This window comes from Maritalea porphyrae (assembly GCF_027213965.1).
Taxonomy (GTDB): Bacteria; Pseudomonadota; Alphaproteobacteria; order Rhizobiales; family Devosiaceae; genus Maritalea; species Maritalea porphyrae_A.
Window position 1 is genome coordinate 170,002 of sequence record NZ_JAPWGX010000005.1, and the last position, 47,234, is coordinate 217,235.

Sequence of the window (47,234 nt, forward strand, 5' to 3'; positions counted from 1 at the left end):
AGACGTATAACCGCCCTCTTCATTCGCAAATCGTTCGTAAATATCCACATAATCCGCCCCATTGGCAAAGGCCGTCAACCGATGAAGGGATGTTATTTGGCTCATGGATTTTGAATAAGACGTTTTGCTCATGGGCGGCAACCCCATCCAAACGACAGGTTTTTTGGCGTCGCTAAGCTTGCGCAAGAACAGGTTCAACCGTCGCTCATATTCTAAACGCCATCCATCAGTCAGCGGTTCAAATCGCCCTTCTGCGGACTTAATCTCTTGGCGATCATTAATCCCAATTGCGACCACAACCAGATCGAACTTTAAGGTCGCCAAATAGTCATCAATCGCAGCGTTCCAATCAAAATAATCGTCCCGCACAAAACCTGAAGACCCCACGCCTTTGCTGACAATCGCCAATTGGGTTTCCTTGGCATAAAAGCGGTCCAGTGCCTTGGCCAAATCAATCGCCAAACTATCACCAACTACGAGAAGAACCTTTGCATCGGGTTCCTTCTCTATCATTTTGATCACCGGCACTGTTGTAATGCTAGGTGACGACTTCCGTTTGGTCGTCGTTTTTTTGGGTGGCGCCGCTTTTTCCTTTGCAGATTTGTTTCGACCAAACAGCACATCAAACAGCGAGCGTTTCTTTGGTTTCTCCGCCTGTGCAACTTCAATGCGATCTTGCGCAAACACAACGTTGCCCCACGTTGGCAACGTAAGTGGTGCCAAAATCAGCAAAAACAACAATGTGATTCGAAGTATCCGGGCCATTAAACAGATCGCAAATCAGTTAGAATTCATGACACTATTATAGACACCAATCGTGGCAAAGCCATCTGCTAAGTGCCCGTGGCGTTTTTGCCATTGCCGCAGTGCATCTTGGCTAATTGGACCAAAGCGTCCATCCAGTTTATCGGCGTAAAAACCAAGCTTCATCATTCGCTTTTGCAGTTCTATCCTTTGCTGACGGTTTAGGAATTTTGCTTGCCGGGGCCAACTGTTCACAAATGGCCCTGCCCCTTTAAGTCGATCCGTCAAATGGGCGACTGCCAACGCATAAGAATCCGCAAAGTTATAGCCTTTGAGTGCCAAATAATTCTGTGTCATCAAAAATTTAGGCCCACCGGCCCCAGCTGGCACATATAAAAAGACCTGCTCGTCCAAATCCCCAAATTTGCGCCGCTTGACCCTTGTAACGCCACGCTCTGCAAAAAATGAAATGGATCGTAATTGAGTTCGGCCAGCCAACATATAGTCAAACCCTTTTGGAAGATCGACTTCATAGCCCCAATCTTGGCCTGGCTGATAACCAACACCCAATAGCCATTTTGCGCTAGACGCTAACGCATCGCCTAGTGAGCCGTGCGGGTCGCGTTTGCCATCCCCATCAAAATCCGTTCCATGGGTCAGGAAAGCACTTGGCATAATCTGCAAATGACCAAGAGCACCCGCCCATGAGCCCTTTAAGCCAGATACTGGTGCCTCGCCGCGCGCATAAATCTGTAGTGCGGCGATCAGCTCGGCTTCGTCCAGCTTTACCCGACCACGCCTTTGATGCACCAGGCTAAACAGCGAACGCAAAACCGGCTTGAAATAGCGATCATTATTCATGATCGCACCATAATCGGTCTCAACACCCCAAATGGCTGCCAACATGTATGGATCAACTCCATATGCATTGCCAACACGATTGAAAAGCGCCTCGTTTTTGCCAAACGCGGAACGCCCACGTTCAATCCGATCTGCGGTGATGCGCTGATCCAAATAAGACCAAACCGGCTTTTCAAATTCAGGCTGGCTGCCTTGGGACACTTTTATTGATGGGTCAGGTTTTAAGCCCTTTGTTGCTGCGCGATAAACTGTTTTGGGTATGCCTGCCGACAGTGCTTTTTTCTCAAAGCCAACCAAAAATTGGTCAAAGCTCTCTTGAGGGGCAGAAAACGCCACCCCAGAAAACGCTGCATAGACAACAGCGAGAAAAACAACAACAAAGCGCATATGGGCCTCCCAACGTCGTGGAGGGAATAATGACAGTTGTTTTAGCCCATTTCAGGGCGATCATTGCGCGTTAGGAGATATTTTTCCCAGCCGAACGCGTGCTCCACAATTTCCCGCAAATCATCATGTTTTGGCTCCCAGCCAAGCACAGAACGTGCGCGATCCGCTTGCGCAACGATGGCTGCAGGGTCACCAGCACGCCGTCCAGTTTCTTCGGCAACAAAGTCAACACCCGTCACTTTCTTGACCACATTGACCACCTCACGGACACTATAGCCACGTCCATAACCGCAATTCATTGTGGTGCTTTCGCCCCCATTGCGCAAATAGTCGAGCAGCAACGCGTGTGCTTCGGCCAAATCGGTGACATGAATATAGTCCCGAATGCCTGTTCCATCAGGCGTATCGTAATCCGTGCCAAAAATCTTCATTTTGTCACGTTGCGCAAGAGCTGTTTGGCACGCCACCTTGATCAAATGTGTGGCCAAGGGGGTTGATTGGCCCGAGCGCCCTTGTGGGTCCGCCCCCGCAACGTTGAAGTACCGCAACACGCCATATTTTATGTCATGGGAAAATGCTACGTCTTCCAACATCATTTCGCTCATTAGCTTGGAGCGCGCATATGGAGATTGTGGGCTAAGCGGATTATCTTCCCCAACGGGTTCCAAACCGGCCATGCCATAAACCGCAGCGGTAGATGAAAAAATGAAGTTCTTCACACCCGCGTTAACAGCAGCCTCAATTAAATTTCGCGTCGTCGCCGTATTATTTTGATAGTACTTCAGCGGGTTCTCAACCGACTCGGGCACAACAATTGACCCGGCAAAATGCAAGATAGATTTGATGCCACGTTCCTGCAGCAGCGCGGTCACATTTTCAACATCGCCAGCATTGCCTTCAACAAAATCAACGCGGTCGTCGATGGCCCATTGGAAGCCTGTTGTCAGATTGTCTAATACAGTAACTTTTTCACCTGCATCCGCCAAACGCAAAACTGTATGCCCGCCAATATAGCCAGCACCGCCTGTCACCAAAATGCTCATTGCACGTCCTCAAACATTGTTAATCACTTCCCGTCTATCACTTGAAGGGTTGCGATTGCATTACACAATGACTAGTTGTGTTACAAATACTGTCAAAGGAAAACCCATTGAGCAAAAAAGTCCGCACAGCCGTTTTTCCCGTCGCCGGCCTTGGCACACGCTTTCTGCCTGCGACCAAAGCCATGCCCAAAGAAATGCTGCCCGTTGTCGATAAGCCGTTGATTCAATATGCGGTTGATGAGGCACGTGAAGCCGGAATTGAGCACTTCGTATTTGTGACAGGTCGCAATAAGGGCGTTATTGAAGACCATTTTGACCGGCAAGTTGAACTGGAAATCACCCTCCACCAACGTCAAAAACACGACATGTTGAAAATGTTGGGCGAAGGTTTGCCAAAACCGGGCCAAACAAGTTTCACCCGCCAGCAGGAACCAATGGGCTTGGGACACGCGGTCTGGTGCGCGCGCGACATTGTGGGCAACGAACCCTTTGCGCTGCTGCTGCCGGACATGTTGATGCGGTCAAAACCGGGCGTTTTGAGCCAAATGATGGAAAGCTACAATGAGCGTGGCGGCAATATTATTGCTGTTGAAGAGGTTGAGCCAAACGATGTCAGCTCTTACGGCGTAGTTGGCCGCGGAGAAGGCCCGGACAAAGGCTTTGCAATCTCTGAGATGGTTGAAAAACCTGCGGTTGATCAAGCGCCCTCAAATCTTATTATTTCAGGCCGCTATATTTTGCAGCCCGAGGTGTTTGATCTCCTGAGCAAACAGTCCAAAGGCGCAGGCGGCGAAATCCAAATCACAGATGCCATGGTCACTTTGATGAATGAGCAAAACTTTACCGGCGTCAAATATGATGGTCACAGTTTTGACTGCGGATCTAAAGTTGGATTTCTCACCGCCAATGTTATTTTTGCGATGGATCGCGACGATATTGCTGACGAATTTAAGCAAGAATTGCGTACAGTTGCGGCCCAATTGCTCAAAAACTTCTCTATTGGCGACTAAAACGCAAACCCGCTTCAAGCTTATGTGTGCGTAGAACCGCTGCGGGCTCTTCGCGGAACGCAAAACTGTAATTGGCAAAAGCAGACAATTGCTTATTGGCCTGATATTGCACGCCAAGCCCGGCACGGCTGGTCAGTATCTGATCAACGCTTGATTGATAGTGCTGGCGTTCAACTTCACCAAACATAGAAATTTGGGTACGCGAATTCATCTGATGATTGAATGTAAGGCGTCCCGTGTCCACAATGCGCATCGGCTCGCCGGCAACAGTTGATGGGCTAACGCTCGTGTTCGCATCTAGACTGAATTGCGAGGTATCGGTTGCCTGCCATTGCAATGCAGCATTGTAAGTAAACGTTTGAACCGCATCCAAACTCGCATCGTCAAATGTTTGGCGCAATTGCCCCAAAGAAATATCGCCGCGCAGCCGCTCGTCAAAATTCAATGAAGCACCGACCTGAGCTTCATAGGACCAATTGTTACGCGACGCGGCAAGAGCTGCGGACCCAGCATCATAGCGCGATCGGTTCAGCTGCGTATCCACAAATATCCCGATTTTAGGCGTGAGCTCGCGCGAAATGCGCCCACCGACCCCATAGGTCCAAGCATTATTCTCAGCGTTGGATTGCAGCGCACCATCATTTAACTGTGATGCTGCCGTCTGAGATCGACCAACAGACCCACGCAATTGCACGCCCGTCTTGCTGAACTGGTGGCTGTAGCTGCCATTCAGACCAAGTTGTTGATCATGCCCACCAATTTTTACGCCTGTTGGCAGATCAGGATCGGATGATTGAGGTTGAGAAAGATTATAGGACAAACCAAATCCCAACTGAGAATGCTGGTTCAGCTGCTGGCCAAAGTTGCTCTGCAACCCTAGTGATCTTGGCGTGAAATGCTCAGCACCCATTTGATCCAGCACCATATTGCCGCTTAGGCTAGCGGTAAAATCGTCGCCTTGTCTTTGCAAACTAAACTCAGGGGCTGCCACAAGAAAATGGGACGTGGTGCCTGACGCATTTTCAAATCCACCGCGCAAACTGATCGCGCTCGTTAGATCCCAATCCCCTAAAACAGCCTGTGCATGGCTGATGGACGGCAATGTACCGACGCCAAAAAACAGAACAATCGCCAGTGATCGCCGCAAGCTGGCATTTGAGTTTGTTGACACGTTTTTCGCCGCTCATGATTGGAAAATCTTCTTTCGCATCCTGATATATTATGGTTAACGAACTGATAAAATCGACAAGCAGATTTTTAGAAAAACTGACGATATTCAAGGACTTGCACTGCAGCGCAGGCCAACGCAATTGAGCATCACTCACCCCCGTTATTAACAGCTGATTAGCCTTAACGATGTACACTGCACCCAATTGAATTGACCTAGCGCCCGCGTATTTTGGGCTGCAGTAAGGAGTAAGGTCGCATGGATTTAGCCACCATTCTGGGCATGTTAGCCGGCGCCGGCTTTATTTTCCTCGCCATCTTTATGGGCGGTTCGATCACCCAGTTTATCGATCCACCATCCATGATGATTGTGGTCGGCGGCGGACTGGCTGCAACACTTATTCGTTTCCCACTCGCTGGCGTTGTAACCGCATTCGGAACCGGCGGCAAAGTTGCGTTTACCCACAAAAAAGTCGACCCGAGAGAGCTGATAGAACAAATCGCAGAAATGGGCGATATCGTACGCAAAAATGGCCCACTTGGACTGGAAAACGTCGAGGTTGACGATGCAAACCTAAAAAAGGGCGCGCAATATATCGCTGATGGATATGACGCCGGGTTTATTCGCGAAACAATGGAATTGGAACGCGATCAATTCACCACACGTTTGTCAGAGGGCCAACGCGTGTTCAAATCCTTGGGTGATGCGGCTCCAGCTTTTGGGATGATCGGCACACTTGTGGGCTTGGTGCAAATGTTGGCCAACATGTCTGACCCTGCAGCCATTGGCCCTGCGATGGCGATCGCTTTGTTGACCACACTCTATGGCGCGGTTTTGGCCAACCTTGTTTGTCTGCCGATTTCAGACAAACTCACAGCAAAACTAGCGCTTGAGGATATCAACCAAACCCTGATCATTGACGGCATTATGTCGATCCGCGACGGCAAAAGCCCGGCACTCATCAAAGAGATGTTGACCGCCTATTTGCCTGAAAAAATGCGCGAGAGTTTGGATGAGGCGGCTTAAAGCGGCCCAACAATATAATGACTAGAGGAACCAGATAATGGGCAAAAAGAAAGAAAAGGCGGCTGGCGGGAGTGACATCCCCGAATGGCTCGTCACATTTGCCGATCTCATGTCCATTCTGGTGTGTTTCTTTGTTTTGATCATTTCATTTTCCATTCAAGATGATGAAAAACTGCAGGTCGTTGCAGGCTCCATGAAGGATGCATTTGGTGTCATCAAAACGGAAGCTAAAGCGGGTATTATTGAACGCGATGGCAACCCGCAACGTGATTTTGTGAAATCCGTTACAACTGAAGAGAGCACCAACCAAACCGAATTTGCCGAGATTAAACACAATGAACGCTCCAAACAGGGGCCAGAGGCAAATACCCACGATATTGAAAAGTCCGACGTGGAAACCCCGCGTGAGTTCGCTTTGGCCACAACAACCTTGCGTCAAGCCTGGCAAGAACTGCCTGATATTACCTTTGTTGCTGACAATTTGCTGATTGAGGAAACGGAAGAAGGACTGCACATCCAAATCGTGGACCAAGAAGGTCGCACCATGTTCCCTGAAGGATCAAAATATCCCTATGAGGTGACGCGCCAAGCTATCGCTATCATGACCCCAATTTTAAAAAGCTTGCCAAACCAAATTAGGGTCACCGGGCACACAGCCGCCGGCGCTTCTTACCACACGGCCTCCTATGGGCCTTGGGAACTATCATCTGATCGAGCGAATGTTGTGCGTCGCCTAATGGAAGAATTTGGCATGCCATCTGAGCGCATTTTTTCCGTGGTCGGCAAAGGGGACGCAGACCCACTCTTTCCAAACGATCCCTACCTTTCGGCAAATCGCAGAATATCAATTCTTGTGATGCAAGAAAGCCCACCGGTACCGATTGAGCTAAAACCATAAAAAAAGGCGCCGAATGTGGCGCCCTTTTTTTTGCAATGCTAACGAATGCTTTTGTTAAACCGCTTCAACATGGAGCATGGTTGCCTCTACGGAGGTCACTTTGACCTTGGTGCCTTTGGCCAATTCTGGCCCCGTGACCCGCCAAAAACTATCACCAACCTTTAACGATCCAATGCCATCAACGATGGGTTCATCAAGGCTAAAAACTTGCCCGATGAGCTTTTCGTTTCTGGCATTTAGAAATGGTCGGTCCGATACATCTTTGCGCCCTTTGAAGTATAGTGTCCAAACCGCAACGCATGAAACTGAAAGTACAGCAAACAAAATCCACTGCATTTGCCAGTTCAATGCTTGTGTGAGCGTGGCCAAACCCACCAATACCGCAGCAAGGCCAAACCAAACAAAAATACCACCAGGAACAACCAGTTCAATTGCCAACAGCACAAAACCGCCAATGACCCACGACCAGCCGCCATATTCAATAATCAGTGCCACTAGATCCATCTTCTAGCTCTCCGAGTTGGGGACACGGCCCGTCTGGCGTTTGGGCTTATCGCCCCCAAATGCTTCACGCGCAATTTCAGCGATACCGCCAACGGCGCCAATCACATTTGCCGCCTCTATTGGCATCATTAGAACCTTCTGATTTGGAGATTTGGCGATACTTTCAAGTGCCTTGATATAATTATTCGCAACAAAATAATTTACCGCCTGCACATCGCCCTGCGCGATCGCTTCAGAAACCATTTGGGTGGCCTTTGCTTCAGCTTCAGCTGCCCGTTCACGCGCTTCAGCATCACGAAAAGCTGCTTCTTTGCGTCCTTCAGCTTCCAACACTTGCGCTTGCTTTTCGCCCTCGGCTTCCAAAATCGCGCTTTGTCGCTTCCCTTCGCTTTCCAAGATCGTCGCGCGTTTTTCCCGCTCAGCTTTCATTTGGCGAGCCATAGACTCAACCAGATCTTTGGGCGGATCAATGTCTTTGATCTCGATCCTCGTGATTTTGACGCCCCATGGAGAAACGGCAGCGTCCACAACATGCAGCAAACGCTGATTAATCTCGTCACGGTTCGACAGCAATTCATCCAAATCCATCGAGCCCATCACTGTACGGATGTTGGTCATCGTCAGATTCAAAATCGCATGTTCAAGGTTGTTGACTTCATATGCAGCCGCCGCCGCATCCATCACTTGAAAAAATGTCACGCCGTTCGCGGTAACGGTCGCATTGTCGCGGGTGATCACCTCTTGGTGAGGCACATCCAACACCTGCTCCATCATATTGATCTTGCGACCAACACCATCCACAAATGGAATAATCAGGCTCAAACCAGGTCGCAATGTGCGCGTGTAACGCCCAAAACGTTCAATGGTGTAATTATACCCTTGGGTGACCGTTTTGACACCGGCAACAAGCACCATCACAACCAATACCGCGCCAACAATTATCGCGATTGAAAACCCGTCCATCATATTCTCCAAACAATTCCGCTAACAATTATCTAGGGACAATGGTCCCAAATCTCAAGAAACTCAACGTTTTCCTTTGTGAACGATCACATTTTGATTGCAATTGATCTAGGTCATTTTTATTATGACAATAACAATCAACTTAAAATTGCCAATCAATCGTCATCCAAAGGTGAACGCATGCTCTATCCTATAGCCCTCATCACGCACTTGCTTTGCGCATGCGCCTTTATTGGTGTCGTTTTTTTTGAGGTGTTCATTCTTGAAGGCATGCGTCACCACATCTCGCATAGCACCATGGTCGAAATTGAAACCGGATTGGTAGCGCGCGCCCGCCAAATTATGCCTTACATCGTTGGTACACTGTTCCTAAGCGGCGGTTATTTGGGATACACACAATTCCAGGGTATGGGCGTACTCTGGCAAGACAGCTTCTCGATTTTGCTTAGCATCAAAATTTTGCTTGCACTCAGTGTGCTGGGACATTTCGTCTGGGCACTGACCAACGCAAAAAACGGATGTATGAACTCTACCAAGTTTCAACTAACCCACATTAGCGTGTTTACCCACATGGTGCTGATCGTCATTTTAGCAAAGGGTATGTTTTACTTCAGTTGGTGACCCGCCTAGAGCCAGCCCGAAAGCTCGCGTCGGACCACATCTTCGATCACCTGCATGCCCAACTCGCTATCGTTCAGACAAGGGATATAGGCAAAATGTTCACCGCCCGCGTCCATAAATTCTTCACGACCTTCCATGGCGATTTCTTCTAGTGTCTCAAGACAGTCAACAGAAAATCCAGGGGTTAAAATGGCGACCTTCTTGATCCCCTTTGCGGGCAACGCCTCAAGCGTTTTGTCCGTATAAGGCTGCAACCATTCTTCAGGCCCAAATCGGGACTGAAATGTCACCATCAATTTGTCTTCAGCCCAGCCAAGTTTTTCGCGCACCAGCCGCGTCGATTTATAGCATTGGCAATGATAGGGGTCGCCCTTCATCAAATAGCTTTTGGGCACCCCATGATAGGAAGTGATCACCAAGTCAGGCTCAAAATCAAGTTTGGCCAAACCATCTTCGATCGATTGTGCGATCGCATCAATATAGGCATCTGTTTCAAAATATGCAGGTGCTGTGCGCACTGCGGGTTGCCAGCGCATTTTTTTCAGCGCGTCAAAAGCTTTGTCATTGGCTGTCGCCGTCGTTGCCGCTGAATATTGTGGGTAGAGTGGCACCAATAAAATCTTATCGCATCCTTGTGCCTGCAAAGCCTCAAGTTTGGACTGAGTGGATGGATTGCCATAGCGCATCGCATAATCGACAATCACATTTTCCTCGCCGGACATGGCAGCTTTTAGAGCTTGCACCTGACCTTCAGATATTACGCGCAGCGGACTGTCGTTTTTCTCTCGGTCCCAGATCTTGTCGTATGCAGCGCCAGATTTTTTTGGCCGCACCGTCAGAATGATACCGTTCAAAATCGGCCACCAAATCAGCTTCGGTATCTCAATTACCCGAGCGTCGGACAAGAACTCTTTGAGATAACGACGCATAGACCAATAGTCGGTTGCATCAGGCGTTCCTAAATTCAACAAGAGAACGCCAACTTTTTTTGGCGCAACAGCGGGATGGTCTTTTGGAAGATGCGACGTCATTTTGCCTCGTTGCTTTTATGTGTTTGGCGTCTTGGAAGGTTTGAAGCAACATAAAGAGCGCGACCGCAAATTGCAGTGCACCAATTGTCGCATTATCCCCTTACCTTGGCGCCTAACATAGTGGGTGCATTCCTAAAAGCAAATACGAAAAGGGCGACCCAATGGATCGCCCTCATCAACAGTTTGTTAGCTAGAGTGCTTATTCGACGATGGTAATGCGGTCATCCACCATTGGCGTATATGCGCCACCTGCTGCAACATATGCCGCAACAACATCTTCTAGGTTTGGACCAAAGTCATAAGCTTTCATGCCATTTGTGGCGAACACTTTGTATCCGTCCCCACCCGAACGCATGAAGTTGTTTGAAACAACGCCATATGTTGCGGCTGGATCAAGCGCGCCAAAAGTGCCCTCGTCGCCAAGCACTTCAACAGAAACGATCCGGCCACCCGCATCTTTGGTCGGGTCGTATGAGAATTTCAGACCAGCCACTTGTGGGAAACGACCGCCGCCAGATTCAACTTGGCTAACGCCATTTTCCAACGCTGCAATAACGTCAGCACCAGTCAACTCAAATGTTGCCAATGTGTTTTGGAATGGCAATACCGTCAGCACTTCACCCATTGTGATTTCACCCGCATCAATTGATGCGCGCAAACCGCCACCGTTTTGGATCGCAATTGAAACGCCCTGGTTCTTAACGCGGTCCAACATAGCCTCAGCAACGAGAACGCCCATTTCGCAGGTCTGTGCCCGACAGAACGAACGATTGCCCTCAATCGGCGCTGTTGTTTCACCAACAACCTTGTTCATAAGTTCCTGAAGGGGACCAGCAGCCTTTTCAATATAGGCAAGCACTTCTTCGTCTTCCGGCACACGGGCATCAAGCGACCATGCCTGACCACCAGCATCCTTGACGTTTCCTTCGTCATCAAAAGTTACGCTAAGCTCACCCACATATTTGGTGTAGGCATAGGCTTGCACAACTTGCACCTTATTGCCGTCAGGACCATCCACAACCGTTGGATAATCTTCCAACAATGTGTTGGTGTGACCGCCAACAATCACATCGATCCCTGCAATTGAGGCTGCAAGTTCAAGATCGCGGTCATACCCAATATGGGTCAACAGAATGATTTTGTTGATGCCATCGCCCTTTAGTTTTTCGATAAGAGCAGGCAATACGCTTTCTTCTGTAAAGAATTTTACGGTGTCACCAGGGCTAGAGATTTCTGCTGTGTCCGGTGTGAGCAATCCGATGATGCCGAGTTTTTCGCCGCCAACTTCTAGAATGGTATAGGGCGGTATTTTGCCATCAAGCAATGGCTCACCACTCATATCCCCATTGGCAAACATAACCGGGAAATTTGCAAGATCCGCAAAATCGGACAATCCTGGAGGTCCATCATCAAATTCGTGGTTACCCACCGCCATCGCGTCTACTTCCAACATATTTAGGAATTCGGCGTTCATTTTGCCTTTATATGTTGTGAAATAGAGAGACCCTTGAAACTGGTCCCCGCCAACGAGAGTAATCACATTGCCGCCTGCGCCTTCAACAGCGTCACGACGCGTGTCGATGAATGTCATCAAACGCGCGGCACCACCAAAACATTTGCCGGCGGCGTTGTCTCCTGCGCTACAACCTGAATCATATTTGTTTACTGGTTCAAAGCGCGAATGCATGTCGTTAAAGTGCAAAATATTAAGCGTGTAGTCAGCAAATGCTGGCGCTGCAGCGCTGGCCATCATGGTACCAAGCGCAAGCGCGAGTGCTTTTTTCTTCATTTTTATGAGCCTCCAAATAATTTCAAACCAGCCTCTTATAGGACGCGCTGCATGGCATATTTTTGACAATGTGCGATGTTTTTTTGGCGCGCCGTTCCTCCCACAGATACTGGCATGCGCGTAACTTTATGACAGTTTTGTAACACTGACCAGCACAAATTGGACCGTTTGGACAAAATTGGTCCCGACTAAAAAGACGCAATCAGCAAAATTGCACCAAATCCAAACACCAAGAAGGCACCGGCCAATTCTGCTGTGCCAACAATCTCACCCCAGAACCGACCGCCAGCTAACGCACGAGCCTTGGCAAGGCCTTTAAAATAGACCGCCAATGCCGCCAGCATAGAAACTGTGATCGCTGTACCCAAGCCCATCAAAAATGTCGCGGCGATACCTGCTAACAGCAATTGTTGACTGAGAGCAAAAGCCAAAACCACCAGCGCACCAGAACAGGGCCGCAACCCCACAGAAACGATAAGCCCAACCTGCTCACGCAACGTACGACCACTGAATTGGCGTGGCTCAGGTGCATGCTGACAACCGCAGTCCGGTCCATGCTCATGATCGTGATCGTGATTATGGTGGTGGTGAACAGCCTGCGCATGCCTGTTGAACAATTTTCGCCAAATCAACCAAGCGCCAAGCAACATCACCAGCCCATAAGAGCCCACGGCCATCCAGTGTGCGGCATCTGACATGGCAAAACTTGTGAGGCGCAACAAACTTGCAGCCACCAAAACAAAGACTACCGCCACTATGGATTGCATAAATGCTGTTGCAAAACTAAGCACAACGCCGTGGCGCAACTCGCTTTCGTTGGCCACCATATAGGATGAAATAATGACTTTGCCGTGCCCTGGGCCCGCCGCATGAAAAATGCCATACAAAAAGCTCAATCCGCCCAAAACCCAAAATGCACTACCATCGCTGCGCATTCGTGCCATCGCGTCTGTTAGCGCGCGATAAAACCCCTTTTGCTGCACATTGATCCACCCAAGAAAACCTGATTGTTGACCGCCCAAATTCGGCTCTTGTGGCGGTGCAACAAAGGGCGACCCCTTGGGCTTTGCAGGGGCCACGGGCACAACTGCACCAGAAGCGTATTCACCGCATCGCACAATAATGACATTCGACAGATCTTTTACAGCTTGCGCCAATTCCTCGGGAAGCTCCAAAACGTCGGTTCCAAGCGCAAATAGCTGCTCTTCAATATTGGGATCAATGGGGCGCGGTCCATTAACCTCAGCCGTGCATTTGCCATCAGCATTATCAAAAAAGACGGCATCACCTTCCACAAACTGAAACGCAGAATAATACTCAGGATCCGCAACTTCAATTTCAATATCTCGCGATGGGAATACCGGCTCTTCAAAATCAAGGGCAAAAGCCAGCTGCAGATTTGTCCCATCATATTCCATCCGGGCATCGCGCCCTTTGGCGAACACCAAGTTTTGCGCGCCCGCAAAACCCGCAACCGTATAATAACCGAACTCTTCGAGCCCCATCATATTATCGTCGGCCAGTGGTTGAAGTTCTTCGCTTGAAACTTGGCCGTCGCCATCTTCGTCCAGCCCTTGCACGGCCCATGCTGAATAAAGCGGGTCGAACGACCATGCCTGCCGCAATCCAACCAATTCACCCTGGTCGTTGAATACAACAACAACTCGCGCGTCGATAAAAATATGGGGATGGGCAAACACTGATGTGGCAAGGGCCAGCACCATGATGATTACCGCAAAAAACCGAGTTGAAAAACTATTCACAATTCCCGCCCAACCGAAGTATTTTGAGCCAAATCTAGCCAGCAATTGCGGCATCAAAGAGTCAATCTTCAAGATCAAAAAGCGACAAGTTGAATTGCGCCACATCATCAATAAGTTCACCAAATCCGCGCACCGCATGCGCTGCACTGGCCATACCCTTTGCAGCCGTTGCCACCGACGCATTCCCTACAACACCTTGATCGTTCAAATCATGGCTCATCCAACCAAAATGATGCTTGCCATAGCCCGTTAAATGGTGAGCAGAGGCTTGAACTCCCTTTAAGGCGCTTTCAAAATGATCTGCGGCATCCATGTCAACTTTTTGCGGGGCATAATGCAACATCAGCGATGTTTCTATATCACCGCCATGAATGCCAAATTTTAGCTCTTCTTCATCAAACAGGCTCGCAGGTTGCCCAAAGCGCAGCCAAGCCGAAGACACAGCCAACATAGAAAAATCCCGTCGCAGCGCCAAAATCAATCGATCCACGACACCGCTGTTGCCGCCGTGTGACGACATGATGATTAAACGACGCCCGCCCCACGCATGAAACCTTGCGCCAATTTCATACCAACTCTGAAACAAGTTTTCAGCATCAAAACTCAGCGTGCCGTCAAAGTGATCATGCTCATCGCTGGCTCCAATCTGCTGCAATGGGAACACCAACACGTTGGCTTCAATCGCTAACTCTTGCGCTGCATTCAAATGGCCCTGGGCAATATCGCAATCAGTTGAAAGCGGCAAATGGGGTCCGTGTGGTTCAATCGCCCCAACCGGCAACACGCCAACAGTTTGCGCATCAACCAGCTCCGCTAACTGGTCACGTTTCAAATCCATTAGGTTGAAAATTGGCATTTGAAGAGCTCTTTTGCTATTTGCGCTTTGTTGGTTTTGCCAGCTATTGCGCCATTTGCAAAGCGGGTCAGTTCAAATTAACCGATTAACGATAGTCTAAGCCAAGAATTTCATTTGCCTAAGCGCTTGGGCTAGAAAGAACTATGGCCAAAAAAACCGAAAACACATTGCTATTTGCCCTCATTGAAGCTGGTGCCCTGAGCCGCCAAGCGGCCCTCGCCCCATTGCGAGAACTTGGTTTGCTGCCCGGCGACGATGCAATTTTGCTTTGGCTCAATGGCAATCCAGAAACCGAATTTTCAGAAATGATGTTCGAATTGGGACTAGAAAAGCAAACCCTGCGCACCGTGTTGTTCCGATTTCAAAACACGGGCCTTGTGACTTGTGTGCCAACACAAAACACCAACGATCTTGAAGTGTCCCTCACCGAAGGTGGTCAACGGCTCATCGACGCGCTTGAACACCATTGGCGCACGCTAGACAAACAACTACGTGCCCAGCTGCAGCCCAAAAAGAGCAAAAAGCTAAAGAAAGCCCTGCACAAACTAGCGGACAGTTTTTGAGGAATGGTGCTCATGCCCCTTGAAGTGGGATTGTGGCCCAGGCCTGGATTGGTGTTTCACACGCCAATATCGCCAAAAAAAGTCGCCCAATACGAACAAAATCGCGAAGCTCACAAAATACAAGAACAAGTTGGATCTTAAGAACAGTCCGAGCGAAACCAAGAAAAACGTTAGCGGCACCAACTGCATCGACGAGTATTGCCACCAATTGGCCGTCCAATAAAACTCTTCAGCTCGGTCTTGTGCTCTGGGGGAAACATGTGCCAGCGCAAAAAGAGTGCTGTTGCTCACCAACAGCAGAACCAAATACAAAGGAACAACAAGGAACTGAAATCGCATATCTAGGATTGCGCCTGTTAGGTATGCAACCAACCCCATTGTCAACAAAAGCACCACCCCGCTTGTCGTCCACCTGTTCTTTCTGTGCGTCAGGTGCGCCCAAAATAGTTGTCTAAATGTCATTTGATTTCTCCGCGCGACGCATTTTTCTGCGCAAAACCGATGTCCAGACCACTCCAACAAACCCACCAAAAGCCACAAAATAGTACAGAAAGTATTCAGTTTCCATTGAGTAAACCCAAAAGAGACAAACAACGCTCGTAATGATCATTTGGATCGTCAACAGCTTCCAGCTAGCTTGAGCGGTAAACGCCAAATGGCGTTTGGCAAGCGTTGGGCTAATTTCCGCTAATGCGTAAAAAAGTGGTGGACTAGTCACCATCCATCCTAGGAACAAACCATAGCCGACAATCACAATCATCTGCCGCTCAGCGGGCCACAAAAACATGGTAGTCAACGCCACCACGCTAAATGTTGTCATCATCAAGGTATTTATCAAGCGCATTTCTTTGTGCGTCAGGTGCGCCCAAAACAACTCTCTAAATGTCATCTCTTTTGTCATCAAACTTGTAATATCCAATTCGGCGCACATAGCCGCGCGCGGCGTAAAATGTTAAATATACTGTTTGGGTCAGAGGCAAAAACAAGCCCCAACCCAGTGGCGCACCCATCAAGGCGTGAAGCGCGGTCAAGGTTGCAAGATTGACCATATGGTCGAGCACATAAATCGGCCAAGTCGCTTCCACCAAATATCCCCAACTGCGCGAAGCAGCTTCTGGGTTTACCCCGGCCAGCGCAAAGAAAAAGGCGGGGGACAGGGTGAAATAACAGAGCAGCAAGATAAGCGGTGGGAAGGCACCATTTTCCAATGCAAACTCACCACCCAGATCAAACTTCCAATGAATGGCCGCCCAAACCATAAAGACGAGCAACCACCAGTTTGAACGGTGAAAAAGATGTGCGCTGAAACGTTCCTGAAATGTCAAACTTCGCTTCCATTTACCTTCTTTCTGAGCCACCTAAATGACCAGAATAACGTGACAGGCACTACCACCCCTAAACCCAAATAGGTGAGTTTGGTCGCAATTGTAGATTGCGGCTTTGAGAACAAAACCGACGCCGCCAACACAATGCCAAACGCAATCAAATATCCAACCCATTTGACAGAAATAATTGGAGATACACCCTGGTCGTTTTGTCTCTTTTCGTGTGCACTCACGCGTTGACCAGCTGTGTAAACGAGTGCTGCGAGCATAAACGACAAGCAATAAAGCATGTCCCAATAATAAACACTATTGTCCAAAACAGCGGCCAAAAAAGGACCTGCCAAAAGAGCGCATCCAAACAGTGACAGGGTTGCTAAATTTAGCTGCCGGATCATTTCGCTCAATAATCTCATGGTCAAGTCTCACACACATCAAACAAAAAGCATCGCAACAACATACTCAAAACTGGCGTGCGCACAATTGGTGTTTTTGCTTCCCCAGTTCAATCGAACTGCTAAACTGAGTTTACTGATTTGGCGGAGATGAGAAATGTTTATTGTGCCCATCTATTATTTGGACCTGTTTGGCGTTGCCATTTTTGCGACCACAGGGGCGTTGGTGGCAAGCCGCAGGCAAATGGACATTATCGGCTTTGCCCTTCTGGCCACATTGACCGGCGTGGGCGGGGGCACACTCAGAGACCTGATCTTAGATCGTCCCGTTTTTTGGATTGTCGATCAGGCCTATTTGGTCACATGCTTAGCGATTGCCGTGGTTGCCTTTTTTGCTTCCCACTTGATCCAGCGCCGATATATTGCGCTTTTGTGGCTCGATGCAATCGGCCTTGCCGCCTATGGCGTTTTGGGCGCACATATTGCCCACGCCAATGGCGCGGGCTTTTTTGTGGCTACCGCTCTTGGCGTGATGACCGCAACCTTTGGCGGCATGATCCGCGATGTGGTGTGCGACGAAAATGTTCTGATATTGCAAGATGAGATATACGCCACTGCAGCCTTAACGGCAGCGGGCGGTTATATGGCCCTCGTTTATTTAGGCATGCCCTTTTTCTATGCCGCCATCTTTGGCACCGTCATCGGTTTTGTGGTCCGCGCCGGGGCCATTCAATTCAGTTGGAAAATCCCCCGCTACAAACCACGCGAGGGGCGAGACTATTGATTGAATTTCTTGATCAACAACTCTACCACATTTCTGAAGATCCAAGCATTGACCGCTTCGATCCGCGTCTCGACAAAGAGGGAAACAACAGCGTTTGGGCGATTTCAGCAAGTCGAATACAAAACTATCTTTTACCCCGCGATTGCCCACGCATTTGCATTTGGGCCAATGAGCAAACCAACGCCAATGACTGGGCCAAATTGTCAAACGCCAACTCAATTATTGCGATTGAGCGCGGCTGGTTTGAACGTTGCGCCGCGGCAAAACTATACGCCTATGTTTTTGACAGCGCTGAATTTGATCTGATCGGCCCGAATGCGGGGTATTTCACCGCTTCCACAGCACAAAAGCCGCGCGAAATGCTAACGATTGATGATCCGTTGCGTCAGCTCAACTTGGCTGGTGCGCGGCTTGAAGTGCTTGAAGAATTGCACAGTTTTAAAGAGACTGTTTTGGGTTCAAGCTTTGCTTTTTCAATGATTAGAATGCGCAACGCTGCACCTATTCCACAGACGCCGATTTGAAGACCACATAAGTGGATTGTCCAACGACCATCTGCAAATCTGCAATGGTTTTGGCCATCACGCGCGCCCGCACAATCTCACCTTCCACCCGTACCAAAACATCTGCCTGCGACCGATCAAACAACCGGATGGTTTCAATTTCACCCTGCAACTGATTGCGCGCACTCACTCCTTCAAGCCGTTTTTTTGAAAGCAACACATCCCGCGCCCATATGCGCAAACGAACTTGATCACCCACATTTAGCGCCTTGCGCGGCAAATCGACGTGCTGTGCGCCCACCCCTATCGTTGCCAAATCAAACTCAGCATCAATTGCGGTCACGGTGCCAGACAAAAGGCTGGTGATGCCATTTTCAAAAAACGCAGGCCCATCCAATTGCGCCATTGTTTGTGCCAATGGCCCCTGCGCAACAATTTTACCTTGATCAATGGCGATCAGGTTTTGCGCCAATTGCGCGGCCTCTTCCATTTGATGGGTGACATAAAGCACTGGAATATTAGCTTGAGCAAAATGGGTGCGAATAAGCGTAAGCAAATCAGCTTTTAGGCGCGGATCAATTGCACTCAACGGTTCATCAAACAGCATAAGTTTGGGCGCACCAAACAAAGCCCGCCCAATCATCACACGTTGTTTTTCGCCACCTGATAGGCTATGCGGAAACCGTTCAATCAAGTCCGATATTCCCAATTGATCGGCCAACTGTTTGGCAGAAATGACCCCGCTGCGGCCCAATTCAATGTTTTGCTGAACTGTATAATGAGGCAACAAGCGCGGCTCTTGGAACACCATGCCGATCTGACGATGCTCGGCTCTTTGAGGCATGGCAATGCCGCCAAGACTTATTGTTCCGCTCACCGGGTGATCCAAACCAGCGATCACACGAAGCAAAGAGGTTTTGCCCGCGCCCGATGGCCCAACAATCGCTGTTATGCCCGGCCCAGCGTCAAACTGATATTGCGCGCTCGGGTTGCCCCGCGTGCCCTTGATTTTCACCTCAAGCATGGCGCACCGACCTGTCGCCCGATAAACGCACTTGCAGCCAATTGAGCAGATATTCAGACCCCAAGACAGCAATCACCGAAATGGAAATCGACACAAGGCTCAACATCAGCACCATTTGCTCCCCGTCAAATCGCTGCAATGCAGAATGGATCGCTAGTGAAAATGTCTGCGTTTCACCCGGAATATTGGCAACGAACGTTATGGTTGCCCCAAATTCGCCAAGCGCTTTAGCAAAGCCCAAAATGCCCCCCGCAACAATGCCGGGCAATGACATGGGAAAATATAACATTGTAAAGCGCTGCCAGCCCATTTTGCCCGCAACCTCCAAGGCTTCGTCCAAATCGGGATCAACCGCTTCAAGCGACAACCGAATGGGACGAACGATGAGAGGCAATGCCACCAACCCGGCGGCCAAACTGGCACCCGCTGCATTAAATGCAAATGATATGCCCAAGGGCGCCAACAATTGCCCAATTGGCCCCGTGGGGCCAAATCCATACAAAAGCACCAAACCGGTCACCACCGGGGGCATAACCAAGGGCAGCATGATCACAGCGCTCAGCAACCTGCGTCCAACAAACCGTTTGCGCGCCAAAAGATAGGCCAAACCAAACGACACTGGCACAGCCCAGCACAGTGCAAAAAACGACACTTTGAGCGATAGCAAAACAATGGACCAAATCTCAGCCGACACTATTTTCCCTCAAGCGATAAGAACCCATAAGAAGCGACTATAGCATGTGCATCCGCACTGCCAAGGAAACGCATAAACGCCAACGTTTCGGGTTCTTGATCTGCTAAGGTCACCGCCCAATAGGAAATAGGTGAATGCGCGGTTTCATCAAAAACATAAACCACATTGAGCTTTAAAAGCGCCGCGTCTGAAGCATAAACAATGCCAAATGGTGCCGCCCCAGTTTGCACCAACCGAACGGCTGCGCGCACATTATCGGCGGGCGCCAGATTGTTTTGCAAAGCATCCCAAAGCCCCAAACTCTTCAGTGCCTCACGCGCATAAATTCCCGCAGGCACATGGTTTGGATCTCCCATGGCCAAACGCCTTGATCCCAACAACTTGGGCAACTCAGAAATATCAGTCAGTGCCAGTTCCTGATGCGCAACCAAAACCAATCGGTTCGAAAACAGCGGCACCAGCTTTTTGTCCGCGGCAACGAACGCTGCCCAATCTTTATTGGCAGATATGAAAACATCCGCAGGCGCACCGGCTTTGATTTGTCGGGCTAAACTTGAGCTACTGCCCGCAACAACGCTCAAGCCCTTCATGCCAGAGGCGTCAACGAGTGCTTGAACAACATCGGCAAGACTGGCGGCGACAAAGACCTTTGCATCAGCCATAGCAGGCTGAGCAATCAGCCCAACCAACATTGCCAATGCAAAGCCAAATCGCCGCATTGTCTTATTTGCCGATTTGTGACGCTTCGCGCGCCAAGGCTTCGATTTTATCAAAATCACGATTTTTAATCGCATCGCTTGGCACAATCCAAGATCCACCAACACAAATCACGTTGGGAAGCGAAAGATAATCCATCGCATTTTGTGGGCTCACGCCACCCGTTGGGCAAAATTTAAGATCAGGCAGTGGCGAAGCAAAGCTCTTGAGCAATTTTGCGCCACCCACAGCTTCCGCCGGGAACAACTTCAAATAGCTATAGCCCGCATCCGCCGCTGCCATGGCTTCGGTCGCGGTGGAAACACCTGGTAGCAATGGCACATCATATTCAAGCGCATCGCTTAAAAGGTTCAGCGGCGCGCCTGGAGACACCATAAATTGCGCACCCGCTTCAATTGATTGTTCGATTTGCATTCTATTCCGCACAGTGCCAGAACCAACAAAAGCCCCTTCAACACTTGCCATGGCCTTGATAATCGCCAAAGCATTTGGAGTACGCAATGTCACTTCAAGTGCTGGCAGCCCACCCTTAACGAGCGCTCGTGCAAGCGGAACTGCAGCTTCCAAATCATCAAGAACAATAACGGGCACCACAGGTGCAGCGGATAGAATTGGGGTCAGTTGAGCAACGATTTGGGCCATGATCTGCTTTTCTCTTATTGGGTGCACCGCAATCACAATTGCGGGATAATCGACATTGGTTTGGGCTTTAACACGAAGGATCAATTGAAATACACAATAAAAATACCTAAGTTCCGCATCAACTAGCTTGGGAAAGGGCAAAACGATGGCTCAATTGATCAATTCTACCACCCCGCTTGATGAAGCACGCGATGTACTTAAGGGTCTGTTTGACCTTAAGTTCACAAAGGCCGTGGAGAAAGAAACAGCCCCCATCTATGAACATCTCAAAGATCGAATCCCAGAGATCGAATGGCAGTTCTACGCCCCACTGATTCGCCAAATCAATCAGCTCAAACGCGAAAAAGACGCGGTAATTTTGGCCCACAACTACCAAACACCACAAATTTATCACGGTGTGGCCGATGTGGTCGGAGACAGTTTGCAGCTTGCTATTGAAGCGACAAAAGTGAGCCATTCCACCATCATTCAGTGCGGCGTGCACTTTATGGCGGAAACATCAAAACTGCTGAACCCGACTAAAACCGTGCTCATCCCCGATGCGCGGGCAGGCTGTTCGCTTGCCTCCTCTATCACCGCAGAAGATGTGATGGCCATGCGTGAGCAATATCCGGGCATTCCCGTGGTTACCTATGTGAACACATCTGCTGAAGTAAAAGCGGTGACCGACATTTGCTGCACATCGTCCAACGCCCTCGATATTGTTGAAGGGTTAGATAGCGACACGGTCATCATGATTCCAGATCAATATCTGGCGCAAAACACCGCCAAGAAAACCAAGAAAAAAATCATCACTTGGGCTGGCGCGTGTGAAGTACACGAGACGTTCACTGCAGCCGATATCGCTGAATTACGAGAATCGTATCCGGGCGCAAAAATCATTGCGCACCCAGAGTGCCCAACAGACGTAATTGATGCGTGTGATTTTTCAGGCTCAACTTCAGGCATGATCAATTGGGTTAAAACCAAAAAGCCGAAAAATGTGGTGATGGTCACCGAGTGCTCCATGTCCGACAATGTGGCGGCTGAAACACCAGGCGTTCAGTTCCTTAAAGGCTGCAACATTTGCCCGCACATGAAACGCATCAACCTCGAAAACATCTTGTGGTCACTACACACCGGCACCGAAGAAGTGACCGTTGATCCAGCGATTGCAGAAAAAGCGCGTGGCGCGGTTGAGCGCATGATTGAATTTGGCAAAGACAAAAAAGCCAAACGCAAATAAGACTTCAATCTAGAAGCTAATCCAAGTGAGCCCCCGCCTTTAAAAGTCGGGGGCTCTTTTGTTAGTGATCCTCTAGTTTGGCACCAACTGCCACGATGGAGGATGGCTTGCCACCCACCTCAATGGTCTCAACACTTGCCAAATCAGATTTTCTGATCAACCTTAAATGCCCCTGGGTTGGGTCAACCAGCGCAAGATTTTCGCCAGCAAAGACAAAAGACGGTCGAGCAGCCCCGTGCCCGCCTTCCATATCAATCGGTGCCAATATACTCGTAGATTGAACGATGGAACCACTAAGGGCATTTACAATATGCATATTGCCATCTGCTGTAAGCACAAATGCTTGGGCCGCGTTTTCTGGGTCCAAATAACCAGCAACAAGGCCAGCGTCAAATTGGGTTGATACAAAGTGCCCTTCACTTTCAACATCAACAAAGATCATTTTATTTTTGCCGAAATTGCCCGCAAACAATTGGATCCCCTGTCCACCATCAAGGCGACCAGTTCGTCCTTCTCCCAATTCCTCTGGGTAAGATAGAAACTGAGAGGAGGAATAGTCCGCAGCATCAAAAACCAAAATGCCATCTACACATGCAAATGCCGTTTTGTTGCCAGATGAGGCCTCGCCATGTAGCCCTTTACACGCATGCGGCTCGCCAATTTCCTTCATTTCACGGTCCAACACCCGCACAAAATCGGGCAGACTGCTATCGCTGGCTTTTGATGGTTCACTGATCAACAAATGGCCATCAAATGGCACCGCAACGCCATGGTGAGGCCGCGCAGAAACTGCAAAGCTCACTTGATGTTGAAGGTCTTCTTCAGCCAAATCAATACGCTGCACACTGCCGGTGCCGTCCATAAATGCAGCCACAGATTGGTCATGAACAACAAAATGCGTCGGCTTGTGACCGGTCAGAAAGAGCCCATTCCATTGTGCTTCACCCATGTGAGGATCTTGGTGGTCGCCATGATCCTCATACGACAATCCAGTGCGAGCGAAGTCGATGCGCCCTATTGCGCGTTGAACTGCGAATAGTCGCGTACCATCGCCACTCGCGTAAAGTCGGGCAGGTGCTGCAAAGTCCGTCCAAACCAGGGGTTCAACTTCTTTTTCAAAAACAGTTATCTGGGCTTTTTCGTGGTCCGACACGAAGTAACGCCAAACCTCATCTTGGGCAAAAGCAAGCCCGTTTGATGCCAATAGTATCGCTGCAGAAACAGCATAACGTACTTTTTGTTGCATGATTTCCCTCATGTAATGTTATTACAGCACGTCAAATATGTTATAACATTACGAATCGCAACGAAATTATTTCACTCATGCCTAAAAGCGCGGACTTGTTTGGGTTAGATGAGTTGAAAAGCTTGCCTTTGCAGAGGCAATCGATTGCCCCCGCCCTCAACCACTGGCCGGTTGATGCAATAATCGATCGAACTAGCGGGACTAAGCTTTCTTCAAGAACTCAGTTTTGAGCACGATGGTTGATTTGCCTATCCGGCACTCAACTTCTGTATCTTTATTGGTCGTGCTAATGTTTTTTATCGCTGTGCCGCGCTTTAGCGTTTTAGACATGCCCTTAATCTTCAAGTCTTTGTTGACCTGAACATTATCGCCATCTTCCAACTCAGCACCATTACAATCATGCACACTCATATCAATATCCTCGGTCAAATGTTGACCGAGGCATAACGCACTTGGCTGTCGCTGTCGTCAGAAAAACTATTCAGGCTTGCCGTTCGGCCAGTACTTGTCGCTCCAAGTCACGTCAACGCCATAGAGCGGCACCGTAGAAATTGACATTTTGGCGCTGCCTTCCGACACTTCGCGTGTGTGAGAAAGATAAATCAAACTATTGTTCGCTTTGTCGTAAATGCGCTTCACAACCAGCTTCTTCCAAAGGAACGAACGCCCTTCTTTAAAGACCTCTTCGCCATTCTTATCCAAATCAATGTCGCCAACAGTTACAGGGCCGGTGACACGACATGCAATCGACGAATTTGAAGGGTCTTCAAACCAATTGCCTTTTGAAAGTCGATCAAAAAAACCACGATCAAAATAAGCCAGGTGACAGGTCACGCCTTCAATTTCATGGTCGTGTACTGCTTCGATCAAAATGTCATTACCGACCCAATCAACCCCGATCTTGCCAACTTCTTCGGCTTGCGCAAACGTTGCCATCAGCGAGGCGGAAATAAGGGCGGTGGCAGCGAGTATCTTTTTCATCAAAAGGTCCTTTGCGTAAGGTCTTGGTCGCCATTCAAGTGGGCACTCAAGTACATAATTACAAGTAACATTGAAAACAAACACAGATGCACAAGCATATGCGACCGCACGCGCCCTTCCCTTCAATCGGGCTTCTATGTAACGTACCCGCCAACAAAACGAATCTGCAATCAAGCATCCAAGCATTCGGCTTGCGACTTTTCCCATTTCAATTCATGAGAACTGCCAATGACCATTTATGACAATGTGTTGAATGCTGAAGGTGCGCTGATCGTTGGCGCCGGACTTGCAGGCCTATTCTGCGCGCTCAAACTGGCGCCCCGCCCCGTAACCGTTTTATCCCCCAAGCCTTTGGGTACGGGTGCCTCCTCCACTTGGGCCCAAGGGGGCGTTGCTGCAGCCGTTGGCAAAGGCGATAGCGCCGAAGCCCACGCCCGCGACACCGATATTGCAGGCGCTGGCATCGTTGATTTTGAGGTCGCCCAATCCGTAGCGGCAGAAGCCGCGGAACGCATTGCAGATTTGGCTAAATGGGGCACCCCATTTGATCGTGCGGAAGATGGCAGTTTTGTTCTTTCTAAAGAAGCCGCACACTCTGTAAACCGGGTGGTGCGCGTATCGGGCGACAGGGCTGGTCGCGAGATCATGGCCGCGCTGATTGAGGAAGTGCGCAATACCCCATCCATTCGCATTGTTGAGGGCATTACAGCGGTGGATCTAGCGCGTGCCGACGGGCGCGTGATCGGCGTTTATGCCCGTAAATTGGGCGACCGATACGCCGAACCAGTGCTGATCCGGGCCCGCGCTACAGTTTTGGCCGCCGGCGGCCTTGGTGGCTTATATGCGGTGACTACAAACCCACCCGGAGTGCGTGGTCACGCCATGGGCATGGCCGCACGTGCCGGCGCCTTGATTGCTGACAGCGAGTTCGTGCAATTTCACCCAACTGCCATGGATGTGGGCCAAGACCCAGCTCCTCTCGCCACTGAAGCTTTGCGCGGCGAAGGCGCGACATTAATCAACGACTTAGGCGAGCGCTTTATGCTTGATGTGCATGAAGACGCTGAACTTGCCCCACGGGACGTGGTGGCCCGTGCCAATTTCCGCCAAATCCAAGGAGGACGCAAAGTCTTTCTGGACACCCGAAAAGTGTTGGGCGAACGCATTCTAACCGCGTTCCCAACTGTGGCCAATTATTGTAAAGAAGCAGGCATTGACCCTGTCGCCGATATGATCCCCGTCACCCCAGCTGCCCATTTCCACATGGGGGGTGTAAAGGTTGACGATCGCGGAAGATCATCGCTGGCCGGGCTCTGGGTCTGCGGAGAAGCTTCTTGCACCGGCCTACACGGGGCAAACCGCCTTGCCTCCAACTCACTGCTCGAAGCCGTGGTTTTTGGCGCGCGGATCGCAGAGGATATTTCTGGGCTTGAGCCGGTCAACAAAAGCCTGCCCCCCTACTTGGGGATCGAGTGGAACGAGGCGGAAGGCGAAGAAGCAGAGCGTGTCTTGCGCAACCTAGAAGCTGTGCAGGAACTCCGGCACATCATGACCAATCTTGTGGGCGTGGAGCGCAACGAAGAAGGCCTGCGCCTCGCATTGCGTAAAATTCAGGTGCTGGAAGAGACCGCAAAAGATGTTACGAGATCATATCTCAATATGACCACTTCTGCCACATTGGTGGCAGCAGCAGCCCTTAAACGCACAGAAAGCCGGGGCGGACATTTCCGCACCGACTTCCCAGATAAAGATCCCGCGTTTAAGGATCACACCACAATGACCCTAACCGACGCGCTAAAAATTCGCGCATCGGCTTAAGCTCGATCTGCAATTCTAGGCGTGGTTGTCAGCCGCGCCTTCATTGTCTTTCATGACTTTGCGGATGAGTTTTTCACGCTGCTCGCGCTCCAGCATCAATTTCTTCTGGTAGCGGCTTTGCACAACATCCACCGCAACCATCACGAAGAGAACGAAGTAGAAGGTTGATTTTGCCATCGGCAGAATTTCATGACCGAACAGTTTTAGGTGCGCCAAATGCCCGCCTTCGCTGAGCAACAAAATGCCGACCAACAAGAGGATGAACAATCCAAGCACTTGATACATCCGGTTGCGCTGCAAGAAGTCCGAAACATAGTCGCTCAATACAATCATCATGATGCCCGACAAGACGATGGCCACAGCCATCACCCAGAACTCGTCGGTTAGGGCAATTGAGGACAACACACTATCAAATGAGAACACTAGGTTCATTGCCACCAACCAAAATATGGTGACACCGACGGAGCGTTTACGCTTATCTTCATTCTGATCGTGAATATCATGCACCGAGATCATGTGGAAAATCTCTTGGATCGCTGTGTAGATGATAAATCCACCCCCCACAAGAACGATAAAGGCATGCACGTTCATCTCGGTTTCAATGAATCCGGTCCACTGTAGTTTGAGAAATGGGTCCTGGAAAAACTCAATAAGCTGAATAAGCGCGAACAAAAGGACCAGACGGAATATAACCGCCAGGCCAATACCCATGCGGCGCACATACTGCTGCTTGTCCTTTTCCACCCGCTGAGATTCAAGCGAGATATACAAGAGGTTGTCAAAGCCCAAAACGGCCAACAACCCAAATAGCATTAAAAGAGTAATCCAGTTCTCAATTGAAAGAAAACTTTCCATTTATCATTCCGCCTATCAAATCAAACTTTTGAAAACTAATGCAGACAATGAGTAATAAACTCAACCCCTAGCACCAAAACCGTTTTAGTCTGTGTCCAACAAATACGCACTAAGCGCCGCCAAATCCTGTGGCGTCCAATGGAGCAAGCTCTCGTTGATTACCTCCCCCATCGCACCGCCCAACGTGTCAAAATCTGGATCAAACCCGCCCGTCAACGCATCAATTAGACCTGCTTCATCATATCCACGGGCTCTAAGCGTTTCTGGGTCAATCGCGGGAAAGAACGGCTTTGTGCCAGTAGGTGTGCCCGCAAATCTTTGATCGGTTTGCGCTGCACCAAATGCGTTACGCGGCGTGTGACAGGCACCACAATGGGCAGGACCATTGGCAAGATATGCACCCCGGTTCCACCGTTCAGAGCGCGTAGCATCAGGCGCAAACCGCACAGGCGTAAAGAAGAGTCTCTTCCAACCCTGCATCGCTAAACGAATGTTGAACGGGAAACCAATTTGATGATCTGCAGCCTTCACGCCAATGGGATCCGTCGCCATCAGGGCCACATATAAATCCACAATGTCCTGGTCAGACATTTTGGTGTAGCTATCAAAAGGAAATGAGGGATAGAGGTGCTTTCCACCAGGACCTAAGCCCTTGCTCATAGCACCAGAGAACTCAGCCAATGTCCAAGCACCAATGCCCGCTTGTTTGTCTGAGGTTATATTGGGCGGAACAAAGTCACCAAATTGCGTCTTAAGCGGCAACCCACCCGCCAAATAGGCACCTCCGGCGGCAAGGTCTGTGTGACAGGCAACACAGCCCCCCAACCGGATCACATATTGGCCACGCGTCACATCGCCGGCCAAGGATAAATCTCGTTTAGGCCCACCGATTGGCGAAAAGAAATAGGCAATTCCTGCCAACGCAAAAACAACCAACAAAACCAAAAAGATTGACCAACGCCGCATGAAACTCTCCCTAAGCGTTTGATTATTCATGCGACGCTTCATCTGTCAAACAACTAGAGGCCCAATTCAAGCAAATCCCTTATTTTGGCTTTGCTCGTTTGTGCGACCACACGACCTAATTCTTTGCGCCCCGAAAAGATCACCAGAGTTGAGCGGCGAGGAATTTTGTTGGCCTTAATTATGGTTTTGGACGCCGGGTCATCCCAATCCACGCGAATGATCTCAATAGCTAAATACTTAGCGTCCTCAGCCTGCAACTCGCCCAAAACCTTGTCTTGAGCGCGGCACGTTGAGCACCAGCTGGCGTAGAAATCCAGCAAATAGGGTTTGCCGCTATTTTCAGCTGCTGCCAAAACCGTGGGACTATAGGGCGTATGCTGTGTTTGCGCATAGGCCCCGGTTAAGCTGCTTACCATCAGCACCGCAAACAAAGCAGCTCTAATTATAAGTTGTCGCATGGCGACCTCCTTCATGTGTTCAAAACCGTACAGACAAGGCCAGCAACCAGTCCGGCATATTATCCAGCGCCCAATTGTCCACAACCCGATCCAAATGAAACCAAATCGCAAGGCCCACAACCAACAAAGCAAACCCCATGATCGGTTTGGCGTGCTGCGAAAGCTTTGATAATAATTCTGATCTTTGCCCAATCAACTCTCGTGAACCATAGCTCAGCGCCAGAACAATCGTTGCGCTGCCAAGCGAAAACACAGCCATAATCAAAAGAGCATAGAAATAGCTTTCACCCTGAGAGGCCAACCCAATGGCACCACCCAATGTGGGGCCAATACAAGGTGACCACGCCACCCCCAGCAAAACGCCGGTTAAGACCTGTCCGGCCAAACGACTATCATCGATCTCATTGATTGATTTATTGCCACCTGTAGCTAAACCAGAGCTCACTCTTGCAAACTGTCGTTCGAATTGGGGCACAATTAAAATCACGCCAAACGCGATCATAATCCCTGCGCCAAATTTTGAGATAGCATCTTGGTCGAGTCCAATATTCTGCGCCACTGAGTAGACCAAAAACCCAACCACAGTAAACGAGACAGCAAGGCCGAACGCCATTGCCACCGGCCCAAACTTATTCTTAGAAACCGAGCCCGCTAGCACGATCGGCAACAAGGGAAGAACGCACGGATTGATCAACGTCAATAGCCCAGCCAAATAGGCGAACAAAATATCTATCACACAAAGCCCTCGTTCATTTCTCTAAGCCTTAGTACATCATGCAAGGTCGCCCCGCCGCTAACCTTTCATCACAAGCGTGTGAACAAAAAAGCCGCCTCGAATTGCTCGAGACGGCTCAATATTTCAGATTTTCACTTGCTTATTAGCCAGAGAAAAGTGTTTGGGGTAACCATGTCACAACACTTGGGAATATCCACAGGATTGCAAGTGCAATCACCTGAATGAGGATGAACGGCAAGACCCCGGCGTAAAGATCACTCGTCTTAAACTCCGCTGGCGCAACCCCCCTTAAATAGAAAAGGGCAAAGCCAAATGGCGGCGTTAAGAAGCTGGTTTGCAAGTTGATCGCAATCATGACGCCAAGCCACAAGGGATCATAGCCTAAAGCGATCAAAATTGGCCCAACGATTGGCACCACCACATAAATGATCTCAATGAAATCAAGGAAGAAGCCAAGGAAGAACATCAGCAACATCACAAGCAACAGTGCAGAAAACGCACCACCCGGTAAGTGACGCAAGAACTCAGCAATCACATCATCGCCGCCAAAGCCCTTAAACACCGTCGAAAACAGGCCAGCGCCAATGATGATCAAGAAAACCATTGAGGACACTTTGACGGTCTCGATACCAACTTCTTTGAACAAAGTGAAATCAAGTCGTTTCGCACGCCACGCCAGAATTGCCGCGCCAACGGCACCAACAGCGGCAGACTCAGTAGGTGTCGCAATACCGGCCAAAATTGAGCCCAGAACCAAAACAATCAGAATGAGCGGAGGCGCAACGGCACCAACCAATTGACCAACGCTCGGCGCATTGACGCTCTCATCCTTCATTGAAGGCACATCATTTGGCCGAACAATGGTGAGAATGAAGATCCAGAGCAAGTACAAGCCCACCAGCAATAATCCGGGGAACAAAGCACCCGCAAACAGATCAATTGCAGTGACCGGCTCAGGAGCCAAATTGCCTGTTAGCGCGGCGGCCTCTTCATTCACGCCTTGCAAAATATTGGCCAACAAAACCAACACAATCGACGGTGGTATGATTTGGCCAAGCGTTCCAGAAGCACAAATAATACCGCCAGCAACTTTGGGATTATATCCAGCTTTGAGCATTACCGGCAGGCTCATCAAGCCCATGGTAACAACAGTGGCTCCAACAATGCCGGTTGAAGCCGCAAGCAACGCGCCAACAATAATTACTGAATAGCCAAGACCACCACGAATTGTGCCAAACAATTGGCCCATGGATTCAAGCAACCTGCCCGCAATATCTGAACGCTGCAAAATCACGCCCATATAAACGAACAAGGGCACAGCAACCAGCGGCTCATTCTTCATCAATGAGAAAATTCGAGTTGGCGAGAGATTCAAAAATGCGAAATGGAAGAGATCCATTTGATCGCCCAGGAAGGCGAAGATAATGGCCACACCAGCAAGCGACAACGCCACTGGAAAACCAAGGAGCAACACAAAAATGGTTACCCCAAACATTACAAAAGCTAGGATTTCTGGGGTCATGTCAGCGGCTCATCTTCATCTTCTACCAGGCGAACGCGCTCGCCGGTTATGATTGTATCAAGCGATCTAATTGCCATAGAAAACACCTGTAGGCCCAAAAAAATGGCCAATGCAGGAATGACGCCCTTCAATATATAAAGTGCCGGCAATCCACCCGCTTCAGGCGATGTCTCAAGACGCGAGAACGAACGGTAGAAAAAGTCCATTCCCCTTGCATAGATCAACCACAATACTGGCGCCGCCAGAAAAATCGAACCGAAGAAATTCACAAACGCTTTATAGCGATCCGAAGCCCCCGAATAGATCAAATCGATGCGCACATGCCCATCATGCAAAAGCGTAAAACCCGCCCCCAACATGAATACAAATGCATGCATCCAGATATAGGTTTCCTGCATCCACACGTCGCCGGATGAAAACAGATATCGCAAAACTACTACCATGAAGACATTGAGAACCAGCAGCAGCGCCAGCCAAGCCAAGATTTGGCCAACAAACTCATTGATCCGGTCAATAAGGCCTGCCACTAGCCTGATGCCATTTATAAGCCCAGACATTTCACTCCCCCCAAAGGAATTTTTCTCACTATAGGGTATAATAAAGGCGGGGCCAATTGACCCCGCCAATAAAGAACAAACCCAGATAAAACCTAGATGGTTTTAAATGGTGCTGATGTACGTGCATTCATGAATTTGCCTTCAGAAATGCCTGACCAGTTCACCATACCTGAACGGAACTCAACAAGATTGTTGTAAAGTTTCGTTGCTTCTGGAGATTTAGCTGCCAATGCTGAAAGCACGTCAGGTGTACGCTCACCAATTGCTTGCAACAGTTCGTCAGAGTAAGGCTTCAACTGAACGTCATGCTCGTTCACAAGTTTTGCCAATGATGCGTTGTTCACAGCTTGGAAGCGTGACAACACGCCCAAGTTTGTGGCCATTGCAGCCTGTTCAACAGCGGCACGCTGTTGGTCAGTCAATGAATCCCATGCACCTTTGTCAAAGAAGGCATCAAGAACTGTGGCAGGCTCGTGCCAACCAGGATAGTAATAGTTCTTCACAACTTTAAAGAAGCCAGCACCAAGGTCAGCCGCAGGGCCGATCCACTCTGTGCCGTCAATCGCGCCAGATGTCAGCGCAGGCAACACATCAGAACCAGGCAATAGAACAACGTTCACGCCGAAAGTTTTCAACACTTCGCCGCCAAGACCAGGCATGCGGAACTTAAGGCCTTCCAAGTCAGCAACTGTGTTGATGTCTTTTGCGTACCAGCCACCCATTTGGTTGCCTGAGTTGCCAAGTGGCAAGAACTTAAGGCCCAAAGGATTGTAGCTCGTTTCGTCAGCAAGCTCGATGCCGCCGCCGTAGTAGAACCAAGCATTTTGCTCTTGTGCGTTCAAGCCGTAAGGCATGGTCGCAACAAACGAAATCGCATCTGATTTACCAGCCCAATAATATGGAGCGCCATACCCCATTTGTGCAGTACCAGACTGAACCGCATCAAGCGCTTCAAGACCGCCAACAAGTTCACCAGAGTGGTAAAGCTTAATTTCAAGGCTACCTTCAGTCAGAATGCCCACTTGCTTGGCAAAATCTTCGTACGCTGCGCCCAATAGGCCAGCTTTACCGAATGCAGAAACGCCAATCCACTGTGTGCGGCCTTGCGATAGAGCCGGTGACGCCAAAGTTGCCGCGCCTGCAGCGCCCGCAACTGTCACACCAGCTTTTTTGAAAAACTCACGTCTTTTCATTAATTCCTCCCAAAGAGATAAAATCAATTGCGGTTCGCAAATGCGCACACGCAACTAGAAACAAGGCCCATGCTCCCTTGCCTGCACCTTGCGCCACAGTCCATCTATTTTTTTCCCAACTTTCAAGAGCCAATCGCACCCAATTGCGGTTAATGGGTAGAATTGGCGCACCCTTTTAAGCATTTACCCACAAATACGGAGATGAACTTGGCAAAAAATGCTAAAACCATCCGCAGGAACGCATTTGAAACGGCAAAATCATGACCTTTCGACAACAGATTCTAGCGCTAACAACGATCCCACTGCTGCTGGCCATCTTGGCCATCACCTCGCTTGTAACATGGCAATCAAGTCAGCTATCAAAAGACGGCATTCAAGCATTTGAACAGTCAATGCTCTATGCCAAGGAATCCGAACTCAAGAATTACATTGAACTCGCCCTCACCGCCATTAAGCCTGTCTATGAAAATGCGACACCTGATGATGAGTTTGCCAAAGAACAAGTGAAGCGCGTTCTAAATCGACTAAGCTTTGGAGAAGATGGATATTTTTACGTCTATCACTATGATGGCACCAACGTCGTGCATCCACGTCAACCGTTCCGCGTAGGCAAAAACTGGGCCGACCACCCCGACGTTGCTGCATTGCTTGATTACGCTAAGAACGGCGGTGGATTTCATCGCTATGTTTGGGAAAAACCATCATCAAGCGAAGTATCAGACAAAATCGGCTACGCGGTTGGACTAGACAAATGGCAATGGATGATCGGCACCGGGGCCTATATCGACGACATCTTGGCCCAAACAGAGGCCGCCAATCAAAGCTTATCCAACACCATCAATCAGACATTTTTGCTCGTCGCCCTCATCACCGTGCCGGCCGTTTTTGCTGTATTTGGCACGGGTGTCATCATGAATTTGCGCGAGCGCCGACTGGCGGATAGCAAACTAAAAGAACTCACCCAACGTATTGTGGATACACAAGAAGAAGAACGCTCGCGTATTGCCAGAGAACTTCACGATGGCATCAGCCAAAATATGGTTGGCGTGCGTTATGTGCTTGATTTGGCAGAACGACAGGTGCGCGAAGGAAAAGATACAGCCCTTGCCACCATTGAACGGGGTGCGGGCGCGCTCAACACCGCCATTAAAGAGGTGCGCCGAATTTCGCACGATCTTCGCCCTGGACAGCTGGACGACTTAGGTCTTAGCGCCGCATTAGAATCTCTGATCAACAACTTTGAAGAGCGCACAAACATTGATGTCGATTTTGAAAGTGTGGCCTTTAAGAACGTCCTTCCCTCAGACGCCAAAACCGCCATCTATAGGATCGCCCAAGAAGCATTGAGTAACATTGAAAAACACTCCGCGGCTGAAAATGTCAAATTGCGCCTGAAAAGCACAAAAACCGGACTTGAAATGGTGATCATCGATAATGGGCGCGGCTTTGTGACCAAGCAAAACCCCAAAGACAAGACCATAGGTCCATCGGGCGGATTGGGTTTGCGCAATATGCAAGAGCGTATGGAACACTTTGGTGGCAGTTTGGAAGTGATTTCCACCCCTAAAGGCACAAGGTTGGTTGCGCGTTTGCCACGATCCATTTACTTGACGAACGCCAACATAAAAGCGGAGTTTCAAAGCGCATGAATTCGCAAATCAAAGTCTTGCTCATTGATGATCACCCGCTCGTGCTAGAAGGCATTCGCTCGGTCTTGGAAACCTATAATCACATCAAAGTGGTTGGTGCACAGTCCACCGCAAAAGAAGGACTTGCCCAGTCCAAAAAGACCTGCCCCGATGTGGTGCTAATGGACATCAATATGCCTGATATGAATGGCATTGATGCCATTGAATTGTTCAAAGACCAATTACCCAACACAAGACTGTTGATGCTTTCGATGCATGACAGTCGCGAGTATATCTCAACTTCCACCATGTATGGTGCATCCGGTTACGTCCTCAAAGACGTTTCAACATCTGAGATTGTTACTGCTATTGAAACGGTAGCTGCAGGCGGCACCTTCTTTTCAACCGGCGTTTCTGAAGCCCTAATGGGCGCACAAACAGACCCAAATGCCAGCTCGCTTTTGACCACGCGCGAACAGGCGGTTTTACTTTTAGTCGCAGAAGGAAACAGCAACAAAGACGTTGCTTCAAAACTCGACATTTCAATTCGCACCGTGGAAACCCATCGCAAAAACATCAAGAAAAAACTCGGCATTTCCACCACCGCAGGGCTGACGCGCTACGCCATCGCAAATGGATTGCTTGGCGCGTAACCGATCAGCCGGCGCGCTTCAATGTGCGATCAGCAAATGCTTCAATAACTTCGTGTGGGGCTCCAGTTGGTCGTCCAAAATAGTAACCTTGCAATATATCGCACCCCGCCAATTGCAGAGCCTGCACCTGGCTTTGGGTTTCCACCCCTTCAGCAACAACTTGCAACCTTAGCGATTTTGATAGGCCGACAACACAATGCACCACCGCGTCGTCCGCCTTGCCCAAATGAAAGTTGGAAACGAAGGCCCGGTCAATCTTTAGCTTTGTCAAAGGAATACGTGTCAGATAACTTAGCGATGAGTAGCCAGTCCCAAAATCATCCATGGCGATCCCCACGCCTAGCGAACGCAATTCATCTAATGTGTGCCGCACTTGGCTTGTATCGTAAACGAAAACGCCCTCGGTAATTTCCAGCACCAAGCGCTCGGGCGCCAATCCACTTTGATGTAGAACGCGTTGAACACAAAGCACAATCTGCGCATCACGCAGCTGCAGTGGTGAAAGATTAACGGCAATTGTCAAGCCTCCCTCCCATTTTGCCGCTTCTTCGCACGCAGTGCTTAGGGCCCACTGACCCAATCTATGAATCAGACCGCTTTGCTCAGCAATACCAACAAATTCCTCAGGGTTTATGGCCCCAAGCTCAGGGTGTGTCCAACGCGCGAGGGCTTCAAACCCAAGCAATTCACCAGAACATGCATCCACTTGAGGCTGATAGTGCAAATGCAATTGGTCAAGTTCTAGCGCCTGCCGCAGGTCCCTCTCAAGACGTGCTTTATGCCTCATTTCTTGTTCTAGCGCTGTGCTGAAAACGGTAAATCCCGAACGCCCATTGTCTTTAGCGTCATATAGGGCCAAGTCGCTGCGCTTTAGCAAAAGCTGTTCATCATCTCCATGCATTGGAAATGCAAGAGCACCAATGGACACACTGGCCAAAATATGACTTTGCTCCACCTCTATCGGGTGCTCCATTGCTTCGACCAGTTGACCGCAAATGTCCGACAATTGGCAAAACTCAAAATCTTGGGAAAGAATGACGACAAACTCATCACCAGACAGCCTAAAGACACTATTTTGCGCACCCAAATTTTCCACCAATCGGCGGCCAATTGCATTGAGAACCGCGTCCCCCGCGCTATGCCCATATAAATCGTTTATCGCTTTGAATTTATCCACATCAATGCTCAAAAGCCCAAATTCTTTATCGCCATTTTGTCCGCGCAGCTCGTCGACAATTCGGGGCAAATCCATGTGGAATTTGCGGCGGTTGGGCAACCCTGTTAAAGGGTCAAAAAACGCCAATCGTATCGCTTCGCGTTCTGCCTTTCGACGCTGCCGCCCCCAATAGAACAGGGTCACCATCACCACCAGCGCCAGAAAAGCCAAAATCCCGGCTGTCAGAAAACTGGTAAACTGCACACCACGTTCCATAACCCCTTCAATATTGTGGCGTTCCACTTCAATGCTCACCACGCCACGTGGCCCATTGAACCGGGTCAAAGGGATAACGACAACCTGAGAGGGTTTACCCAATTTGACGCGGTGCTCCAATGGAAATACCACCGTGATGTTTTGGCTCATCGCCTTTTTGACAACGCTTGCAAATTGTTGATTGTCCAAGGAGCGCAGTTGCGGGCGACCGCCAGCAATAAACAATTCACCAAATTTGGTAAAAACCGCATAGCCAGTAATATTGCCAAAATGCTCGAGCGACTGAAATTCGATCGGGCGAAATAGATCCACTTCACTGGAGCCCTCGCCACGTTGTTGCAATAAAAATGCTGCAAGGTTGTCCCCAACACTGGCTTTAAAGGGGATCGGCTCGCCGGGCAATTCAAACTGACTTTGCATCGAAACCAGCCAATCACGGGCCAACAATCGCGCATCCAAACCCGACAATTGCTGGACGATCCCTGGCGCCATAAATGCAGATGCAAACACAAGCGAAGTAAATGCAGCCAATAAAAACACTAAAGACGCAACAAAACCAAAGCGGCTCATAAAACCCCGAGAACTCAAAATATCCGAGCTCAAGTAGACCACGCAATTATGACAGTTGTGCAACAACCGCGTGTGGTCCGCTACGTCAACTTATTGTTATTTAAAGATATAACCTAGCCATCTTCGGTCTGTCGACCTCACATTTCCGCCTCAAAAAACCTAAATACGGCCAAGGCCGCGACCGCACCAATCAGTTGTGCGAGGATGAAAGGCAGCACAGATAACGGGGCAATTCCCGCAAAACTATTCGAAAGTGCACGGGCCACGGTAACCGCTGGATTTGCAAATGAAGTGCTGGCGGTGAACCAATATGCCGCTGTAATGTATAATCCCACGGCCATTGCAATGGCGTCGCGCTTGAACTTCACCACCAAAAAAATCGTGAGGACCAACCCAAAGGTCGCAACAAATTCTGAGAACCATTGCCCCGCACCAAAGCGTGCCTTGTGAGAGATTTGCAGGACTTGTTCTGCGAACATCAAATGAGCGCACAAAACACCAAATATGCCACCAACAAGTTGGGCTGCCACATAAGGCAGGCCGTCGACCCTTTTCATGTTCCCATTTAGGATCATGGCAAGGGTCACAGCGGGATTAAAATGCGCCCCAGATATTGGGCCAAACATTGTGATCAACACCACCAAAACGGCCCCGGTTGGAATTGTGTTGCCCAACAAAGCAATTCCAACATTTCCGCCTGAAATGCGTTCGGCCATTATGCCCGAGCCCACAACCGTCGCCAGAAGAAAGGCTGTTCCCAAGAACTCCGAAACCAAAACCTGCCTTCGACTAAACATTGGCATTTTCCATTTGCCCAATTTGGGACAATGCGCGCTGAAATGAGGCGTCCCGCACGTGATAATCAAGTGCCAACAGCCCCATAATACGCAACTTCATTTGGGCGTAGGTTTTGGCAAACGCCACCCGCTTGTCCTCATCGTCGCCATCAACAGCAGCCGGATCTTCAACTCCCCAATGTGCTTGCATCGGATGGCCCGGCCAGATCGGGCAAGCCTCACTTGCCGCGCTATCACAAACCGTAAGCACAATATCAATAGGTGTTGCGTCAGCATCCAAAAACTCGTTCCAGCTTTTCGACCGCACGCCCTCAACACTGTTTCCATTCTTGCGCAACACTTCAAGCGCGAAAGCATTGGGTGCGCCTGTGGGCTGTGAACCAGCAGAAAAAACCGCAAATTCCTCTCCACCCAGATCCGCCATCAGTTTTTCAGCAATGATCGAACGGGCTGAATTGCCCGTGCACAAAAACAATATCCCAATTGGTCGATCCGTCATTTCACGCCCTCAAACTCTAGTGTTAAGGCGCTCTAATGGGATTAGGTTACAGTTTAATGACAACCAATGGCAGACGGTTTAAACATCCCTCGCCCGATACCCAAGGCCAAGACCATCACGAACTTTTAAGGCAATGTCCTTGAGTTGATCCTCGCTAAGGTCGCCGGTAACGGAAAAAGCGATTTGTTCATTTAACCATACGCAAGTCGTCACATCCTCACCGTGGATGAACCAATATCCAGTTTCGCCAAGCTTTTGTTTGTGAGCTTGTACATAGATCGAAATACGCCCGGCATCCGCTGTTTCATAAGTCATCAGCGCAGCCGGTGCGCCCCCTTGCCCCACCAGTCGAGCCCCCACGAATTGCAGCGCATTCGCTTTCAAGTCTGGAATGACAACATCAACACCAACTCGTTTTTTCAGCCAACCGGTTGCGACATCTAGATTTCCTTGGTCAAACTCGCCGGGCCGATTGGCGTCGATCGCAAATATCTCGTGCGCCTCATTGGCCCAGGCCGCTACCTGCGACTGGTATTTTACCGCGCCAAACGGCAGTTGAGACAAGCTCAGTCCGCCGCCGAACCCAATCGCGAGCAACAAACAAGCGGCCACCGCATAGCGGGTGAGTTGCTGCCAACGATCATTGTCATTGCTGGTCTGCCTATTTGAACCATCACGTCCAGCTTGTTCTTCATCATCCCCAAGCGCAAAAGCCTGTTTCAACGCATCGTCATTGTCACGCCAATCAGCAACACGCGCCGCCTCAGACGGATTTTGCGCAAGATATGCCTCAACTTTTTGAGTTTCGCTAGCCGACAATTCGCCATCAACATAGGCGACCAAAAGATCATCAGAAATCTTCATCTTTTTTCACCCTTGAACTGATGTTCCCCATTCATTAATGCGCGCAAATGGTCGCGCGCCCGCGCTAAGCGCGACATCACCGTGCCCTTTTGTACGTTCAAAACTTGCGCTGCTTCTTTGTAACTGAGCCCCTCAACAGCCACCAGCATCAATATCTCTTGGTGTTCTTTGGACAAGAGCTGCATCGCTGTGCGAACATCCTTCAATTCTGCTACGGCAAGTTGTTGTGGTGGCTCTACAATTCGTTCTAATTCATCGCTATTTGCAATTGGACGTTTTTGAACAATCTGATTGCGATGCAAATTGTGCATGATTTTAAACAGCCACGCCCTTGGGTTCGATGGCTGACGAAAGAGTGACTTCTTTCTGATCGCGCGTTCCAAGCAATCTTGTACCAAGTCGTCGGCATGTTCAGGCGCAGCCGTCAAGGTCCGCGCAAAGCGTTTAAGCGCAGGAATATGGTCTGCAAACTGCTCTTCCATCCGAAAACTCAAACTCAATAGTCTCCTTAAATGCCCCGCCATTTATCGGCGGGGCATCTTGCGTTCAATTAGGCGCAAACGTCAATCAGCGCCTCTTCAGGAAAATTGAGTTAGGGTTTGACCACATGCCAAACACCACCCACGCCATCTCCAGAAACATCGCCTGGTTCACTATCACCAACCCACAAATAGAGCGGCTGCCCCTTAAATGCCCAGATTTTCGTGCCGTCTTTGCGCTCAACGACAGAATAGTCGCCCTCATGCACATCCATATCCGCAAAGAGCGGTGGCCATTTTTCAGCACAGGTATCATAGCAGTTCGAAACGCCCGCTTCGTCCTTATCAAACGTATAAAGCGTCATATTGTTCTTGTCCGTAAGCACCTTGCCCAATTCAGTGTCGAACTGCTGCACCGGAATATGACCGGCAGCGAAAACGACGCCACCGGCAACAAATGCCACGACGGCAGCACCTGATATTTTTGAAAAAAATGACATGTTGATCTCCCATAAATTGCTTCAATACATAAACAACAAGCTGGGACAGCTTTTATTCCCAAGAAATATAAATAAATTATCCGAGACGTGAAAAAACCAGCCAGGCATGGGCGTTGTGTGCCGCCAAAAACACACCCGCGAGACCAAAAAAAACAGAGCTGCGCCAAGGAATACGATCATCAATTGGTCGCGACCCGATCAGTCCAATGCCAATAATCCAGATGATTGGCGTGTAAGCCGGGGCCAAAAATCCAATCGCGCTGGTTGCCCAGGCGCCTGAGGGATCCGCCACAATCGCCCATTGGCAACCAATATAGAGCGACAAACCAACGGCATAAACAAATAGGCCAACACGTTGAGTGGAAGTCCGCCATTCGAGCAACATAACCACTGACAGGGCGATAACGCCAAAGCGACTTACATTCTCAACCAACCCAAGCAACGGCGGAATATCGCGCCAAAACTCTTCGGGTTGATAGGCCGCCCCAAGGTTTGGCCAAAACGCAAAACTAGCCACTAGTGGCGGCACCCACAGCCAAATACAACTCCGAAGCCATCGTGAAAAATGTCCCATGCAGACCTCCATCTAAACACTGCTTAGATTAGGCGTGGTTTAAGAACCTTGATCACGGTCAACCAAAACAAAAAATGGCGGGCTCAAGAGCCCGCCAAGTTCATCATCAAAGGGATGGTTCAAGTTAGTTCTTCAGATAAGTTGCACCGTTGGCAGTTTCCACAGCCGCGCGGAATTGATCCAGCAAAGCTACACCTTCGGCACCAAGCGCTTCTTCAACATGCGCCACAACAGCTGGTTGTGCTGCATCTTTAAAGGCTTGTCGATCCTCAGCGGTTAGAGCTGTCACTTCAATTTTGTCCATCAACCCAGCAAGACCACGGTCTGATGCTTCAATGATCCGGCTAATGCCACGGCTGGCCGTTACACAAGACTTAGCGGCATAGTTCACCACGCGCTGCTCACTTGGGGTCAGGCTATTCCAGAAAGAATCTGAAATCATGAATGTATAGGGCGAAAACAAGTGGTTCGTTAGGGTCATATATTGCTGAACTTCAGCAAAGTTCGCAAAGGCGATAATTGGAACAGGGTTCATTTGCCCATCAATCACGCCAGTTTGCAGACCTGAATAAACTTCACCCCATGACAATGGATAGGCTTCGCCACCCAGCGCTTGAATAATTTTTTGGTGCGAAGGCAAAGTCATTGTGCGCACCCGAACACCCTCGAAATCCGCTAGTGTTTTAATTGGACGCTTTGAGTTGGTAACGGCGAAGAACCCACCAGTGTCTGGGAAGCCCAAAACTTTGGTGTTTGGAATTGTTGCTTCAATGTCTGCTGCTAAAGCCGAACCAAATGGTCCATCGAAAACATCATAAGTTGCCGCGTTGTGATCAAATGCGAACGCCAAGTTCAACACGTCAATGCGTGGGTAATAGGATGAAAGCGCGCCCGTTGAAGTCAATGTTGCTTGGATCACATTGTCTTGCAAAAACTGCACATGCTCAGCGGCCGAACCCAATTGGTTTGAAGGGAAAACTTCAACCTTAACCGAGCCATTTGTGTCCGCCTCAACAATGTTTGCAAATACTGCGGTACAAGCATGGGCAGGATTTTCAAACGGATCAGTTTTGTTATCGTGCGCAAATTTGAGCACTTTTGTATCCGCAAATGCGCCCGTTGCCGACATGATAATGGCTGCACTAAGCGACAGGCCCATTCCTAGTTTTTTAAGTCCCATAACTCTTCTCCCTGGTTGGACTATGTGGGTCAAACAAATCAGATGGCGTGACCCCAACGCCGATAAACAGCCTTATGCGAACCCCAATAATCGGGGCACGAACAGCGCCAAATCTTCAAAGAAAGCAAAAACAAAAAGCACCAAGACTTCCGCCAAAAGGAACGGCCAAAGTTTTGCAGCGATCCGTTCTAGGGGTTCTCCGGTGACCGAAGACAAAACGAACAAACACGCACCCACCGGCGGCGTCATCAATGAGATATTAAGCGCCAACACAAAGATGATCCCCGCATGGATCGGCTCTAATCCAATCGAGGCGGTAAGCGGCACAAGAACTGGAGCTAGAATGATCAGAATTGCGGTGATATCCATCACCATGCCAATCGCCAGCAGAAGACCAATGATCAGGGCAATGATGACATAGCGGTTGTCAGAAACCGAAAGGATCTGCGTCGCGACCATTTGTGGGATTTGATTAAAGCTTAACCACCAACCAACGATTGAAGCAAAGGCGATAATCACAAAGATCACGCCTGTAACCCGCGCAGTGCGAATAAGCATTTGAATGAGATCATTCACCCCAATCTTTCGGTAAACAAACACCCCAATGAACAAGGCATAACCAACAGCAATCGCCGCCGCTTCTGTTGGCGTAACAATGCCACCCAAAATGCCGCCCAAGATTATGACGGGCATAATCAAAGCCAAAATCGAGTGTTTGAACGTCGCCCAAATTTGGGGCAGGCGCGCCCGCTCTTCGGCTTGCGGCAAATTATTTGCCCGTGCGCCAATGGCAATAACGCCCATGCAAACCGCGCAAATGATCAGCCCCGGTAAAATACCGGCCGCAAACAAACCACCGATGGAAACCCCCATCAAAGAGCCATAGACAACCATCAATCCAGATGGAGGAATGGTGGGGCCAATGATTGAGCCAGCGGCCGTTACCGCGCAGGCATAGTCGCGGTCATAACCTTCTTTAACCATGGCGGGCACCAAGGTTTTACCGAAAGCCGCTGCGTCTGCCGTTGCAGCGCCCGTTAGTCCCGCAAAGAAAACGGAGGCCAGCATATTGGTGTGCGCCAAACCGCCACGGAAATGACCCACAAGCACCTGTGCAAGCGACACCAACCGATTGGTGATGCCCGTATGGTTCATGATTTCGCCAGCCAAAATGAAAAATGGCATGGCCAAGAACGGGAAGATATTTAGCCCATTGAACATTTTGCCTGGACCGAGCGCAAAAAAGTTTTCACCCCCGATTTGAAACAGACCAATGACACCAGCAACACCCAATGCGAAACCGATGGGCAACCCAAGAACAACAAATGCGACAAATGCAAGGGCGACAATCATTCTGCCATCCCCGTAACTGAAGGGGTGATTAATTCACCACGATCACGCAACGCCACCAGCAATGTTTGAATGGCGCATATCGCACCAGCAACTGGGATGGCCGCAAAGGGAAACAGCAAGGTCATGCCAAAGATCATCGCCTGCCGGTTGCCGCCAGTTTGGGCAAAGCCGATGCCATACCAAAACACATAGAAAAACAAAGCAAAGGTAACCAAGTCCAAACTCAACACCACCACTCGGCGCAAACTTTCTGGGAACTTTGAAATCAAGCCTTGAAGGCCAATATGCTCGCGCCGTGCGATGCCCGCCGAGATCGCCAACATAGCGGCCCAAATCATCAAGTACCTTGCCAACGCTTCAGGCCAAGGCAGTTGCCAATGGAAAATGTAGCGATCAATAACGCCAATCCAAACATCAAGCACAAGCAAGAGCATTAACAGCGCAACAATGCGCTCAACGACCCAATTCAACCTTGCGCTTAGCACCCCCGCCAATTCTGACAAATTCGTTCTCCCCAAACAAATCTAAATGTAGTAAAACTACAAATATTCAATGAATTATTGCTTGTAAAGCGAATTTTATGTAGCTTGGCAAAAGAAATTCGAAATTTTATGCACGAGATCGCGAATCGTGCACTTATGAAGCTGGAAAATTACTTCGTGGCAATTGGCCGACGCAAATCGATAAAAATCGAAGCTAGAACCTTGTTTTAGGTGCCATTTTGGGGGAACAACATGTCGACCGCTTTAGACATCATTTCACAGATCCGCCAAAATGATGGCAGCTACAATGCGCGTGAACAGCAGGTTGCAAGCTTCATCCTTAAGAACCTTGAAACCGTCTCGGATATGTCTTTGGCCGCCCTAGCAAGCGCATGCGATGTGTCTGAACCCACGGTCATTCGGTTTTGTCGCACGTTGGGGTGTACCGGGTTTAGGGATTTCAAAATTCGACTGGCCCAAAATGTTGCGGTGTCGCTGCAATATTTGGATACGCCAGACGCTAAGGACGAACCGCCCAAGAACCTTGTGGACCAAGTGTTTCAAACCCTTTATGTCACTGCCAACATCGCCCGCTCTCAGCTGCAAGAAGAGCCCATCAAGCAGGCCGCAGCCTATATCAACAATGCTGAAAAGCTGATTTTTTGTGGTGTTGGCGGCGGGTCAACAACGGTGGCTTTTGACGCCGCGAACCGTTTTTTCCGTCTAGGCTTTCCCGCCATCGCTGTTTCCGACGCCTATTTGCAGCGCATGCACGCCGCAACTCTGAGCGAACGAGACGCCATGGTGTTCATTTCTGCCACCGGTTTGCCGCGCTCAAACATTGATAGCGCCAATGTCGCCCGCCAATATGGGGCGAAGACCATTGCCTTGACCAAACAAGGTTCCCCCCTGGCCAATGCTTGCGACCTGACCATTGGCTTAAGCCTGCCCGAGGACCCCGATATCTATAAGCCCACCGCTTCTCGGCTCGTCTTTTTGGCTACAATCGATATCATTGCTGCTACCGTGGCCCGGCAACGCCCCGAGCAATCCAAAGAGAATCTACGCCGGATCCGCGCAAGCCTGACCGCTTTACATGGCGACACTGGACCGCAACCGGTTGGCGACTAAAAAAGGCACCCTTGGGGCTAACCAAAGGTGCCTTCTTAGCGTTCAAATTGGGAGGCAAATTGCCCGCTAATTCTATTCGGCCGCGTCCGTACCTACAATGCCGCGTTCAACTTGCTCGCGCTCAATCGATTCAAACAAAGCGCGGAAGTTGCCCTCGCCAAACCCTTCATCACCTTTGCGTTGGATGAACTCGAAGAAAATCGGTCCGATCACGGTTTTTGAGAAGATCTGCAACAAAATCTTCGTCATACCGCCATTCAGCACACCTTCACCATCAATCAAAATGCCGTGCTTCATCATCCGATCAAGCGGCTCATCGTGGCCATTTACCCGGTCATGAGACATTTCATAATAGGTTTTTGGTGGACCCGGCATGAACTTAAGTTCGTTCTCAGCCAACTTGTCTGTGCTGTCATAAATATGGTCACAACCAACCGCGATATGCTGAATGCCTTCGCCTTTGTATTTTTTCAAATACTCTTCGATTTGGCTCGTATCATCTTTTGACTCATTCAGTGGAATACGGATTTTGCCACAAGGCGATGTGATCGCGCGGCTAACAAGACCCGTATATTTTCCGTCGATATCAAAAAAGTGGATCTGCTCGAAATTGAACAAATTGCGGTAGAAATCCCACCATTTGTCCATATTCCCCCGAAACACATTGTGTGTCAGGTGATCCAGATAATAGAAACCAACCCCTTCAGGACGCGGGTTGGCTTCTGCGAGCCAATCATAATCCGCATCATAGGCTGACCCCTTTTCCCCATAGGTATCGATAAAATAAAGCAACGACCCGCCAATGCCCAAAATTGCTGGTGCATCAATGCATTTGTCGTCGCCCGTATAAGGCTCTGCGCCATTTTTAATCGCATGCTCAAATGCATGTTTTGCGTCGACAACGCGCCACGCCATTGAAGGCGCACATGGACCATGCATTTCAACGAAGCGGCCGCCAAAGCTGTCTTTTTCGCCGTTCAAGATGTAATTCACATCCCCTTGCCGCCACAAAGAAATATTCTTTGATTTATGCGTCGCAACTTTTGTGTACCCCATTTTGGTAAAAAGCTCTTCAAGCTTTTCGGGCTCATGGCTGGCAAATTCTACAAATTCAAAACCGTCTGTACCCGCTGGGTTGCTTTCAGTGATTGTTGCAACCGGTGCGTCGTGAGGAAATGGACCCATTTCAAACTCTCCCTATCAATATCTGTGAACCCAATTATGACGCAAAACCCGCGCAAGAGGCTTGCAAAATTTCACATATTCAGCAAAATTACGCACAATACACGCATCAAACAGAAAAAACATGCACAATATGGACACACTTGATCGATTTGACCGTGCAATCCTCGCACTTTTGCAAGATGATGCGAGACTGACCAACAATGAACTTTCAGAACAAGTAAACCTTTCCGCCTCTCAATGTTCGCGTCGACGCTCCCGTTTGGAAGATGAAGGGTTGATCGCCGGGTACTATGCCAAACTAGACCGCGAAAAGGTCGGACTGGGTATCGTCACCATCATCAATGTGACCCTCGCAACCCACAACCCCAACAATTCAAAACGCTTTGCCGCCCTCATTTCAAACCTGCCCGAAGTGCAAGAAGCCCACGCGCTGACCGGTGAAATGGATTATTTTATCAAGGTGGTTGCCAAAGACCTCAACGGGTTGCGCGAATTCGTCAACGATGTGCTATTGCCACACGAGTCAGTGCAAAACGTAAAAACATCAATCGTGTTGGAAACGCTCAAGGATACATCGAGCTTGCCATTGGGCTAAGCCCCTCCGGATTTCACTTTCTCCTTTTTCACGCCGCCGTCGGCCCTTTCAGGGCCTTCCCCGGCACCCCCGCCTGTTGGTGCCCTACACCAATATTGTGCAATCCATTTGCCAAATCACTCAGCTGTCATCCCGCATTTAGTGCGGGATCTAGGCGAGAATATCCACATGCAACAGCGCACTTGATTTGCTCCAGTCTGGATCCCTGCCTGCGCAGGGATGACCGTGGTGACTTGTGGTGAGCATTTCAACGCACCATTTCCCTCCCCCCTGGTGGGGAGGGATTAAGGGTGGGGGGATGGCTTTATCACTAAGGCTCTGCCCCCAAACACCAACATCTCCGCCATGTTTCCATGCGAAGGGACAATAATGCGACGCGCGAGACAGTGAATGGCTCTGTTAAGCGCTAGAAGAATATGTGTAGAGACAATTCAATGTCTCGCGCCA

Annotated in this window: 51 protein-coding genes (1 of these 51 running past the window's edge); 13 read left to right on the top strand and 38 right to left on the bottom strand. The window is 49.5% G+C overall.

What is annotated here, in order from left to right; all coding sequences use genetic code 11:
- The 3 genes in view from O4H47_RS15565 to galE are tightly spaced (at most 41 nt apart) and all read right to left on the bottom strand, a layout consistent with a single transcriptional unit that may run on beyond the window.
- Positions 1-765: the 5' portion of a DUF459 domain-containing protein gene (locus O4H47_RS15565; protein ID WP_269394932.1), read on the bottom strand. 405 nt of this gene lie to the left of the window's left edge; 765 of the gene's 1,170 nt are visible here — the first part of the coding sequence; it begins with the start codon at positions 763-765; its stop codon lies beyond the left edge, outside the window.
- Between the two features lie 15 nt (positions 766-780).
- The gene (locus O4H47_RS15570) at positions 781-1,992 is read right to left on the bottom strand and encodes a lytic murein transglycosylase (RefSeq protein ID WP_269394933.1); all 1,212 of its coding nucleotides are present in this window, start codon (positions 1,990-1,992) and stop codon (positions 781-783) included.
- 41 nt (positions 1,993-2,033) lie between these two features.
- On the bottom strand, positions 2,034-3,035 hold the full coding sequence (galE, locus tag O4H47_RS15575) for a UDP-glucose 4-epimerase GalE (protein WP_269394934.1): 1,002 nt from the start codon (positions 3,033-3,035) through the stop codon (positions 2,034-2,036).
- Between the two features lie 107 nt (positions 3,036-3,142).
- Between galE and galU the strand changes: the two genes are divergently transcribed.
- On the top strand, positions 3,143-4,045 hold the full coding sequence (galU, locus tag O4H47_RS15580) for a UTP--glucose-1-phosphate uridylyltransferase GalU (protein ID WP_269394935.1): 903 nt from the start codon (positions 3,143-3,145) through the stop codon (positions 4,043-4,045).
- Here galU and O4H47_RS15585 read toward each other — a convergent pair.
- Positions 4,032-5,216 carry an outer membrane beta-barrel protein gene (locus O4H47_RS15585; protein ID WP_269394936.1) on the bottom strand — a complete coding sequence of 395 codons (1,185 nt, stop codon included), beginning with the start codon at positions 5,214-5,216 and terminating at the stop codon, positions 4,032-4,034. The genes galU and O4H47_RS15585 overlap by 14 nt on opposite strands.
- 255 nt (positions 5,217-5,471) lie before the next feature.
- Here O4H47_RS15585 and O4H47_RS15590 point away from each other — a divergent pair, with 255 nt between their 5' ends.
- Entirely contained in the window at positions 5,472-6,239 is a 768-nt protein-coding gene (locus O4H47_RS15590; protein ID WP_269394937.1) for a motility protein A, read from the top strand.
- Positions 6,240-6,276: 37 nt separating this feature from the next.
- Positions 6,277-7,137: an OmpA/MotB family protein gene (locus O4H47_RS15595; RefSeq protein WP_269394938.1), complete on the top strand. Its 861-nt coding sequence runs from the start codon at positions 6,277-6,279 to the stop codon at positions 7,135-7,137.
- 54 nt (positions 7,138-7,191) lie between these two features.
- Here the strand turns inward: O4H47_RS15595 and O4H47_RS15600 are convergent, their stop codons facing one another.
- Both O4H47_RS15600 and O4H47_RS15605 read right to left on the bottom strand, forming a co-directional pair.
- Complete coding sequence (locus O4H47_RS15600) at positions 7,192-7,641, bottom strand: NfeD family protein (protein ID WP_269394939.1); 450 nt, start codon at positions 7,639-7,641, stop codon at positions 7,192-7,194.
- Positions 7,642-7,644: 3 nt separating this feature from the next.
- Positions 7,645-8,604 carry an SPFH domain-containing protein gene (locus O4H47_RS15605; protein ID WP_269394940.1) on the bottom strand — a complete coding sequence of 320 codons (960 nt, stop codon included), beginning with the start codon at positions 8,602-8,604 and terminating at the stop codon, positions 7,645-7,647.
- 93 nt (positions 8,605-8,697) lie between these two features.
- Here O4H47_RS15605 and O4H47_RS15610 point away from each other — a divergent pair, with 93 nt between their 5' ends.
- Positions 8,698-9,225, top strand: coding sequence for a CopD family copper resistance protein (locus O4H47_RS15610; RefSeq protein ID WP_269394941.1), 528 nt, complete (start codon positions 8,698-8,700; stop codon positions 9,223-9,225).
- 5 nt (positions 9,226-9,230) lie between these two features.
- Here O4H47_RS15610 and hemH read toward each other — a convergent pair whose 3' ends face one another.
- The 4 genes from hemH to O4H47_RS15630 form a co-directional block, all read right to left on the bottom strand.
- Positions 9,231-10,256: a ferrochelatase gene (hemH, locus tag O4H47_RS15615; RefSeq protein ID WP_269394942.1), complete on the bottom strand. Its 1,026-nt coding sequence runs from the start codon at positions 10,254-10,256 to the stop codon at positions 9,231-9,233.
- A gap of 199 nt (positions 10,257-10,455) precedes the next feature.
- Positions 10,456-12,045, bottom strand: a complete 1,590-nt coding sequence (locus O4H47_RS15620; RefSeq protein WP_269394943.1) for a bifunctional metallophosphatase/5'-nucleotidase — start codon at positions 12,043-12,045, stop codon at positions 10,456-10,458.
- 188 nt (positions 12,046-12,233) lie between these two features.
- Positions 12,234-13,808: a DUF1007 family protein gene (locus O4H47_RS15625; RefSeq protein ID WP_269394944.1), complete on the bottom strand. Its 1,575-nt coding sequence runs from the start codon at positions 13,806-13,808 to the stop codon at positions 12,234-12,236.
- 61 nt (positions 13,809-13,869) lie between these two features.
- Positions 13,870-14,664 carry a creatininase family protein gene (locus tag O4H47_RS15630; RefSeq protein ID WP_269394945.1) on the bottom strand — a complete coding sequence of 265 codons (795 nt, stop codon included), beginning with the start codon at positions 14,662-14,664 and terminating at the stop codon, positions 13,870-13,872.
- 143 nt (positions 14,665-14,807) lie between these two features.
- On the opposite strand from O4H47_RS15630, the gene O4H47_RS15635 reads away from it, so the two are divergent.
- Positions 14,808-15,227 (top strand): MarR family winged helix-turn-helix transcriptional regulator, encoded by a 420-nt coding sequence (locus O4H47_RS15635; protein WP_269394946.1) that lies wholly within the window; start codon positions 14,808-14,810, stop codon positions 15,225-15,227.
- 451 nt (positions 15,228-15,678) lie between these two features.
- On the opposite strand, the gene O4H47_RS15640 is transcribed toward O4H47_RS15635, so the two are convergent.
- Genes O4H47_RS15640 through O4H47_RS15650 form a run of 3 tightly spaced genes read right to left on the bottom strand, consistent with a single transcriptional unit; the run spans position 15,679 to position 16,965 of the window.
- Complete coding sequence (locus O4H47_RS15640; protein WP_269394947.1) at positions 15,679-16,128, bottom strand: hypothetical protein; 450 nt, start codon at positions 16,126-16,128, stop codon at positions 15,679-15,681.
- Complete coding sequence (locus O4H47_RS15645; protein WP_269394948.1) at positions 16,106-16,552, bottom strand: hypothetical protein; 447 nt, start codon at positions 16,550-16,552, stop codon at positions 16,106-16,108. The genes O4H47_RS15640 and O4H47_RS15645 overlap by 23 nt, the downstream gene beginning before the upstream one ends.
- Positions 16,549-16,965 carry a hypothetical protein gene (locus O4H47_RS15650; protein WP_269394949.1) on the bottom strand — a complete coding sequence of 139 codons (417 nt, stop codon included), beginning with the start codon at positions 16,963-16,965 and terminating at the stop codon, positions 16,549-16,551. Before O4H47_RS15650 ends, O4H47_RS15645 begins: the two co-directional genes overlap by 4 nt.
- 136 nt (positions 16,966-17,101) lie before the next feature.
- Here O4H47_RS15650 and O4H47_RS15655 point away from each other — a divergent pair, with 136 nt between their 5' ends.
- Together O4H47_RS15655 and O4H47_RS15660 are read left to right on the top strand one after the other, a co-directional pair.
- Positions 17,102-17,728 carry a trimeric intracellular cation channel family protein gene (locus tag O4H47_RS15655; protein ID WP_269394950.1) on the top strand — a complete coding sequence of 209 codons (627 nt, stop codon included), beginning with the start codon at positions 17,102-17,104 and terminating at the stop codon, positions 17,726-17,728.
- Positions 17,725-18,252, top strand: coding sequence for a DUF6886 family protein (locus O4H47_RS15660; protein ID WP_269394951.1), 528 nt, complete (start codon positions 17,725-17,727; stop codon positions 18,250-18,252). The genes O4H47_RS15655 and O4H47_RS15660 overlap by 4 nt, the downstream gene beginning before the upstream one ends.
- Here the strand turns inward: O4H47_RS15660 and O4H47_RS15665 are convergent.
- Genes O4H47_RS15665 through eda form a run of 4 tightly spaced genes read right to left on the bottom strand, consistent with a single transcriptional unit; the run spans position 18,230 to position 21,308 of the window.
- Entirely contained in the window at positions 18,230-19,255 is a 1,026-nt protein-coding gene (locus O4H47_RS15665) for a molybdenum ABC transporter ATP-binding protein (RefSeq protein WP_269394952.1), read from the bottom strand. The genes O4H47_RS15660 and O4H47_RS15665 overlap by 23 nt on opposite strands.
- Positions 19,248-19,952, bottom strand: a complete 705-nt coding sequence (gene modB, locus O4H47_RS15670) for a molybdate ABC transporter permease subunit (RefSeq protein WP_269394986.1) — start codon at positions 19,950-19,952, stop codon at positions 19,248-19,250. Before modB ends, O4H47_RS15665 begins: the two co-directional genes overlap by 8 nt.
- Positions 19,949-20,668: a molybdate ABC transporter substrate-binding protein gene (gene modA, locus O4H47_RS15675; RefSeq protein WP_269394953.1), complete on the bottom strand. Its 720-nt coding sequence runs from the start codon at positions 20,666-20,668 to the stop codon at positions 19,949-19,951. Before modA ends, modB begins: the two co-directional genes overlap by 4 nt.
- 4 nt (positions 20,669-20,672) lie before the next feature.
- A complete protein-coding gene (eda, locus tag O4H47_RS15680) occupies positions 20,673-21,308 on the bottom strand; it encodes a bifunctional 4-hydroxy-2-oxoglutarate aldolase/2-dehydro-3-deoxy-phosphogluconate aldolase (protein ID WP_269394987.1) in 636 nt (211 codons plus the stop codon).
- Between the two features lie 145 nt (positions 21,309-21,453).
- Between eda and nadA the strand changes: the two genes are divergently transcribed.
- Positions 21,454-22,533: a quinolinate synthase NadA gene (gene nadA / locus O4H47_RS15685; RefSeq protein ID WP_269394954.1), complete on the top strand. Its 1,080-nt coding sequence runs from the start codon at positions 21,454-21,456 to the stop codon at positions 22,531-22,533.
- 61 nt (positions 22,534-22,594) lie between these two features.
- On the opposite strand, the gene O4H47_RS15690 is transcribed toward nadA, so the two are convergent.
- From O4H47_RS15690 to O4H47_RS15700, 3 genes are all read right to left on the bottom strand, one after another.
- A complete protein-coding gene (locus O4H47_RS15690) occupies positions 22,595-23,779 on the bottom strand; it encodes a hypothetical protein (protein ID WP_269394955.1) in 1,185 nt (394 codons plus the stop codon).
- A gap of 201 nt (positions 23,780-23,980) precedes the next feature.
- The gene (locus O4H47_RS15695) at positions 23,981-24,190 is read right to left on the bottom strand and encodes an alkylphosphonate utilization protein (protein ID WP_269394956.1); all 210 of its coding nucleotides are present in this window, start codon (positions 24,188-24,190) and stop codon (positions 23,981-23,983) included.
- A 66-nt stretch (positions 24,191-24,256) separates the two neighbouring features.
- Entirely contained in the window at positions 24,257-24,760 is a 504-nt protein-coding gene (locus tag O4H47_RS15700) for a CreA family protein (RefSeq protein WP_269394957.1), read from the bottom strand.
- A gap of 228 nt (positions 24,761-24,988) precedes the next feature.
- On the opposite strand from O4H47_RS15700, the gene O4H47_RS15705 reads away from it, so the two are divergent.
- Complete coding sequence (locus O4H47_RS15705) at positions 24,989-26,578, top strand: L-aspartate oxidase (RefSeq protein ID WP_269394958.1); 1,590 nt, start codon at positions 24,989-24,991, stop codon at positions 26,576-26,578.
- 15 nt (positions 26,579-26,593) lie between these two features.
- On the opposite strand, the gene O4H47_RS15710 is transcribed toward O4H47_RS15705, so the two are convergent.
- From O4H47_RS15710 to O4H47_RS15740, 7 genes are all read right to left on the bottom strand, one after another.
- Positions 26,594-27,433, bottom strand: coding sequence for a TerC family protein (locus O4H47_RS15710; protein WP_269394959.1), 840 nt, complete (start codon positions 27,431-27,433; stop codon positions 26,594-26,596).
- Positions 27,434-27,517: 84 nt separating this feature from the next.
- On the bottom strand, positions 27,518-28,399 hold the full coding sequence (locus tag O4H47_RS15715) for a c-type cytochrome (protein WP_269394960.1): 882 nt from the start codon (positions 28,397-28,399) through the stop codon (positions 27,518-27,520).
- A 53-nt stretch (positions 28,400-28,452) separates the two neighbouring features.
- Positions 28,453-28,857: a thioredoxin family protein gene (locus tag O4H47_RS15720; protein ID WP_269394961.1), complete on the bottom strand. Its 405-nt coding sequence runs from the start codon at positions 28,855-28,857 to the stop codon at positions 28,453-28,455.
- A 19-nt stretch (positions 28,858-28,876) separates the two neighbouring features.
- Positions 28,877-29,593, bottom strand: a complete 717-nt coding sequence (locus O4H47_RS15725; RefSeq protein WP_269394962.1) for a cytochrome c biogenesis CcdA family protein — start codon at positions 29,591-29,593, stop codon at positions 28,877-28,879.
- 142 nt (positions 29,594-29,735) lie between these two features.
- Positions 29,736-31,115 (bottom strand): TRAP transporter large permease, encoded by a 1,380-nt coding sequence (locus tag O4H47_RS15730; protein WP_269394963.1) that lies wholly within the window; start codon positions 31,113-31,115, stop codon positions 29,736-29,738.
- Positions 31,112-31,672 (bottom strand): TRAP transporter small permease subunit, encoded by a 561-nt coding sequence (locus tag O4H47_RS15735; protein WP_269394964.1) that lies wholly within the window; start codon positions 31,670-31,672, stop codon positions 31,112-31,114. The genes O4H47_RS15730 and O4H47_RS15735 overlap by 4 nt, the downstream gene beginning before the upstream one ends.
- A 92-nt stretch (positions 31,673-31,764) precedes the next feature.
- Positions 31,765-32,865 (bottom strand): TRAP transporter substrate-binding protein, encoded by a 1,101-nt coding sequence (locus tag O4H47_RS15740; RefSeq protein WP_269394965.1) that lies wholly within the window; start codon positions 32,863-32,865, stop codon positions 31,765-31,767.
- 260 nt (positions 32,866-33,125) lie between these two features.
- Here O4H47_RS15740 and O4H47_RS15745 point away from each other — a divergent pair, with 260 nt between their 5' ends.
- Positions 33,126-34,514 carry a cache domain-containing protein gene (locus O4H47_RS15745; RefSeq protein ID WP_269394966.1) on the top strand — a complete coding sequence of 463 codons (1,389 nt, stop codon included), beginning with the start codon at positions 33,126-33,128 and terminating at the stop codon, positions 34,512-34,514.
- Entirely contained in the window at positions 34,511-35,146 is a 636-nt protein-coding gene (locus tag O4H47_RS15750; RefSeq protein WP_269394967.1) for a response regulator, read from the top strand. Before O4H47_RS15745 ends, O4H47_RS15750 begins: the two co-directional genes overlap by 4 nt.
- Before the next feature lie 4 nt (positions 35,147-35,150).
- Here O4H47_RS15750 and O4H47_RS15755 read toward each other — a convergent pair whose 3' ends face one another.
- The 10 genes from O4H47_RS15755 to O4H47_RS15800 all read right to left on the bottom strand — a co-directional run bounded on the left by O4H47_RS15755 (position 35,151) and on the right by O4H47_RS15800 (position 43,897).
- Positions 35,151-37,148 carry a putative bifunctional diguanylate cyclase/phosphodiesterase gene (locus tag O4H47_RS15755; protein ID WP_269394968.1) on the bottom strand — a complete coding sequence of 666 codons (1,998 nt, stop codon included), beginning with the start codon at positions 37,146-37,148 and terminating at the stop codon, positions 35,151-35,153.
- A 137-nt stretch (positions 37,149-37,285) separates the two neighbouring features.
- Positions 37,286-37,951 (bottom strand): MIP/aquaporin family protein, encoded by a 666-nt coding sequence (locus tag O4H47_RS15760; RefSeq protein ID WP_269394969.1) that lies wholly within the window; start codon positions 37,949-37,951, stop codon positions 37,286-37,288.
- A complete protein-coding gene (locus O4H47_RS15765) occupies positions 37,938-38,444 on the bottom strand; it encodes an arsenate reductase ArsC (protein WP_269394970.1) in 507 nt (168 codons plus the stop codon). The genes O4H47_RS15760 and O4H47_RS15765 overlap by 14 nt, the downstream gene beginning before the upstream one ends.
- A gap of 78 nt (positions 38,445-38,522) precedes the next feature.
- Positions 38,523-39,308 (bottom strand): anti-sigma factor, encoded by a 786-nt coding sequence (locus tag O4H47_RS15770; protein ID WP_269394971.1) that lies wholly within the window; start codon positions 39,306-39,308, stop codon positions 38,523-38,525.
- Positions 39,305-39,808, bottom strand: coding sequence for an RNA polymerase sigma factor (locus tag O4H47_RS15775; protein WP_269394972.1), 504 nt, complete (start codon positions 39,806-39,808; stop codon positions 39,305-39,307). The genes O4H47_RS15770 and O4H47_RS15775 overlap by 4 nt, the downstream gene beginning before the upstream one ends.
- Positions 39,809-39,900: 92 nt before the next feature.
- Positions 39,901-40,287, bottom strand: coding sequence for a hypothetical protein (locus O4H47_RS15780; RefSeq protein WP_269394973.1), 387 nt, complete (start codon positions 40,285-40,287; stop codon positions 39,901-39,903).
- Between the two features lie 76 nt (positions 40,288-40,363).
- Positions 40,364-40,804 (bottom strand): hypothetical protein, encoded by a 441-nt coding sequence (locus O4H47_RS15785; RefSeq protein WP_269394974.1) that lies wholly within the window; start codon positions 40,802-40,804, stop codon positions 40,364-40,366.
- A gap of 181 nt (positions 40,805-40,985) precedes the next feature.
- Complete coding sequence (locus O4H47_RS15790) at positions 40,986-42,041, bottom strand: DctP family TRAP transporter solute-binding subunit (RefSeq protein WP_269394975.1); 1,056 nt, start codon at positions 42,039-42,041, stop codon at positions 40,986-40,988.
- Positions 42,042-42,113: 72 nt separating this feature from the next.
- A complete protein-coding gene (locus tag O4H47_RS15795) occupies positions 42,114-43,394 on the bottom strand; it encodes a TRAP transporter large permease (protein WP_269394976.1) in 1,281 nt (426 codons plus the stop codon).
- Positions 43,391-43,897, bottom strand: a complete 507-nt coding sequence (locus O4H47_RS15800; protein ID WP_269394977.1) for a TRAP transporter small permease — start codon at positions 43,895-43,897, stop codon at positions 43,391-43,393. Before O4H47_RS15800 ends, O4H47_RS15795 begins: the two co-directional genes overlap by 4 nt.
- 231 nt (positions 43,898-44,128) lie before the next feature.
- Here O4H47_RS15800 and O4H47_RS15805 point away from each other — a divergent pair, with 231 nt between their 5' ends.
- Positions 44,129-45,007, top strand: a complete 879-nt coding sequence (locus tag O4H47_RS15805; RefSeq protein ID WP_269394978.1) for a MurR/RpiR family transcriptional regulator — start codon at positions 44,129-44,131, stop codon at positions 45,005-45,007.
- 72 nt (positions 45,008-45,079) lie between these two features.
- Here the strand turns inward: O4H47_RS15805 and hppD are convergent, their stop codons facing one another.
- The gene (hppD, locus tag O4H47_RS15810) at positions 45,080-46,192 is read right to left on the bottom strand and encodes a 4-hydroxyphenylpyruvate dioxygenase (protein ID WP_269394979.1); all 1,113 of its coding nucleotides are present in this window, start codon (positions 46,190-46,192) and stop codon (positions 45,080-45,082) included.
- A gap of 130 nt (positions 46,193-46,322) precedes the next feature.
- Between hppD and O4H47_RS15815 the strand changes: the two genes are divergently transcribed.
- Positions 46,323-46,787: an Lrp/AsnC family transcriptional regulator gene (locus tag O4H47_RS15815; RefSeq protein WP_269394988.1), complete on the top strand. Its 465-nt coding sequence runs from the start codon at positions 46,323-46,325 to the stop codon at positions 46,785-46,787.
- Positions 46,788-47,234: the final 447 nt, after the last annotated feature.

Bases quoted from the DNA above. Each gene is read 5' to 3' on its own strand.
- O4H47_RS15705 (WP_269394958.1), top strand. From the start codon at position 24,989: ATGACCATTTATGACAATGTGTTGAATGCTGAAGGTGCGCTGATCGTT.
- O4H47_RS15665 (WP_269394952.1), bottom strand. From the start codon at position 19,255: ATGCTTGAGGTGAAAATCAAGGGCACGCGGGGCAACCCGAGCGCGCAA.
- O4H47_RS15715 (WP_269394960.1), bottom strand. From the start codon at position 28,399: ATGCGGCGTTGGTCAATCTTTTTGGTTTTGTTGGTTGTTTTTGCGTTG.
- O4H47_RS15710 (WP_269394959.1), bottom strand. From the start codon at position 27,433: ATGGAAAGTTTTCTTTCAATTGAGAACTGGATTACTCTTTTAATGCTA.
- O4H47_RS15740 (WP_269394965.1), bottom strand. From the start codon at position 32,865: ATGAAAAGACGTGAGTTTTTCAAAAAAGCTGGTGTGACAGTTGCGGGC.
- O4H47_RS15600 (WP_269394939.1), bottom strand. From the start codon at position 7,641: ATGGATCTAGTGGCACTGATTATTGAATATGGCGGCTGGTCGTGGGTC.
- O4H47_RS15720 (WP_269394961.1), bottom strand. From the start codon at position 28,857: ATGCGACAACTTATAATTAGAGCTGCTTTGTTTGCGGTGCTGATGGTA.
- O4H47_RS15695 (WP_269394956.1), bottom strand. From the start codon at position 24,190: ATGAGTGTGCATGATTGTAATGGTGCTGAGTTGGAAGATGGCGATAAT.
- O4H47_RS15605 (WP_269394940.1), bottom strand. From the start codon at position 8,604: ATGGACGGGTTTTCAATCGCGATAATTGTTGGCGCGGTATTGGTTGTG.
- hemH (WP_269394942.1), bottom strand. From the start codon at position 10,256: ATGACGTCGCATCTTCCAAAAGACCATCCCGCTGTTGCGCCAAAAAAA.
- O4H47_RS15690 (WP_269394955.1), bottom strand. From the start codon at position 23,779: ATGCAACAAAAAGTACGTTATGCTGTTTCTGCAGCGATACTATTGGCA.
- O4H47_RS15770 (WP_269394971.1), bottom strand. From the start codon at position 39,308: ATGAAGATTTCTGATGATCTTTTGGTCGCCTATGTTGATGGCGAATTG.
- O4H47_RS15760 (WP_269394969.1), bottom strand. From the start codon at position 37,951: ATGCCAATGTTTAGTCGAAGGCAGGTTTTGGTTTCGGAGTTCTTGGGA.
- O4H47_RS15755 (WP_269394968.1), bottom strand. From the start codon at position 37,148: ATGAGCCGCTTTGGTTTTGTTGCGTCTTTAGTGTTTTTATTGGCTGCA.
- nadA (WP_269394954.1), top strand. From the start codon at position 21,454: ATGGCTCAATTGATCAATTCTACCACCCCGCTTGATGAAGCACGCGAT.
- O4H47_RS15805 (WP_269394978.1), top strand. From the start codon at position 44,129: ATGTCGACCGCTTTAGACATCATTTCACAGATCCGCCAAAATGATGGC.
- O4H47_RS15635 (WP_269394946.1), top strand. From the start codon at position 14,808: ATGGCCAAAAAAACCGAAAACACATTGCTATTTGCCCTCATTGAAGCT.
- galE (WP_269394934.1), bottom strand. From the start codon at position 3,035: ATGAGCATTTTGGTGACAGGCGGTGCTGGCTATATTGGCGGGCATACA.
- O4H47_RS15570 (WP_269394933.1), bottom strand. From the start codon at position 1,992: ATGCGCTTTGTTGTTGTTTTTCTCGCTGTTGTCTATGCAGCGTTTTCT.
- eda (WP_269394987.1), bottom strand. From the start codon at position 21,308: ATGGCCCAAATCGTTGCTCAACTGACCCCAATTCTATCCGCTGCACCT.
- O4H47_RS15655 (WP_269394950.1), top strand. From the start codon at position 17,102: ATGTTTATTGTGCCCATCTATTATTTGGACCTGTTTGGCGTTGCCATT.
- O4H47_RS15650 (WP_269394949.1), bottom strand. From the start codon at position 16,965: ATGAGATTATTGAGCGAAATGATCCGGCAGCTAAATTTAGCAACCCTG.
- O4H47_RS15735 (WP_269394964.1), bottom strand. From the start codon at position 31,672: ATGTCTGGGCTTATAAATGGCATCAGGCTAGTGGCAGGCCTTATTGAC.
- modA (WP_269394953.1), bottom strand. From the start codon at position 20,668: ATGCGGCGATTTGGCTTTGCATTGGCAATGTTGGTTGGGCTGATTGCT.
- hppD (WP_269394979.1), bottom strand. From the start codon at position 46,192: ATGGGTCCATTTCCTCACGACGCACCGGTTGCAACAATCACTGAAAGC.
- O4H47_RS15750 (WP_269394967.1), top strand. From the start codon at position 34,511: ATGAATTCGCAAATCAAAGTCTTGCTCATTGATGATCACCCGCTCGTG.
- O4H47_RS15795 (WP_269394976.1), bottom strand. From the start codon at position 43,394: ATGATTGTCGCCCTTGCATTTGTCGCATTTGTTGTTCTTGGGTTGCCC.
- O4H47_RS15620 (WP_269394943.1), bottom strand. From the start codon at position 12,045: ATGAAGAAAAAAGCACTCGCGCTTGCGCTTGGTACCATGATGGCCAGC.
- O4H47_RS15700 (WP_269394957.1), bottom strand. From the start codon at position 24,760: ATGAAAAAGATACTCGCTGCCACCGCCCTTATTTCCGCCTCGCTGATG.
- O4H47_RS15630 (WP_269394945.1), bottom strand. From the start codon at position 14,664: ATGCCAATTTTCAACCTAATGGATTTGAAACGTGACCAGTTAGCGGAG.
- O4H47_RS15765 (WP_269394970.1), bottom strand. From the start codon at position 38,444: ATGACGGATCGACCAATTGGGATATTGTTTTTGTGCACGGGCAATTCA.
- O4H47_RS15730 (WP_269394963.1), bottom strand. From the start codon at position 31,115: ATGACCCCAGAAATCCTAGCTTTTGTAATGTTTGGGGTAACCATTTTT.
- O4H47_RS15745 (WP_269394966.1), top strand. From the start codon at position 33,126: ATGACCTTTCGACAACAGATTCTAGCGCTAACAACGATCCCACTGCTG.
- O4H47_RS15590 (WP_269394937.1), top strand. From the start codon at position 5,472: ATGGATTTAGCCACCATTCTGGGCATGTTAGCCGGCGCCGGCTTTATT.
- O4H47_RS15780 (WP_269394973.1), bottom strand. From the start codon at position 40,287: ATGTCATTTTTTTCAAAAATATCAGGTGCTGCCGTCGTGGCATTTGTT.
- O4H47_RS15595 (WP_269394938.1), top strand. From the start codon at position 6,277: ATGGGCAAAAAGAAAGAAAAGGCGGCTGGCGGGAGTGACATCCCCGAA.
- O4H47_RS15640 (WP_269394947.1), bottom strand. From the start codon at position 16,128: ATGACAAAAGAGATGACATTTAGAGAGTTGTTTTGGGCGCACCTGACG.
- O4H47_RS15790 (WP_269394975.1), bottom strand. From the start codon at position 42,041: ATGGGACTTAAAAAACTAGGAATGGGCCTGTCGCTTAGTGCAGCCATT.
- O4H47_RS15815 (WP_269394988.1), top strand. From the start codon at position 46,323: ATGGACACACTTGATCGATTTGACCGTGCAATCCTCGCACTTTTGCAA.